The organism is Glutamicibacter sp. JC586, assembly GCF_009805585.1.
In the GTDB taxonomy this organism is placed as follows: Bacteria; Actinomycetota; Actinomycetes; order Actinomycetales; family Micrococcaceae; genus Glutamicibacter.
The window spans coordinates 1-56,694 of record NZ_VHIN01000021.1 but is presented as its reverse complement, the minus strand read 5'-3'; the positions used below and the strand labels follow the sequence as shown (position 1 = coordinate 56,694).

General features: G+C 53.9%; 58 protein-coding genes and 1 pseudogene (1 of these 59 only partly in view). 22 read left to right on the top strand and 37 right to left on the bottom strand.

What is annotated here, in order from left to right:
• The 4 genes from FJV47_RS13740 to FJV47_RS13725 form a co-directional block, all read right to left on the bottom strand.
• Positions 1-389 carry the 5' end (the start) of an ABC transporter permease gene (locus FJV47_RS13740; RefSeq protein WP_159613973.1) on the bottom strand. It extends 499 nt beyond the left edge of the window, so 389 of the gene's 888 nt are visible here — the first part of the coding sequence; the start codon lies at positions 387-389; its stop codon lies beyond the left edge, outside the window.
• Entirely contained in the window at positions 389-1,339 is a 951-nt protein-coding gene (locus FJV47_RS13735; RefSeq protein ID WP_159613972.1) for an ABC transporter permease, read from the bottom strand. The genes FJV47_RS13740 and FJV47_RS13735 overlap by 1 nt, the downstream gene beginning before the upstream one ends.
• Positions 1,340-1,363: 24 nt before the next feature.
• Positions 1,364-2,911 carry an ABC transporter substrate-binding protein gene (locus FJV47_RS13730; RefSeq protein ID WP_159613971.1) on the bottom strand — a complete coding sequence of 516 codons (1,548 nt, stop codon included), beginning with the start codon at positions 2,909-2,911 and terminating at the stop codon, positions 1,364-1,366.
• Positions 2,912-3,493: 582 nt separating this feature from the next.
• Complete coding sequence (locus FJV47_RS13725) at positions 3,494-4,417, bottom strand: LysR family transcriptional regulator (RefSeq protein WP_159613970.1); 924 nt, start codon at positions 4,415-4,417, stop codon at positions 3,494-3,496.
• A gap of 246 nt (positions 4,418-4,663) precedes the next feature.
• Between FJV47_RS13725 and hisD (FJV47_RS13720) the strand changes: the two genes are divergently transcribed.
• From hisD (FJV47_RS13720) to FJV47_RS13705, 4 genes are all read left to right on the top strand, one after another.
• Positions 4,664-5,983, top strand: coding sequence for a histidinol dehydrogenase (gene hisD, locus FJV47_RS13720; RefSeq protein ID WP_159613969.1), 1,320 nt, complete (start codon positions 4,664-4,666; stop codon positions 5,981-5,983).
• 782 nt (positions 5,984-6,765) lie between these two features.
• Positions 6,766-8,229, top strand: coding sequence for an amino acid permease (locus FJV47_RS13715; protein ID WP_159613968.1), 1,464 nt, complete (start codon positions 6,766-6,768; stop codon positions 8,227-8,229).
• Positions 8,230-8,295: 66 nt separating this feature from the next.
• Positions 8,296-9,609 carry a histidinol dehydrogenase gene (gene hisD, locus FJV47_RS13710; protein WP_159613967.1) on the top strand — a complete coding sequence of 438 codons (1,314 nt, stop codon included), beginning with the start codon at positions 8,296-8,298 and terminating at the stop codon, positions 9,607-9,609.
• A complete protein-coding gene (locus FJV47_RS13705) occupies positions 9,609-10,994 on the top strand; it encodes an aspartate ammonia-lyase (RefSeq protein ID WP_235026476.1) in 1,386 nt (461 codons plus the stop codon). Before hisD (FJV47_RS13710) ends, FJV47_RS13705 begins: the two co-directional genes overlap by 1 nt.
• A gap of 70 nt (positions 10,995-11,064) precedes the next feature.
• Here the strand turns inward: FJV47_RS13705 and FJV47_RS13700 are convergent, their stop codons facing one another.
• Complete coding sequence (locus tag FJV47_RS13700) at positions 11,065-12,033, bottom strand: LysR family transcriptional regulator (RefSeq protein WP_159613966.1); 969 nt, start codon at positions 12,031-12,033, stop codon at positions 11,065-11,067.
• Between the two features lie 11 nt (positions 12,034-12,044).
• Here FJV47_RS13700 and FJV47_RS13695 point away from each other — a divergent pair, with 11 nt between their 5' ends.
• Complete coding sequence (locus FJV47_RS13695) at positions 12,045-12,308, top strand: SDR family oxidoreductase (RefSeq protein ID WP_159613965.1); 264 nt, start codon at positions 12,045-12,047, stop codon at positions 12,306-12,308.
• Positions 12,309-12,406: 98 nt separating this feature from the next.
• Here FJV47_RS13695 and FJV47_RS13690 read toward each other — a convergent pair whose 3' ends face one another.
• The 6 genes from FJV47_RS13690 to mobC all read right to left on the bottom strand — a co-directional run bounded on the left by FJV47_RS13690 (position 12,407) and on the right by mobC (position 16,536).
• Entirely contained in the window at positions 12,407-12,772 is a 366-nt protein-coding gene (locus tag FJV47_RS13690; protein ID WP_255475179.1) for an FCD domain-containing protein, read from the bottom strand.
• Between the two features lie 63 nt (positions 12,773-12,835).
• Positions 12,836-13,102: a winged helix-turn-helix domain-containing protein gene (locus FJV47_RS13685; RefSeq protein ID WP_159613961.1), complete on the bottom strand. Its 267-nt coding sequence runs from the start codon at positions 13,100-13,102 to the stop codon at positions 12,836-12,838.
• A 221-nt stretch (positions 13,103-13,323) separates the two neighbouring features.
• Positions 13,324-13,779, bottom strand: coding sequence for a DUF4913 domain-containing protein (locus tag FJV47_RS13680; protein WP_159613959.1), 456 nt, complete (start codon positions 13,777-13,779; stop codon positions 13,324-13,326).
• Entirely contained in the window at positions 13,776-14,627 is an 852-nt protein-coding gene (locus tag FJV47_RS13675; RefSeq protein ID WP_159613957.1) for a hypothetical protein, read from the bottom strand. The genes FJV47_RS13680 and FJV47_RS13675 overlap by 4 nt, the downstream gene beginning before the upstream one ends.
• 26 nt (positions 14,628-14,653) lie before the next feature.
• Positions 14,654-16,156 (bottom strand): relaxase/mobilization nuclease domain-containing protein, encoded by a 1,503-nt coding sequence (locus tag FJV47_RS13670; protein ID WP_159613955.1) that lies wholly within the window; start codon positions 16,154-16,156, stop codon positions 14,654-14,656.
• Positions 16,153-16,536, bottom strand: coding sequence for a plasmid mobilization relaxosome protein MobC (gene mobC / locus FJV47_RS13665; protein ID WP_159613953.1), 384 nt, complete (start codon positions 16,534-16,536; stop codon positions 16,153-16,155). Before mobC ends, FJV47_RS13670 begins: the two co-directional genes overlap by 4 nt.
• Before the next feature lie 259 nt (positions 16,537-16,795).
• On the opposite strand from mobC, the gene FJV47_RS13660 reads away from it, so the two are divergent.
• Complete coding sequence (locus tag FJV47_RS13660; RefSeq protein ID WP_159613951.1) at positions 16,796-17,062, top strand: hypothetical protein; 267 nt, start codon at positions 16,796-16,798, stop codon at positions 17,060-17,062.
• 283 nt (positions 17,063-17,345) lie between these two features.
• Here FJV47_RS13660 and FJV47_RS13655 read toward each other — a convergent pair whose 3' ends face one another.
• From FJV47_RS13655 to FJV47_RS13645, 3 genes are all read right to left on the bottom strand, one after another.
• Positions 17,346-18,344 carry a zeta toxin family protein gene (locus FJV47_RS13655; protein ID WP_159613949.1) on the bottom strand — a complete coding sequence of 333 codons (999 nt, stop codon included), beginning with the start codon at positions 18,342-18,344 and terminating at the stop codon, positions 17,346-17,348.
• Positions 18,345-18,370: 26 nt separating this feature from the next.
• Complete coding sequence (locus tag FJV47_RS13650) at positions 18,371-18,829, bottom strand: hypothetical protein (protein ID WP_159613947.1); 459 nt, start codon at positions 18,827-18,829, stop codon at positions 18,371-18,373.
• Positions 18,830-18,896: 67 nt separating this feature from the next.
• Positions 18,897-19,466, bottom strand: a complete 570-nt coding sequence (locus FJV47_RS13645) for a recombinase family protein (RefSeq protein WP_159613945.1) — start codon at positions 19,464-19,466, stop codon at positions 18,897-18,899.
• 346 nt (positions 19,467-19,812) lie between these two features.
• Here FJV47_RS13645 and FJV47_RS13640 point away from each other — a divergent pair, with 346 nt between their 5' ends.
• Complete coding sequence (locus FJV47_RS13640) at positions 19,813-20,466, top strand: hypothetical protein (protein WP_159613943.1); 654 nt, start codon at positions 19,813-19,815, stop codon at positions 20,464-20,466.
• Between the two features lie 148 nt (positions 20,467-20,614).
• Here FJV47_RS13640 and FJV47_RS13635 read toward each other — a convergent pair whose 3' ends face one another.
• The 3 genes from FJV47_RS13635 to FJV47_RS13625 form a co-directional block, all read right to left on the bottom strand.
• Positions 20,615-21,463 carry a hypothetical protein gene (locus FJV47_RS13635; protein WP_159613941.1) on the bottom strand — a complete coding sequence of 283 codons (849 nt, stop codon included), beginning with the start codon at positions 21,461-21,463 and terminating at the stop codon, positions 20,615-20,617.
• A 1,092-nt stretch (positions 21,464-22,555) separates the two neighbouring features.
• Complete coding sequence (locus tag FJV47_RS13630) at positions 22,556-23,728, bottom strand: hypothetical protein (protein WP_159613939.1); 1,173 nt, start codon at positions 23,726-23,728, stop codon at positions 22,556-22,558.
• A 75-nt stretch (positions 23,729-23,803) separates the two neighbouring features.
• A complete protein-coding gene (locus tag FJV47_RS13625; protein WP_159613937.1) occupies positions 23,804-24,547 on the bottom strand; it encodes a hypothetical protein in 744 nt (247 codons plus the stop codon).
• Positions 24,548-24,789: 242 nt separating this feature from the next.
• Between FJV47_RS13625 and FJV47_RS13620 the strand changes: the two genes are divergently transcribed.
• The 5 genes from FJV47_RS13620 to FJV47_RS13600 all read left to right on the top strand — a co-directional run bounded on the left by FJV47_RS13620 (position 24,790) and on the right by FJV47_RS13600 (position 30,790).
• Positions 24,790-24,978 carry a hypothetical protein gene (locus FJV47_RS13620; protein ID WP_159613935.1) on the top strand — a complete coding sequence of 63 codons (189 nt, stop codon included), beginning with the start codon at positions 24,790-24,792 and terminating at the stop codon, positions 24,976-24,978.
• A 307-nt stretch (positions 24,979-25,285) separates the two neighbouring features.
• Positions 25,286-26,833 (top strand): DUF2971 domain-containing protein, encoded by a 1,548-nt coding sequence (locus FJV47_RS13615; RefSeq protein WP_159613933.1) that lies wholly within the window; start codon positions 25,286-25,288, stop codon positions 26,831-26,833.
• Positions 26,834-28,398: 1,565 nt separating this feature from the next.
• A complete protein-coding gene (locus tag FJV47_RS13610; protein ID WP_159613931.1) occupies positions 28,399-28,980 on the top strand; it encodes a recombinase family protein in 582 nt (193 codons plus the stop codon).
• Between the two features lie 119 nt (positions 28,981-29,099).
• A complete protein-coding gene (locus FJV47_RS16630) occupies positions 29,100-29,999 on the top strand; it encodes an excalibur calcium-binding domain-containing protein (protein ID WP_159613929.1) in 900 nt (299 codons plus the stop codon).
• 32 nt (positions 30,000-30,031) lie between these two features.
• Positions 30,032-30,790 carry an HNH endonuclease family protein gene (locus FJV47_RS13600; protein ID WP_159613927.1) on the top strand — a complete coding sequence of 253 codons (759 nt, stop codon included), beginning with the start codon at positions 30,032-30,034 and terminating at the stop codon, positions 30,788-30,790.
• A gap of 215 nt (positions 30,791-31,005) precedes the next feature.
• Here FJV47_RS13600 and FJV47_RS13595 read toward each other — a convergent pair whose 3' ends face one another.
• Entirely contained in the window at positions 31,006-32,379 is a 1,374-nt protein-coding gene (locus FJV47_RS13595) for a hypothetical protein (protein ID WP_159613925.1), read from the bottom strand.
• A gap of 162 nt (positions 32,380-32,541) precedes the next feature.
• Between FJV47_RS13595 and FJV47_RS13590 the strand changes: the two genes are divergently transcribed.
• Both FJV47_RS13590 and FJV47_RS13585 read left to right on the top strand, forming a co-directional pair.
• Positions 32,542-32,913, top strand: coding sequence for a LexA family transcriptional regulator (locus tag FJV47_RS13590; RefSeq protein WP_226910905.1), 372 nt, complete (start codon positions 32,542-32,544; stop codon positions 32,911-32,913).
• Positions 32,895-34,208 carry a Y-family DNA polymerase gene (locus FJV47_RS13585; protein ID WP_159613921.1) on the top strand — a complete coding sequence of 438 codons (1,314 nt, stop codon included), beginning with the start codon at positions 32,895-32,897 and terminating at the stop codon, positions 34,206-34,208. The genes FJV47_RS13590 and FJV47_RS13585 overlap by 19 nt, the downstream gene beginning before the upstream one ends.
• On the opposite strand, the gene FJV47_RS13580 is transcribed toward FJV47_RS13585, so the two are convergent.
• From FJV47_RS13580 to FJV47_RS13550, 7 genes are all read right to left on the bottom strand, one after another.
• Positions 34,205-34,558 (bottom strand): hypothetical protein, encoded by a 354-nt coding sequence (locus FJV47_RS13580; protein ID WP_159613919.1) that lies wholly within the window; start codon positions 34,556-34,558, stop codon positions 34,205-34,207. The two genes, FJV47_RS13585 and FJV47_RS13580, sit on opposite strands and share 4 nt — an antisense overlap.
• Before the next feature lie 223 nt (positions 34,559-34,781).
• Positions 34,782-35,006: a hypothetical protein gene (locus FJV47_RS13575; RefSeq protein WP_159613917.1), complete on the bottom strand. Its 225-nt coding sequence runs from the start codon at positions 35,004-35,006 to the stop codon at positions 34,782-34,784.
• 243 nt (positions 35,007-35,249) lie between these two features.
• Entirely contained in the window at positions 35,250-35,543 is a 294-nt protein-coding gene (locus FJV47_RS13570) for a hypothetical protein (RefSeq protein ID WP_159613915.1), read from the bottom strand.
• A complete protein-coding gene (locus FJV47_RS13565; RefSeq protein ID WP_235026475.1) occupies positions 35,540-36,325 on the bottom strand; it encodes a ParA family protein in 786 nt (261 codons plus the stop codon). Before FJV47_RS13565 ends, FJV47_RS13570 begins: the two co-directional genes overlap by 4 nt.
• A gap of 317 nt (positions 36,326-36,642) precedes the next feature.
• The gene (locus tag FJV47_RS13560; RefSeq protein ID WP_159613913.1) at positions 36,643-38,070 is read right to left on the bottom strand and encodes a hypothetical protein; all 1,428 of its coding nucleotides are present in this window, start codon (positions 38,068-38,070) and stop codon (positions 36,643-36,645) included.
• Between the two features lie 149 nt (positions 38,071-38,219).
• Positions 38,220-38,456, bottom strand: coding sequence for a hypothetical protein (locus FJV47_RS13555; RefSeq protein WP_159613911.1), 237 nt, complete (start codon positions 38,454-38,456; stop codon positions 38,220-38,222).
• A 349-nt stretch (positions 38,457-38,805) separates the two neighbouring features.
• Positions 38,806-40,016, bottom strand: a protein-coding gene (locus tag FJV47_RS13550; RefSeq protein WP_159613909.1) for an IS3 family transposase whose coding sequence is annotated in 2 segments (ribosomal slippage) — positions 38,806-39,770 and positions 39,770-40,016 — 1,212 coding nt in all. Because the reading frame shifts where the segments join, the coding sequence is not laid out codon by codon here.
• Positions 40,017-40,113: 97 nt separating this feature from the next.
• Here FJV47_RS13550 and FJV47_RS13545 point away from each other — a divergent pair.
• A complete protein-coding gene (locus tag FJV47_RS13545) occupies positions 40,114-40,284 on the top strand; it encodes a hypothetical protein (protein ID WP_159613907.1) in 171 nt (56 codons plus the stop codon).
• A gap of 281 nt (positions 40,285-40,565) precedes the next feature.
• On the opposite strand, the gene FJV47_RS13540 is transcribed toward FJV47_RS13545, so the two are convergent.
• Complete coding sequence (locus tag FJV47_RS13540) at positions 40,566-41,060, bottom strand: hypothetical protein (protein WP_159613905.1); 495 nt, start codon at positions 41,058-41,060, stop codon at positions 40,566-40,568.
• Between the two features lie 219 nt (positions 41,061-41,279).
• On the opposite strand from FJV47_RS13540, the gene FJV47_RS13535 reads away from it, so the two are divergent.
• Both FJV47_RS13535 and FJV47_RS13530 read left to right on the top strand, forming a co-directional pair.
• Positions 41,280-42,014 (top strand): hypothetical protein, encoded by a 735-nt coding sequence (locus tag FJV47_RS13535; RefSeq protein ID WP_159613904.1) that lies wholly within the window; start codon positions 41,280-41,282, stop codon positions 42,012-42,014.
• A 182-nt stretch (positions 42,015-42,196) separates the two neighbouring features.
• Positions 42,197-44,023, top strand: coding sequence for an ATP-binding protein (locus tag FJV47_RS13530; RefSeq protein ID WP_159613902.1), 1,827 nt, complete (start codon positions 42,197-42,199; stop codon positions 44,021-44,023).
• Between the two features lie 540 nt (positions 44,024-44,563).
• Here FJV47_RS13530 and FJV47_RS13525 read toward each other — a convergent pair.
• The 6 genes and pseudogenes from FJV47_RS13525 to FJV47_RS13500 form a co-directional block, all read right to left on the bottom strand.
• Positions 44,564-45,108: pseudogene (locus FJV47_RS13525) on the bottom strand (recombinase family protein).
• Between the two features lie 520 nt (positions 45,109-45,628).
• Positions 45,629-46,060, bottom strand: coding sequence for a hypothetical protein (locus tag FJV47_RS13520; RefSeq protein ID WP_159613900.1), 432 nt, complete (start codon positions 46,058-46,060; stop codon positions 45,629-45,631).
• 161 nt (positions 46,061-46,221) lie between these two features.
• Positions 46,222-46,728: a DUF6286 domain-containing protein gene (locus FJV47_RS13515; RefSeq protein ID WP_159613898.1), complete on the bottom strand. Its 507-nt coding sequence runs from the start codon at positions 46,726-46,728 to the stop codon at positions 46,222-46,224.
• Between the two features lie 41 nt (positions 46,729-46,769).
• On the bottom strand, positions 46,770-47,141 hold the full coding sequence (locus FJV47_RS13510) for an Asp23/Gls24 family envelope stress response protein (protein WP_159613896.1): 372 nt from the start codon (positions 47,139-47,141) through the stop codon (positions 46,770-46,772).
• A gap of 5 nt (positions 47,142-47,146) precedes the next feature.
• Positions 47,147-47,323, bottom strand: coding sequence for a DUF2273 domain-containing protein (locus FJV47_RS13505; protein WP_159613894.1), 177 nt, complete (start codon positions 47,321-47,323; stop codon positions 47,147-47,149).
• A 37-nt stretch (positions 47,324-47,360) separates the two neighbouring features.
• Positions 47,361-47,867, bottom strand: coding sequence for an Asp23/Gls24 family envelope stress response protein (locus FJV47_RS13500; RefSeq protein WP_235026474.1), 507 nt, complete (start codon positions 47,865-47,867; stop codon positions 47,361-47,363).
• 112 nt (positions 47,868-47,979) lie between these two features.
• On the opposite strand from FJV47_RS13500, the gene FJV47_RS13495 reads away from it, so the two are divergent.
• The gene (locus FJV47_RS13495) at positions 47,980-48,522 is read left to right on the top strand and encodes an RNA polymerase sigma factor (protein WP_159613892.1); all 543 of its coding nucleotides are present in this window, start codon (positions 47,980-47,982) and stop codon (positions 48,520-48,522) included.
• Entirely contained in the window at positions 48,519-49,088 is a 570-nt protein-coding gene (locus tag FJV47_RS13490; RefSeq protein ID WP_159613890.1) for a hypothetical protein, read from the top strand. The genes FJV47_RS13495 and FJV47_RS13490 overlap by 4 nt, the downstream gene beginning before the upstream one ends.
• Positions 49,089-49,126: 38 nt before the next feature.
• Here the strand turns inward: FJV47_RS13490 and FJV47_RS13485 are convergent, their stop codons facing one another.
• Positions 49,127-49,693 (bottom strand): recombinase family protein, encoded by a 567-nt coding sequence (locus tag FJV47_RS13485; RefSeq protein ID WP_159613888.1) that lies wholly within the window; start codon positions 49,691-49,693, stop codon positions 49,127-49,129.
• A 367-nt stretch (positions 49,694-50,060) separates the two neighbouring features.
• On the bottom strand, positions 50,061-50,183 hold the full coding sequence (locus tag FJV47_RS16730; RefSeq protein ID WP_255475176.1) for a hypothetical protein: 123 nt from the start codon (positions 50,181-50,183) through the stop codon (positions 50,061-50,063).
• 50 nt (positions 50,184-50,233) lie between these two features.
• On the opposite strand from FJV47_RS16730, the gene FJV47_RS13480 reads away from it, so the two are divergent.
• Together FJV47_RS13480 and FJV47_RS13475 are read left to right on the top strand one after the other, a co-directional pair.
• Complete coding sequence (locus tag FJV47_RS13480) at positions 50,234-50,938, top strand: hypothetical protein (protein ID WP_159613886.1); 705 nt, start codon at positions 50,234-50,236, stop codon at positions 50,936-50,938.
• A gap of 302 nt (positions 50,939-51,240) precedes the next feature.
• Positions 51,241-53,211: a hypothetical protein gene (locus FJV47_RS13475; RefSeq protein WP_200832016.1), complete on the top strand. Its 1,971-nt coding sequence runs from the start codon at positions 51,241-51,243 to the stop codon at positions 53,209-53,211.
• 502 nt (positions 53,212-53,713) lie between these two features.
• On the opposite strand, the gene FJV47_RS13470 is transcribed toward FJV47_RS13475, so the two are convergent.
• The 3 genes from FJV47_RS13470 to FJV47_RS13460 all read right to left on the bottom strand — a co-directional run bounded on the left by FJV47_RS13470 (position 53,714) and on the right by FJV47_RS13460 (position 56,399).
• The gene (locus FJV47_RS13470; protein ID WP_159613884.1) at positions 53,714-55,582 is read right to left on the bottom strand and encodes a hypothetical protein; all 1,869 of its coding nucleotides are present in this window, start codon (positions 55,580-55,582) and stop codon (positions 53,714-53,716) included.
• A gap of 305 nt (positions 55,583-55,887) precedes the next feature.
• Positions 55,888-56,154 carry a Txe/YoeB family addiction module toxin gene (locus tag FJV47_RS13465; protein ID WP_022876887.1) on the bottom strand — a complete coding sequence of 89 codons (267 nt, stop codon included), beginning with the start codon at positions 56,152-56,154 and terminating at the stop codon, positions 55,888-55,890.
• Positions 56,151-56,399, bottom strand: coding sequence for a type II toxin-antitoxin system Phd/YefM family antitoxin (locus FJV47_RS13460; RefSeq protein WP_022876888.1), 249 nt, complete (start codon positions 56,397-56,399; stop codon positions 56,151-56,153). Before FJV47_RS13460 ends, FJV47_RS13465 begins: the two co-directional genes overlap by 4 nt.
• Before the next feature lie 141 nt (positions 56,400-56,540).
• On the opposite strand from FJV47_RS13460, the gene FJV47_RS13455 reads away from it, so the two are divergent.
• On the top strand, positions 56,541-56,694 hold a 154-nt coding region (locus FJV47_RS13455), incomplete at its 3' end, for a ferrochelatase (protein ID WP_200832015.1).

Sequence of the window (56,694 nt, the reverse complement as noted above, 5' to 3'; positions counted from 1 at the left end):
AAGGCGATCAGTCCGTCGGTGAAGCGCATGACCACCACGTCGAGCGCCTTCTTACGGCTCGCGCCTATTACTGTGCCCAGTATCGTTCCGAAGACCAGCGGAACAATAACCCCCAGTACCGCCAAGGTCAGATCCAGTCGACCGGCCGTGAAGACGCGGATGAACACATCGCGCCCGACTGTATCGGTGCCGAATGGATGTGCCAGGGACGGTGGCTCAAGCGGGGCCGCCACGAGGGCATTCGGGTCAGTGGTGTTAAATATCGGGATAAAAATGGAGGCGAGAACCACCAGCGCAATCAGTGTGATGCCTACCCGAAGCTCCAATTGCTTGGGACGGGTTGTAGGTTGCGCGGAGGCCAAGCCTGGGACTTGGGCTGCTGCAGTCATCAGTGGGTCTTTCTTAAGCGAGGGTCGGCGGCCATATTTGACAGGTCGGCCAGCAGGTTGAATACCACGATGGAGACGGCAGCGAGCAACGCGATGCCTTGAACCACTGGAAGGTCACGGCTAGCCATGGCTTCTACCAGTCTCGATCCGAGCCCTGGCAAGGTAAAGACAGCCTCAACGATTACCGCCCCGCTAACCAAAGCACCCGCGTTCAATCCCAAGAGAGGGATCACCGGCAGTATGGCATTTGGAAGTACGTGGCGCATCACGATGCGACGCCGGGGTACACCTCGCGTGCGGGCAGCCTGGACAAATGATTCACCAATGGTTTCCAACGCAGCTTGACGTACCGCCCGCGCCACCAGCGAGCCGAGGTAGGCGGTCAGGGCCAAAGCGGGAAGCCAGAGGTACTTTGCGTTATCCGGCCACTCTCCAGCCCAACCACCGGCCGGGGCTATCCCTAAATTGATGGCAAAGATGTAGAGCAAGACCAACCCCGCCATGAACCCTGGGGTAGCAAGCAGAACGGTCATGACTAATCGGCCAGCCAAATCGAGTTCTGGTCGTTTGGTCAAGGCGAGCGCCAGGCCTACGGCGATGCCGCTCACCGCGGAGAGCGTTAGGGCGATGGCCGCCAGGGCTGCGGTGACCGATAGGGACGGAAGAATCAGTGAAATGACATCCTGACCGCGGAAGGCAAATGAAGTTCCGAGGTCACCGCGAAAGAGGTTGAGTACTGCATTCGTCAGTTGTTCAAATAGTGGCAAATCCAGCCCAAGTTCACTATTCAGCGCCTTGACCGACTCATCGGAAGCTCGCGCACCGAGTATGGACCGGGCGGGATCTCCAGGAACGAGGCGGATCAACACGGTAGTACCGATAGTTACGAACAGTGCCACGAGTACGATCTGCAGGATACGCCCCCAAAATGTGCGAACAATGGCAATCATTATTTGAGCTCCGGTACTGCTGGGTTAGCGAACATGATAGAACAAGTTGGCGTTCAGACCGAAGTCTTCAGCTGGGATTCGGCTGGCGGAAACCACCATAAAGTCGGCAATCGGCACTAAGGGTAGATCTTCTTCAAAGAGGGTCTTTACCTGTTCCAAGGTTGCGGCCAACTCGTCTCCGGATTCGACTTTCAGCCTCTCAAGCAATTCCAGCATTTTGGGGTTCTCATAGCCTGAACGCAATGCTTCGATGGTGGGGCCAAGAGTGAACTGCAGGGAAATGGCTGGGTAGTCTCCCTGTTCGAAGTTGCCGCTTGCCAAGATGTCGAAGTTGCCGTCTAGAGCAGCCTGGTTAAAGACTGCCTGCTCAATATTCTCAATTTTCACATCGATTCCAAGTGGCTTGAGGTTCTGCTGGACGATCAACGCACTGTCACTATCACCAGAGGTAATGAATCGTAGGGAACAACCGTTTTCGCATTTGGTTCCCTTCAAGAACGCTTTAGCAGCTTCAATATCTGCAGTGCTTTTCAAGAAGGGCGTATTATAGTCGGACTGGCTCGCGAATAATCCGAGCCCCATGCGGTTCATGCCAGCCGAGACGATCTTGTTGATCTGCTCGCGGTCAGTTGCTGCAGAGATGGCCTTCCTGATATTTGCATCGCTGAGAACACTGTTTTTGCGGTTATTCAACACCATGAAGGATTGACCGTTTGCGGCATAGGTTGCGCGAGCCTCAACTGGGTCGGTTAATTGTGGGATCTGTTTTGGAGCGATCTCTTCGGCGTAGTCAAGCTGACCGGATTGGACTTGGGCCAGCCGGGACACCGGGTCGACAACCTTCTGGAAGACGATAGTCTTCGTTTCTGGTGCGGGTGCCGGGTAGTTCTCGTTGGCCTCCAGAATCATCTCAGTTGGAGAGTTTTTCTGGATTTTGAATTTGCCAGAGCTTGGCAGTGGCTCACCCTGGTACAGCTTCTGGCCGCGCGCTTTGATTTCCGAGGCGGGAACGATGATAGACCCAGGCAATGACAGCGCGTAACCCAGTGAGGGGTATGGATACTTCAGGTCGAAGGTAACTGTGAGGTCGTCGGTGGCAGTAACCTTTTTAATTGGCGCAAGGGTATAACCGTAACCGTTGGTTTCATCCGCCAGATAGTGTTTGAATGAGGCTTCCACATCTTTGGCGGTCAACGCACTGCCGTCGGAAAACTTCAGGCCCTTCTTTAGCTTGACGACGTACTGATCATCTCCTTCGGTTACTGACTCAGCCAGCCCCATGCTGACATCCTTACCGTCGGGATTTAGGGTGGTGAGGGTTCCGCCAAAGAGATTTGCTATGCCAACCGTGGCAATAGAGAAGTTTTGCGCTGGATCCAAGTTTGTCATCAAAGCACCGACGCCCACCTTGATGGTTCCGTCAGTGGAATCGGTCGTGGTGGCGCTTGGTCCGCTGCAGGCGCTGACTGCCAGCAAGCCTGCCAGTGCCAAGAGCGTTCCGGTGGTCTTGAATGTTCGACGCTGGCGTTTTGTACTCCCGCGAGAGGTGAGGGCATTTGAGAATGCTGACATGTTCAGTTCCTTTGTTTATCTTCGTTTCCAAGGGATCACCAGCGGTGACCAATGGAGAGCTCAAGGTTGATATGGCTTGGTATTGCAATCAAGACTTCTTGTCATCCAACTAGAGCTAAAGCCCATCCAAACCCCTGCGATTCTCCTGAGATTTGGAGACGTTGGGCTCGGATGCGAACCCTTTTAAATTCATAAACTAACTGCGTTTCAAGTTTGCGAACGGGGTTTCACCTGCTCGTTTTCCATTTACAGTTTTGGGTTAACTCAGCAGGAATTTAGGATTGCGAACCATTGTAGGCTGATTCGTAGGACGGTGACGGGTAATGCATGTCACTCAGCGTAAAGCGATCATTCCCCCGGCACAAGCCCGTTAGATACGATGAAAAGCATAGGGTGAGCCTATGTATTGAACAGTTTCGCCGGGGCAGGATCAATTTTGGGCAAAGTCGTACCCACTAATCATTCACGCCAAATTTCGGCGCTAGAAAAGCTCACGGGACGATGAGCAGAAGGGTTAACCGGCACAGGTTCCGGCGAGTCACAATTGCGCTGGTCACCGTAACGAAGCACGCTGACATTGTTTTAGCGAATCGGCAGTTCTTGTTCGGGGCGAACCTTGGCCATCAGTGTGCCCTCGGCCAACTGTGCAATTTTTTGAGTGGCAGGGGAGAGATAGGAGGACTCACGCTGCACCAATGCGAGAGTGTCGTAGAGCGGTTCTGAAAAAGGAACAATCTTCAGGTTTTTTGGAAAACCTGGTCCCTCGGCGATTGTTCGACAAACGATGGTGCCAGCCGCCCCGGTGGATGCCAGGCTGAGAGCCGTTTCAACATGCTCGACCTCAATGTCAGGATCCAGACGGAGCCCTTTGAGGCTAGCGCGTTCCTGAAGCTGCTTTCGGGTTGGGTCATTCCATCCGGCGTAGGCGTCGTAGAGCACAACCTTGGAGGAGGCGAACTCCTCGATGCTCATCGGTCCTTGGCGTGGGCTTCGAGTGGTTGACACGTAAACCACCTCATCGCGGAACAGCGGTTTGATCACCAGGTCTTCGTCCGGAACAGGCAGGACTACCAGTCCTGCCTCAATCTCTCCGTTGGCTACTGACTCGGCTACGACCGATGAGTTCAGGCCAACTAGGCGAACCTTGACCTTGGGGTAGCGCTTGTGAAATCGCTGCACCAAGTCAGAAAGGTCGTAATAACTAGCATTCCGCATCACTCCGAAAGTGCATACGCCGCCGTCAAGGGAGGATATGGACTTGAGCGCCTGAATCCCGTTATCGAATGCGGTCACTGCCTGTTGGGCGTGCTCACGCAGTTCGACTGCCGCATTGGTGGGTTTGAGGCGTCGACTTCCTCGGGTGAACAGACTCAGGCCCACTTCTTGTTCCAGGCGCGAGATCAGTTCCGACACCGAGGCCTGACTGGTATCCAAGTGGTTTGCGGCAGCAGTAAATGAGCCGAGGTCGTAAGAGGCGAGAAAGGCCTTGAGCTGGGTGAGTGTCACGGCAAAAGTCTATGACAGAGGCTCAACTTTCTGTTGATGAGAAAAGTTTTTGATGAAGCAATCGCCAAAAGACCGCATTTGTAGTGAGCTGGGACATGGTCTAATTGAGGTTAACTGACTTGATTTTCCCGCAAATTTGAGCGGTTCATGGGTCGATGAAGGTTGAATTTCCATCGTTTCACCCGATGGTTTCTATAGTGAAATATCGGGTTGTGCGATTGTCGAGTCTTCCTTAGCGTTAGTGCCATGCAAATCAACGAAGCCGACAAGGCATTCATCAACGGAAAATTCGAAGCTCTCAAGACTCCAGAGGTTGGTGGCGTTCCTGCCCAACGTCTGCCAGCCGTGATCGAAACGGTTTCAGCAATGCTCAGCGACATTGAAAAGAACGGCATCGATGCCGTAATCAAGTATTCGCAGAAGCTAGATGGGTGGGAGGGGAAAGATATCGAAATCAGCCAGGCACAGCTTGCGAAGACTGGCGATGAGCTTTCTCCTCAGCTGCGCGAGGCGTTGGCCGCGGGTGCAGAGCGAACTCGGTTGTTCGCTGTTGAACAGCGAGAGCACCTGACCGACTTTGAGACCGAGATTCTTCCCGGCGTCTTCGCTGGACAGCGTTACACCCCGGTTCCACGCGTGGGAGCATACCTGCCTGCAGGTCAGTTCCCGATCTTGGCCAGCGCATTCATGACGGTGGGTGTCGCGAAGGCTGCCGGCGTACCAACGGTGATCGCATGTACTCCTCCAACCAGCCCAACCGGTGGTCACCCGGCAGTTCTGCACTCTGCGTACCTGTCCGGCGTTGACCGTGCTTTCGCTGTAGGCGGTGTCCAGGCCTTGGCCGCTATGGCCTTTGGCCTGCTCGGGGAGCAACCTGCCGATATCTTGGTAGGCGCAGGCAATGCCTATGTCACCGAGGCTAAGCGTCAGCTCTTCGGTCGCGTTGGTATCGACCTGTTAGCCGGTCCATCCGAAGTTGCAGTCATCGCTGATGAAACCGCCGACCCAGAACTGGTTGCAGCCGACCTGCTTGGTCAGGCCGAGCACGGAGTTCTGTCCCCGGCATCGCTGGTCACCACCGATCGCACCTTTGGCGAAGCAGTCATCAAGCAGATCGAGAAACAGCTAGAGACGCTGGCGACCCGCAACATCGCAGGCCCAGCATGGCGTGATTACGGCACCGTATATCTGGCCGAGAATCGCGAAACCGCAGCTGAGATCATGGATATGTTGGCCCCGGAGCACCTGGAAATCCAGACCTCAGATGACGCGTGGTACCACGACAATCTGAAAAACTACGGTTCCATTTTCCTGGGTGCATGGTCCACCGTTGCCTACTCGGATAAGGGAATTTCGGGCACCAACCATGTCCTTCCAACCGGTCGCGGTGCTAAGTCATCAGCTGGCTTGTCGGTGTCGCGCTTCTTGAAGCCATTGACGTTCCAGCGTGTGGAGAAGGAAGCCACCCCTCGCCTGGCCAACTATGTTGCCTCAATCTCCGAGTTTGAAGGTATGGAGGCGCACCGTGCGACCGCTACCCTGCGTTTGGACCGATTCAATAGCTAATTGAGCGGCTTGAGTTGCCAACGGGCAAGCTTTGGATTTGTGCCTCCTGCGGATCACTTGGCTTGCCTGTTGGTTTTATTAGCCGATTTTAGCAGGAGCATCCGACCGCCTGTGAGTTGTTATTTTATTCGCGATCGGACGCAGAAACACGCGCCTGAGCTAAGGCGCCGTCGAATTCCGAATTTCTAGGAGTATCTTATGTCCTCTTTAAACGCAGTGCAGACCATCGAGTCGCGCTCAGATGATGCGTCGCAGCATGAGGAAGTTATCGTCTGTGACGATGACTGTCATTTCTGCACCGGTCCGGAAAGCGACTAGTTCTTAGCAACAGTCCGTTGCATGTCTTAATTAATCTGATTACGCTTCCACTGTTTATCTCAGTGGACGATCTGAGCCTCCATAGTGGGCGCTCTTTTCTTTGCCCTGGAGGTTACGCAAGAAAAATTCAAGTCTCTGCAGAGTCCAGAAGACCGTCGTTCGGCTGATATTTTCCAAGCAAAATGCGTGGCGATCTACTGCAACATAAACCATCAATTATAAGCAAAATCGCTGGATGGCCGGAGGTGGGCGATCAGGGTCTTGAGCAGTAAGAGCGGAAAATGATGCATAAAGTTAAACATAAGTTTAACTTATGCCTTTTCTAAGATAACTGTCCGTTGTCTTATGTAAGTGCAAATCTGTACACTTCAAAAAGTGTTCAGTGCCACATCGTAGTTGCCGGCGCCGAATAATTTGTCTGCCACACAAGGGCACAGATCTGCGATACCGAAGATGGAGCAAAAATGACACAGCAACAAGACTGGGATGAATCTCAGCGCGGGAGCCGTCAGGTGACCACCGAAATCGAAGGACACAAGCACCCCCGGTCCAATGGTCTGGCACATACTCTCAAGCCACGGCATCTTTCGATGATCGCTTTGGGCGGAGTCATTGGAGCAGGTCTATTGGTGGCTTCTAGCACCGCCATTCTCTCTGCGGGCCCCGGCGTTATCTTGACCTATCTCGTGGCGGGTGTGCTGGTCGTTCTGGTGATGCGCATGTTGGGTGAAATGGCATCAGTTTCACCTGAAACCGGATCGTTCTCCGCCTACGCGGGCCGTTTTATTGGCCGTTGGGCAGGTACCTCGGTGGGTTGGTTGTACTGGTGGTACTGGGGAGTCGTCGTCGGTATCGAGGCAACGGCAGCAGCCAACATCATCTCCACCTGGCTACCGGATTTCCCTCAGTGGGTAGCTGCGCTGGTCGTCACTCTCGTTTTCCTCGGGATCAATCTTGCCTCGGTTAGGTCCTTCGGCGAGCTGGAATTCTGGCTCTCCTCCATCAAGATCGCCGCTATTGTGGTCTTCCTTATGGTGGGGTTGATGTTGATCTTCCATATCATCCCGAATGACTCTGCCACCCTAGGAAACATTCGCGGCGAAGGTCACGGAGGATTCCTTCCCTTTGGTATCAGCGGTTTGCTGGCCGCTCTGCTTCCTGTGGTTTTCTCGATGTTCGGAGCCGAAGTGGCGACGATTGCCGCCGGTGAATCTGAGCACCCGCAACAGGCGGTCCGCAAGGCGGTCAATTCGGTTGTTACCCGTATCTTACTGTTCTACATCGGCTCAATGATCGTGTTGCTGATAGTGGTTCCGTGGGATTCATTCACCTCGGGAACCAGCCCATTTGTCACTGCGTTGAATGTTGCAGGTATTGGTTGGGCTGGCACCGTGATGGATGCCATCGTTCTGACCGCAATTCTCTCCACGCTCAACGCTTCGCTCTACACCTCCTCGCGTATGGCCTTCTCTTTATCCGCACGCAAGGAGGGACCGGCAATTTTGGCCAAGGTCTCCAAACGTGGAGCGCCGGCGGCGGCCATATGGTTCTCGGTACTCCTAGGACTGATCTGCGTGGTCTTGAACTACACCGCACCAGATTATGTCTTCACCTTCTTGGTCAACTCCACCGGTGCTCTGGCCATCTTGTTCTGGATCGTCATCGCGGTATCACAGCTACGAAGCCGCAAGATCCTGCTGTCCCACGGAGTGGATGTGCATACGGTCTCGGGAGTCATCCGTATGTGGGGCTTCCCGGTCGTGAACTGGATCGTGATTTGTGCGCTGAGTGCACTGCTGGTGTACATGTTCTTCGCCGGCGAGCAGCGACTGCTGGAGATTCTGACCAGCGCCGTTGTCACCGTGCTGGCTGTCATCGCTGGCTTCATCGTTCAGCGTCGTTCGAAAATTTCAGTTTCAGCGAACTAACTACCCCTGAATTTTTACAAAACCATTGACCAGCCCAGCTGGTCTGAGCAAGAAAAGGAACCATCCATGGCTACCAACATTAAAAACGCCCAGGTCGAGGTAATCGCAACCACTTCTTCGGACTCGGTGCGTGAAACTGTCGCTTCGGTCATTGCCGACATTCGCGAGCGTGGCGACGAAGCCGTGCGCGAATACTCGCAAAAGTTCGACAAGTTCACTCCGGGCACATTGCGCTTGAGCCAAGAAGAAATCAGCGCTGCGATCGCACGCGTTCCAGCGCAGACCATCGAGGACATCAAAACCGCGCAGGAGAACGTGCGCCGCTTCGCAAAGCTTCAGCGTGAGTCGCTGACCGACTTTGAAGCTGAAGTTCAGCCAGGTGTTTTCCTGGGCCAGAAGAACATCCCAGTGAACTCCGTTGGCGCCTACATCCCTGGCGGCCGTTACCCGCTGCTGGCCTCAGCACATATGACCATCGTGACCGCCAAGGTTGCCGGTGTTCAGCGCGTTGCTGCTGCCACCCCAGCGCCAGACGGAAAGATTCCAGATGCATCGATCGCCGCGATTCACCTGGCCGGTGCCGATGAGATCTACCTGCTCGGCGGCGTGCAGGCAGTAGCAGCACTGGCTGTTGGAACCGAAAGCATCGACCGCGTCGACGTTCTGGTAGGCCCGGGTAACGCCTTTGTTGCCGAAGCCAAGCGCCAGCTGTTCGGTGAAGTGGGCATCGACCTGTTCGCAGGTCCGACCGAAGTGCTAATCCTGACCGATGACTCGGCAGATCCATTCCTAACCGCAGTAGACCTGCTCAGCCAGGCAGAGCACGGGCCAGATTCACCAGCAATCCTGGTCACCACCTCCGAGCGAGTTGGCCATGAAGTTCTCGCCGAAATCGACGAGCAGCTCAAGAACCTACCAACCGCTGAAATCGCGGGAGCTGCATGGCGCGATCACGGCCAGGTCATCGTCGCCGACGATCTTGCAGAGGCCTACAAGATCTCCGATGAGTTCGCCAGCGAGCACGTGCAGATCTTCACCGAGGACCTGCGCGACGCCCTAGAGAAGCTCACCAACTACGGTGCCCTCTTCTTGGGCGAGAACACCTGTGTCTCCTACGGCGACAAGGTCATCGGCACCAACCACGTGCTTCCTACCCGTCACGCTGCTCGCTACACCGGCGGCCTGTGGGTCGGCAAGTTCCTCAAGACCGTCACCTATCAGGAAGTGACCAGCTTGGATGCCTCGGCTGAGCTTGGTGTGCTGTTGGGGCGTGCCGCTCGCGCTGAAAACTTTGAAGGCCACGCTCGTTCCGGCGACGCTCGCGCAGCTCGCGCAGCAGACACCCTGCCAGAGTGGGCTGCAGCCAAGGACCGTGCATAGTGCGCCAAGAGCATGACCTGCTCGGTACACGAGAGGTCCCGGACTCTGCCTACTGGGGAATTCACACGCTACGTGCCACCGAGAACTTCCCTTTACCCGTTGAAACGGTGGGTCAGAGCAGGGAACTAGTCCGTGCTTTGGGCCAGGTCAAGTTGGCTGCCGCACTGGCCAATCGAGACTTGGGAGTGCTTGACGAATCGACGGTTGCGCCCATCGCTGCTGCTTGCCAACGAGTGATTGACGGGGAACTGGACGACCAGTTCCCGGTGAGTCTGATCCAGGGTGGTGCTGGCACCTCGACCAATATGAATGCCAATGAGGTTATTGCCAATGCCGCGTTGGAGCATCTTGGTCACAGTTTTGGACAGTACTCGGTGCTGCACCCCAACGAGCATGTAAATCAAGGACAGTCGACCAACGACGTGTATCCCACGGCGCTGAAGCTCTCGACGATCTACACGACACACCTCTTGATTGATTCCTTGGAACGGCTGGCAGCGGCATTCAAGGTGAAAGCCGATGAATTCGCCGACGTGGTGAAGGTGGGTCGTACCCAGCTGCAAGACGCGGTACCGATGACCATGGGCCAAGAGTTTGGGGCCTACCAGGTCATGATTCTTGAAGATATCGCACGGCTACGCGAGGCGCTGGCGCATCTTCATGAGATTAATCTAGGTGCAACAGCTATCGGCACGGGAATCAACGCGCATCCAGATTTTGCTCCGGCAGTGCGAGAACACTTGAGGAAAATTTCTGGTCTTCCGTTATTGACCGCGCCTAATCTCATCGAGTCGACCCAGGACTGTGGTGCTTTTGTACTCATGTCAGGGACGCTGAAACGTACTGCTATTAAGCTCTCCAAGGTCTGTAATGATTTACGGTTGCTGTCCTCTGGACCACGAACCGGTTTTGGTGAGATTAGCCTGCCGGCGATGCAAGCAGGATCCAGCATCATGCCCGGTAAGGTGAACCCGGTCATTCCCGAAATGGTGAATCAGGTGGCGTTCTCCATTATCGGAAATGACATGACCATCTCCATGGCTGCCGAAGCAGGGCAACTGCAGCTCAACGCATTTGAGCCGATCATCGCCTACAGCTTGCTACGTGGCTTGACGCATTTGGCAATAGCAGCTGATTCCTTGGCGGTAGATTGCGTGAGCGGAATTATGGCGCATCCACAGCGGCTTAGGGAACTGGCCGAAGCCAATATTGGCATGGTGACGGTCTTTTCACCGGTACTCGGTTACACCACGTCCACGGCCATCGCAGCCGAGGCGTTGGCCACCGATTCTCGGGTGACCGATCTGATTGTGGAACAGGGGCTGCTCACACGCGAAGAAGTTGACCACTTTGTAGAGCGTGCGCTTAGCCCAATTCCCGGGTAACGAGCACGAATGACATCACAGCATCCGGCCGATTATTTCGGCCGGATGCTGTGGCATTTAACTGTACAGGTTAAAGGGTGACATCTAGGAAGCGCTCGATTTGGTTTTCTGTAGCCAGAATTTCTGCCGTTCCATCCTTGCCCTTTTGATGCTCCATTAAGGAGTCAACTGCCAGGCGTGCCAACTCACGGGTAGCGGGAGAGAGTATAGTTCCAGTGCGTTTGACTAGCGCGAGCACATCAAAAATTGGGGTCTCAAAGGGAATCGTGTGAATTCCAAGACCTTGATCTAGGGATGAAACAGAGGCTTGGCATAAGATCGTGTCGCCGAAGCCCGCAGCAACCAATGAAATCGCTGTTGAGAGGTACTCAACTTCGATTTCTGGCATGACCGACTTACCAATCAACTGGGCTTGTTCATTTAGCTGGCGTCGCACGGGATCGGTCGACGGGTAGTGAGCATCGTACAAAACCAGATCAGTGGCCAAAAAATCCTCGAATGCACGAGCCGAGCTTACTCGTTGTTTCGAGGCGCTGGCGCACAGAAGCTCGTCCCTGGCAATTGGCAGGATTTCGAGTCCCTCATCATCAATTGGGAGGGTGAGCAGACCGGCTTCCAGAACTCCGGATGCTACGTCTGACGCAGTTTCGGAACTGTTTTGGCCGACCAGACGAATGTTGACCTTTGGGTACTGACGCCGGAACTTCATCGCCAGATCAGTTTTGAGATAGTAGTCGGCGTTTCGCAAGAGGCCGAAGGTCGCTGTTCCACCGGCCAAACTCATCTGCGACAGGACCGCTTCTCGCCCTTGCGCAGCGGAGGCTACCGATTGTCGCGCATGTGGCAGAAGCTGCTCGCCGGCAGCGGTCAACACCAGAGAACGAGAACCTCGATGGAACAGTGGGGCTTTGAGTTCCTGTTCAAGCCTGCGGATGAGGTCTGAAATCGCTGGTTGGCTCATATCCAGGTGGGCGGCTGCGGCCGTGAAAGTCCCCAGTTCAGAAGCGCATAGAAATGCTTCGAGTTGCGTCAGCGTCATAATTTAATCTTATGTTCCAAATGTCCCGCGGGGAACAGCGTTTGCCGATAAGTGCCCAGCGGAAGCTTTCGCTCAGTTGGGGTGTGAAGAAGGCGGAGCGCGAATCCAAGAGCGTTCAAAACGTCACAGCCGAAAGCCACGAACAAATCCCTATGGCTCGCTATGGGACTCCTGAGGAATATGCAAGTGTGGTTGCTTTCCTGTCCAGCAACCAATCCTCATATGTCACAGGTTCGGTAATTCGGGTCGATGACAGATACGTACCAAGCATCTAGCAGGACAAACAAGAGTGGGCTTGAAACGATAGAAATTCGTTTCAAGATCACCCTTGTTTGTCGTCTCACTGGTGAGACGTCACAGTTGCACGTCTCGTTTACATGTTGTTGAGGACTCTAGCCCGGGAACGTTTAATCATGTTCTCTAGTACCTCTATCGCTACTTTCGCATCGCCGGATAAAGCGAAGTCAACCAACTTTTTATGGTTCAGAATGGGTTCGGACAGGTCTCCATGACCCTTCAAATACCCGCGATTTGTTACACGAAGAGTCTTGTGTACCGGCGTACGTACTGCCTGGAAAATCCTTAAGTTAACACTGTTATTAGCTGCCGTCGCCAAGGCCAAATGAAACTCAACATCGGCTTGTTCAAAAGCTTCAAGACTATGTGCGGACTCAGCCATTCGATCAACGGCCTGGATAATCCGTTTTTGGCTTCGCCGAAAATTCCCTCGGCAACGCATTCGATGTACTAGCACTCTAGTATCAATCGCGTATCCAATAGATACCAGCATCTCTTGAGGAGATTAAGCAGCACCGAGCCAACCATCAAAATGTGACTTACCGGTACTCACACTCAGTACCAACGACCCTTTGCCTGGCTTTGTCTGAAACAAACCAACCCCAGCTAAAGAGCTTAAGGCTGTACGCTCACTGGCCATTGAAGCCTCAAACTGACTTGCAAGATCCCGCTGGGAAGGGAGCATCATGCCGGGCTTATACTTGCCGCTAATAATCTCTTGGTATAGCACTTCAGAAATATTTGCAGAAGTGCTACCGGAACTCTGATGCATACCTATCATTTTAGGCGAAACCCCCTCATCTCGACGCTTTAGCACTCACTGAATCCTCAGCACGCAAGGCTTGTGCATCACTTTTCTCCATACGAGTCCGCAGCAATACCTTTTCGAGTCCAGCTAAGACATGACCTAGTCACAAGGCGCTCACGGCGCAGGCTATTGGTGCTCAAACTCATGAACTCATCCGCCGTGGTCAAGAACTGTCGAGAGAAATATCAGCGCGAGCTACCAATGGAACGGAAGTATCCGTCCGGTGCTTGATGCACTGAGAACATCTCGGGAAGCTCCGGGTGCATCACCTTGTCGTACGCGTGGAACGGGCCATCCTGCGCGGTGAGCCTGTCCATCAGCGGGTAGAAGTAGTCCCGATAGAACACCAGGATCTGCTGCGGGCCATCCCACCGCATCTGCTCCCACGTCTCCCACAACGCGGTAACCACCGAATACACTTCCGGGTACTCGTACCAATTCGGTGCCCACGCGCGTCCTGACGGCCCCTGCTTGCGCAGGTAACGCGGCAGCGCATACCCATGCAGCCACTGTTCCGCGTCCTCATAGACGAAGGAACGTTCCGCTGCCTCCTGGCCGGCCGCTGATGGCCCGGGTGCTGGCTCGCTATCCTGTCCGCCATCCAGATCCAGCTCGTCATCGTTCGGGGGAATTCCGATCATCGCGACAGCTCCTGTCCCTGAGTCCGTGCGGACGCGGCCCCGGCCATGACTCGTTTGCGGTTCTTCATGGCTGTCTGGGGGTTAGCGGTGGTTGGTGCCAATGGGAAATCAGCGTCTTTGCCGCCCTTCTCTTTCCATACCGTCAGCAGCCGTTGAGCAGCGGGGCTGTTCTGGTTCTGCGCTGCATCAACAGAACCAGGTTTTGCCCCATCGGCATGACCAGGAGCTGCGGGAGCCGCAGAATTTTCAGTTGGCTCACCCTGTTCTTTGCCGCCAAGCACCGGCTCTTGCTCGGTGCGCTGCTCGGCCGCGTCAGCGTGAGCCTCATCAGCCTGTTCTTCACCTGTTGCGCGCTCAGCCACTGCCTGGTGAGCTTCTTCGTTCTCCTGCGCCTGCTCGGCTGCTACCGGGTTGCCTTCGGCGTTCTCCCGCTGGCCGGCCAGGTAGTCATCCAGCGCATCACGCAAGGCTTGGTGCCGGTCAGTGGCCGCCGTGGGGTGATCCCGGTTAATGTCTTCCACGTTGATGCCGAACTGGTTGCGGATACGGTCAGCACCAACCATGAACGCCTGGGAAGCTGCTTCGTGCCGTCCAGCAAGTTCGCTGGCCACGATCATCCTGTCGGCAATCGCCTCGCTGCCAGCGCTCTTCCAGAACTGCGCTGAGGATAAATCTCGGTGAACCATCTGAGCCACGTTGCGTTCACGCTCTGCTTCCGCATTGGCCTCGGACAGCCGCATTTGTGCTCGGCGCTGGGCGTTCTCGGCCATTTGCATTCCCGAACCCATCACAGCTCGGACTATGCTGCCGAAGTCTTGCATCATTTCTGATTCTTCTTGGTTTTCCATGGCGTTTCCTCTCGTTAGGTTTGGGCCTATCGTTCGTAACCTTGGTCATTCCCTGGTCCAGGCTGTGCCCCGGCGTCCCAATCCCGGTAGGGCACATGTGGCTGCTTCGGCGCACCCACTTTCTGTGCGTCCTGCGCCTGGATACGTTTCATTTCAGCATTCACGATGCTTTCAGCATCATTGATCAGCCGATCAACCCCAGCGACAAAACGGGGCCGATCCGTGGCCATATGGTTCTGCATCATCACGCGGCCTAAACGCCCAGCTTGCTTCGCCAAAGCAACCCAACCATAACCGCGACCAGACCTGAACCGTTCATTCAAACGAGCCGCATACCGTACGTTGCCACCGCCCTGCGCAGCACGTGCGTAGGACTCGGAAAGCTGGTTGAAAGTCCCTGGCTTGTTGCGCTCGAACTGCAACGACAAGCGGGCATAAACATTCGCCAACGTATCCGGTCCCGTCTTGTGACTCATCATCCGATCCAGTTGCTCCGCAGACACCGGACGAGCCACCGCCTTGCGATGCTCGCGCGACTGGTTCGAGGAATGCAAAGACACCAAATACGCGTCCCCCGCAGCCCGATCCCTATTCCCGTACCGGGCGTGAATATCATTCCAAGCCAGTGTGGAATCGAGCTTGGATGGTGCATACCAAATCACCTTGTCATCGCTGCCACGTTCACCTAGAGACACACGATAGCCGCGCACTTCACTGTTCGATCCAGGCTTGAAGCTCGGAGCGATTCGCACGCCCAAATCTTGGGCATGACGAACATACTCTTCCGCACTGTTCGCGGTGGATAATGCGGCCCGCAAACGACGACGCAACTCGAACTTATCCGACAGCGCGTTACTTCCGCGCTCGGCCCTCGCACGTTCTGCCGGCTTCTCCCCTGCCAGCCCCTTGCCGTGTTCCTGGGACTCCAAACGTGGCGACCCGTACTCAACTTCTAGTTCGCGGCACGCGACCTGGGCGCGGTGAAAATCATTATGTGTGTTCGCCTTGCTCCCGTCCTCACGGACCATCGACACCACCAAGTGAAGGTGGTCGTTGCCGTTCTTCGATGCGCCGTGATGAATCGCTACCCAGCGCGATGATTTCGCACCGTCCGGGTCAATGAAACCCATCTTTTCCACGAAGGATGCCGCGATCTTTTCCCATTGTTCATCGGGCACTGAACCGTACCCGGATTCAACAGCCAGGGAGCAATGCCACACGTGCGCATCCTTCGACCCGGTGCGGATCTTCTTGCCGTTTTCATCCTTGAAGAACTCGCCGGATTCTTCGTCTTTCGCATACACCGGCTTGGTCACTTCCGTCCCGTGCACTTTGCGCGGCGCATCCAGCAGCTCGGCAATTTCAAAAGCATCGTACTTCGACAATTCAGCGCCAGGAGCGTAAGCGAAAGTCACGCGATCATCTCCGGCAATGAGCCGCTGATTTTCATGCTCATTAGAGCGGCCAGGCCCGACCAGGTAATTCATCAAACCGGCCATGCGGCCACCACGAGTGACATTCGGAATCATGACGGCTCTCCCACGATCTTCAACGACTCCAAGACCTCATCAATGCGCGCCACCGTCGCACGCAGATGCTCCAAGGAGCCATGCAGCTCGTCCTTGATTTCACCGGTTGCATTTGCGACACGGGCAATTTGGTTAATGTTGTTTCCCGCAGCGGCAAGGCCGCGCTGCAACTGGAACAAGGCTGTCAACAAGTCCCGCCGTTCGGTGACCGTTTCACCCTGAAAAGCGGACAAGGTTGATTCAACAAGAAGCCGCTGAACGCTCACTCCAAGTTCGTCGGCGTGAACGCGTAAAGCGGTGTCCTGGGCGACGGAAAGCTTCAACTGGCGAACGACCCTACGGCCACCGCCGATGTTCGCCTGACGTTTCCGCTCAGCCACAATCATTCCTTCCAGCCCAGTGCAACACCACAAGAATCAACTGATTCAAGTGTCCCATGCCCGCTGCACGCAGTAAAGCGGCAAGCCGACTTAGCTATGCTAAGTCTATAGCTTGCTCCGCCTGGTCGGCGGGGCACTTCGTCTTTAGCGGGTGCAACATGCGTTGGCATCAGAAGATGCCCGCGCTACGCTGGAAGCATCACCAGTTCGCCAGATCGGCCTAGCCGAGGTGGCGTAGTCCTATCGGAAGGTTCAAGCCATGAGTGACGCAGCAAGCCGCATCCTCGAACAGCTCCAAGCGCAAAACGACCTGCGCATGCAAGCCGCCAACGACATCGCCCAAGCCGTCGCCGCGCGTGTGGAAGCCGAGCAGCAGCTAGAGCAAGCCAAGGCCACCGAAAAGCAAGCTTTCGCCGCTGCATTGAAGAAGGGATGGACGCAAACCGAGCTGAACAAAATCGGCTCGCCATCCCGTCGCCGGCCTCGCAAGAAGGCCGACCAAACGGCTGCACCAGCAGAGAGTTAAACGAGCACATGGCAATGGGCCGGCACTCACCCAAAGGTGAGTACCGGCCCACTTTTTAAACCTGGTTACGTTAGGTAGCCTCCTGCCCACATGGGCACGAAAAAAGCCCTCCCGCTCCGCTGCTTTTTTCGCACACATGATGGACAGCAGGAACCAATCGACCGCCCGCACACAAGCCACAAGCTGCGGTACCTGAGTTCACTTACGACGAGTGATCGCGGCCCGTGCACGGCCTCTAGTAATGGCAACCCGCCAGGATAAAGCTCCCTGAATCGTTCGGACTTTATTCTCCGATTCCAGTACCTCGATCCCGGCCGGATCGATTAGACTTCCCGATAGTTTTCGGCACCCCGTGGCCCTTGGGAAAACCTTGCCGTGCCGTCGCTGCACGACGCGCCATGAGCTTGCCATCCTGCTTCACTTGATCAATCTCAGGGATCGCAGAACCTCGACGGAACTGCTTGAAACTGGCAACCCCCTTGCCATTCTCAGCCAACCACCTTGCCGCTTCCTCGGTAGCAGACTTGCCCTCCGGCGTGACCAAATTATTCGCAAAATCAGATGGCACCGGACGGCCGCCAAGCTGACTCTCTCCGCGTTCAAAAGCATCGCGCCCGGCCTGCCACCGGCCATAAATTCCGGCCTTGGACTCCTCGAATGAGGCCTGCACGCTCACCACATCGTAGGTGTAGCCGCGCTTGTCCAAAGTAGCGGCAACTTCCTGCGCCGACCCTTGCGATTTGAGCACCGTATCAATGACATAGTTCGTGCCGTCCTTGCGCAAGTCTTTCTGTAGCTTGGCGCTGAGCATGGACGATTCTTCATGCACCAACGCAGCAAACTCCATTGGAGCGAACTTGTGCCCCTGGGCTTCAAGCTCTTTCACCAATGGCGTTTTCAGACGATCCAGGTTTCCGCTATCCAGCTCGTGCTGGATGATCTTCTCCTTGAAAATATCCGGGTCGCACTGAACGTAACCAGGAACATCATTCAAGCGTTCGCGCTGCACAGTGCCTTTGCCAGCTCCGGGCGGCCCAGCCATCACAATAGCTTTTCCCTCGTGCTTGATTTCTCCGCGCTTAGCAGAGTCCTCAATCACTTCTTGCATCCACTTCTTGTGCAAGAGTTCCCGTTCCGATGTGGCACGAGGCCGCGATCCGCTTTGGATGAAATACTGCCCTTGCCTGATCGTCGAGTATGCCCCGCGCGGATTCATATCAGGATCAGCCAGCACCTGGCGCAGGGCCGCGTAATGTCGTTCTATTGATTCGTCGTTAGCCAACGATCCGCCCTTCGGTTGCTCGCCGCCTAATCGGCCGTTTTCGTCAACACTTCATCGTAAGTAGCTGCATCAATCAGCTCATGCCGCAGCGCGTCGCCTACTTCTTCCCACGTACCGTCCAGGCTCTCTTCGTACTCACCATACTCGTTCGCCCAAGGGGTCGGCTTGTACGGCCACGCGACCAGCACACGCACCAGCTCCTCACGGCTGATATACCCGGCCGCGTACCGCTGGCACACCTCATAAGGACTTGCAGCGTTGAACTCGCCCACCACTTCCGGTACCGCCTGGGCACGCTGCAACGCCTTCGCCACCGCTGGCTGAGACATGCCCAGTAGCGCCGCCATCTCGCGCTGAGTCATACCACCCGCAGCAGCCTTCAAAGTGCGCTTATAGTCCAGTGCATCAACCTCTACACGTTGCCGCGCCCTCAACAACAGCGCGCGCATTCCATCATGCTGCGGACGTTCCATTAGCTGGCTCATAACAACCTCCTAAACCTCGAAACGAACATTTCCTCACTTCAAATATAACATTGGTTATATTTCTAAATCAACGATTTTCGCTCGATAACGAACGGTAAATACTCGCTGCACTGACACCAAGAATCTTGCCGATCTGCGCATAACTCTTCCCCTCTTCGCGCAGCTGCCGCGCTGTGTCGATGCGGTCTGCATCCATGACGCGCGGCCGGCCTCCGACGCGGCCCTGGGCGCGCGCATGCGCCAAACCCCGGCGGGTGTTCTCCCGGATCATAGAAACGCGCAGCTGCGCCATAACCGCCATGATGCCCACAATGGCTTCGCCCATCGGCGTAGATATGTCCACGTCCAAAAACGGCTCAGTAAGACTTTTGATCCTCACGCCACGCTCCCCCAGCTCGCGGATAATCTCAATGGCCATTCGCTCTTCACCGGCCACGCGATCCAGGGCACGGATGATCAGCGTATCCCCCGGCTTCAATTGCGCCTTGCACGCCACCCACTGCGGCCGCGCAGCCTCCCTGCTCGACTCCCCACGGTCAGTAAATATCTGCCCTGCTCCGGCCGCGCGCAGCTCGGCCGCCTGCGACTCCGGGTTCTGCTCGCGCGTACTAACTCGCGCATATCCAATGACTGCCATATCAAAAACGGTACACAGCCAGGTTGTGCAATGAATCAGTTTTGAAAGACGTTTCTGAAACAAAAAACCCCGGCGTGTCGCCGGGGTTCGCTGCGCGTTTCAATAACGACCGATTTCAGGACAAGACTATTTGCCATGATGGCTTAGCCGGTTGTTTCGTTTGCCGCCCGGTCATGGGGCTTTTTCTTGGGCGGGGTATACGAGAATGCGACATCTTTGAGAACTCGGAGTTTCGACCAGCTTCCAAATCAACGTCTTGTGTGTTTCGTATGAGGACCGTCTTAAGGGCGTACCTAAAATAATCACCTGGTGCTAACCGGCAGGCAGCGAAAGATAGGATGCGACTATGTCCACAATCCCTCCGAGTGTTCAAGAAAACTCCCGCCGCAAACTCTCAAAGTTCCTCAAACGCTCCAGGCCTGGATTGGGTGAGCCAATTACCAGCCTGAGGGACGAGAGCGGTCGCATCCCGATTATCGAACTCACTTGGATCCGGCTCGACGACGATACCTGGCGCATCAGCGGGATCGAAGAGCATCAACTCGACAAGCGACTAGTGGACTCCACAATCGTTGAGTGCCGCGTGTTCTTCACCCAGGGCGAGGACTGTCATCTGCCAGGGATTGTCACAGCGCTTCAAAGTCTCGTCACGCCCGAGCAGGCAAAGGCTAGGCGCTTCTTAAAGCAGCATGTCGCTCAAGTAGTCACAGATTCGCGCATTGGCTCGTCAGGCCCGATATTTCACTCGGGCCGCCTGGAGATGGACAATGGATTGGGTCCTGGCATCTTGCTCGGCAGCGATTTGATCGCGATGGATTACATCTACGGGATTGCTCTGCACGAGGACGACGAGCGTCTAGCGCGCATAGAGAACGTGAGTATCGAATCAGCGTTACAAGCTGTCGTCTACCACTTCAACGATCTCCTGCACGTGATCGCGAACCTTCGCGCTCAGATCGAACATGATCTTCAGATGGGCTACTTCGAACTCGAAACTTAAGCCGATTGCACCAGACCGATTTTGAACTGTCGGACATGTACCCACCCGTTAAGAATTCCCCATCGCGCACGGAAGAGATGTGTAGACGTCGTGTGAACGCAACCGCGATAGAAGGTCTTCGCTTTCAGAGGTCGCTCTGAGCAAGAGATCAGAGTTCGTCGAAGTAGGGTTCCTCGGATCCAGGAAGCAGCCGATGCGACGCAATGCTGAATCTCTCGTCCCAATCCTCCGGCCTGTGAGGCCACGCCTCAACCAGCCATTTTGGCGGCTTGGTCGAGTATCCGACGGTGACTCTTTTAGCTTCCAGTTCCCAGAACGACGCGCCCGGGTCGAATAAGCGAACCCCTTCAAAATACAGGTACTGAAACGGGCGGGTCTTTGACGCTTGCACGATCCCCTTGAGCGAGCCAATCATGATGAAACTTACGACCTCGGGCCAACCGCCAGCAGGTGCCACGACCGCTATGGTCCCCGACTGATAGATCGCGACCTGGTCCAGCTGGCTCAGCCGGTCCCAGGATGTGGGATCTGAGGCGCTCTTCACGCGTCGCAACGCCACCTCGCGTACTGTTTCCGGCATGTGCTTGAGCAGATCGAGAGTTCCTCCTTCGATCTCGATATCTTGCAAGCGGGGAGACGCAACGAGCCGCTCGGTGACTCCTCGCGCGTACGGAATGAGCAATCGAGTCAATGCCATGACCCCACGTCCCGCACCGCCATAAGATAGGACGCCGTCGCAATCATGAACGATTAGCCACGAGAGTAACGGCAGGTTCTCAATACCCGTCAGGTCAACGTTGCCGCCATCATCCAAGTCGATTGAAACAGCTTGAACATCCGGCGCAATGGCACCGACCTCGTCCGCGAACAAACCAGTTTCGGGCAGCCGTCGGATCTTGGCGAACCGAAGCCTTGCATAGGCGTCCTCGGACATGCGGACTTTTTCCACTTTGTTGTTCCAAATCAGCCCCGAAGCCGACTCATGCCTAACCGACATACCTATCCTTCCCCTTGCATTCGGATTTCTGCCGCTTCGGCACGACTATAGCTAGTCAGACCCCCAGAACACAGGAACCATGGTGTTGTCGCCGGTTGCTACGCACCGCAAACCCTGCCAACATAGCCCTACGCCGGAACCTTCCTAGCCCTCACATACGAGATCAAATGCCAGATTACAGCCATGACGGGCTATATCCTGATGTCAGGAATCCTGTGTTTCGTGTGGCATTCCACTTCTGACTAACGCCTAGCATGCGCCGGTTAGCGTTCCTCATACGGTGCGATGAACAAGGCAAGCATTGCTGTGTTTGAATGAAGCGTGAAAGCTTCCAGAAATACTGTTTACATGATGTTGGGACTCCTGCTGACGCTCGCAGGAGCGGCAGGTGGTTTCGTGATGTTCTTGCAGCCGTGGAGGAGCTGTCCTGAGATTGATGACAGTTCTGCGGGCTGTCCTGCGACATCAAATGATTTGGGCCTACTTGGCCTTGCCATTTCCGTACTCCTCGTAGGGGTATCGTTCTTGATCATGTCCAGGAGGTCAGAGCGGATTCCGCTCGACGCTGCCGGCCCCTTTGGGAAGCTCGACTAGGGTCCGATGCCGAGTCTCCTCAGAAATTGAGTGGCGCTCCGCATCTACCTTGCACCGTCCCGGTGAGGGTTCCTCTTACGGGCGGCAGTGCTGTTGACTATGGACAGAAGTGCTGACGACTTCGGAAACTGACAAATGGTGCGATCTTTCGGATGCATGGAACCAAAGCCAATTTGGTAGGACCTCTGACTGTAGGCTTTTGCAGTCCGAAATCTAGCGATACTTTGCCAATACGGAAAGCTAAAGTCGGATCATAAACGGTCGCTTTTGCTTCGAGCATAGAGTCGTTCGATCGATCTTTATATAAAAGAGAGGCCGCATATGTTGCGGCCTCTCTAGTCTTAGAATTTAGTACGCGATGACGCGGTCCACACCAATCTGCGCTCTTACTGGCAGCGGTACTACCGACGTCCGCTGTCTGTAGCCGATTGCTCTTTCTCATCAGTAACAATAATGCCGCAGTGGCTATAAGTTGGCCTCAGTTTCTCTGCGGCCTCGCTATGGTTTAGCTGCAAAACCGCGGAAGAACATGCCGTCACTGAGCTTGTCCGGACGGACGTCAAGGACGGTTCTGCCTAGCTCCTTGCCCGTGATCCTGTCGTAGCGGACAATTCGAAAATTCGTCCCGTCATTGTTATCTGCCAAGACAATCACTTCATTCTTAGTGAAGACGGCCTTGGACGTGGCACTGTCATTCCTGTACCCCTCAACGGTGAACCGTTGTTTGGTGTTTCCATTTTTCAGGTCTGTAGACATGATTGAGTTCCCGGCGCCAAGCCATTCCAATGCGCCGTTGTTTACCGAGCCGCTGGCGACATAAGGGAATCCCGTTCCATCTTGGCGAAACAGTGTCAGGTTCTTATCCTCTGTGACTAGTGGGTGGCTTTCGTACTTTCCGGTGTCTACATCCCAGCTGGACAGTACTGGTTGCGCGGAAGCATCCAGCCCACCGCGCTTGGCATCGGAGATATAGTAGATCTTCCCGCCTATACAAGGAGCGTCTTCAAGGGTGATGCCTTCACGGGCCTCGTTAGAGCTACCCACATTCTTTTCTTTCCCGTCCGCAGTTCCCGTGAGTTGATTCAAGACCATGGGTTCCGTTTCGGGGTTACCTGTGGTGGAGTATGGTCCTGTGCCAATTCCCATCCCGTAAACGGCCCCATCGCATTGGGAAACAATGAAGTACCCGCCTTCGATTTCTTTTTTGGTGCTGGTGGTTCCAGATGTGGTGACGACCTGGGTAGTGTAGCCCGTTTCGCTGAAGCCCAAGTTATAGATGCCGACTGCTGTATCGGAAGAGGTGGCCAACATTCCGTATTGGCTGTCGGTTTTCTCACTGCTGATTGTTGTCAGGCCAGCATTATCTAACCGGTAGTCGTTTCTTGTATCACTGAAAAACAGCCCTGCTTCGTTCCATGCCATGGAGCAGGTATCCATGCCCCATGTCTTAATTTCTGAGAAGGAGCCGTCTTGGTTCGCAATGACCAACTTGCCGTCCTGGTGCTTCCCGTCCATTGCCGAGCTTTGTTTACTGAAGCAAAGGGCATATTTCCCTTCGCCTAGTTTTTCAGCTTCTGGGGCTCCCCAAACGCTGGAGGAACAGCCTGAGAGCCCCATGCCAAGCGCGGAAAGCGTAACTAGGATAGCTGTAGCCGCTCTTCTGCGGTTCATGAGAAGTGTCCAATCTGATGGCGACTGGGCCAGCCCCGGTAGGGAGCTGGCCCAGTCCAAGCTTGGTTGAAGACTTTAGAGGGTCTTGTAGGTGATGGTCAGGGAAGAATCCTTGATGTTGAAAGGATAGACCCCCAGACCACCATTGCCATCTAGGTCGATGCCTGAAGCAGCCTTGTAGGCTGCCCAAACCAGCTGGGAACAATTCATTTTCGGAGTATTGATGTACTTGTTCGAAGCAAAGCTGCTGCTGTATTCCCTGCCGCGAAGATACTTGTAGGAGTGGTCAGCCGCAGCGGATCGCTTGGTGGTAGTCGTCTTGATGTACTGCTTCACGGCGCCTTTAGCTACCTTCACGGAGCTTGCTGAGATGGATCGACTGACTTTGTCAGTTCCTGGGGCCTCAACGATGGTTGTTGTGTTGTAGTAGATTCCCGTGTGTCCATGCGGGTAACCCAACGTCGATGCAGGGGTAACGAAAACGTCGCCTTTACGGCTAGCAGAGCCTAACACCAGCGTTCCGCCTCCGCTACCGCTTGCTGGTGTTCCCACTCCGTCAATTGGCGAAGGGGACGTGGCTTCTGCGACGGATTCCTGGCTTTCGCTCAGAGCCTTATCAATGGCCTGGTTCAGAGTTATACCTTCATCGGAAGCGACCTCGCTCAGAGATGCTTTCAATTCGGACGCTGTGGCTCCCGGATTCAGCTTAACCAGTTCTTCAAGTGAGCTGCTCTCCGTCGATGCTAATGCAGGAAATGCCGAGCCGATGACGAGAAGACTAGAAGCAGCCAGCCCCGCCACAATCTGACGTTTTTTCATCAGGTGAACTCCAATGCGTAGATGCGACACTCTATCCATGTCGTGGATAAAAAACTTACGGAAAGGCGGCGGCTAGTTACCTGAAAAGTATCAGTAATTACCAATTTGACTAGGGCCTTATGCTAACCAGCAACCATGAGGAAAGATTTTTATCAATCGACAAAACTAATACTATGACGCTTTTGGATAATTTCAAGACCTATTTTTAATTTTTTTCTTAGTGGCCAAAAGAATATGGCGTTGTGGATTTTTTTAATCTGGAAATATTTGAGTGCTCGGTTGCAAAAACAGTCGTTTATGACACGCTCATCCGCATGCTGGGCGCAAAATCTTCGACAGTTGAAAAATCAACTGCTTTGGAGGCTCGTTTCGTCGCAAAACTCAATGCCAAAAACTATATGCCGATACACCTCTGCTCGCACGAGTATTGATACATTCAGACCCATTAGACACCTTCTCGGGTGTTATTTTCAGAAGCCGTCCGCACTGCTGAAGCCTGGATTGATCGGGAAGGCACCCAATCTCCGAAGGGCGCCCATGACGGCGCGCCTCGGGCTGGCTACAATTCTCGGAAACAAAGGAATTCGAACGACTCGCCTCGAGAACCAGCGGGAACAAGAACACATGGCTGCGGCTACTCATTATCCAACCCGTAAGGATCAGGGAGTTTAGATGCCCTGTAACTCCCGGTAAAGGAAAAGGCCCGTGTGTGCTTTGGCAAGAATCTAAGATGATTCCATGAGCAACGATGATCAAGCCGATTCCCACAAGACGTCCCGCGACAAGGATGATCCTAAGCATGATTCCAAACACAAGCCCAAGCACATAGTCCACATAGATGACATCAAAGCCGAGGTCCGGAAGAAAACCCAAACCGCCGCTGAAGCCGAAGGCATGTCAATTGAAAAATATGAACAAGTCGAGAAGGCAATTGAAGAAGGACGGGATGGTGACTACACGGATGAAGAACGGGAAGCCGTGGAAAAAATCCAAGAGTCCTTCGACGCAGAAACACTAGCTCAATTTCAAAGAGTTATCCTGAAACCCTGGCTCCAGACATACGTTGCCAACGATATGTTCGAATCCCAAACATCGAGCATTGTGCAGAACTTCAAAAAAAATTTTGCTCCCCAAAAATCCTGGAACACGATTCAGTCATCGTTCGCTTCAAACTTTTCAAAAAATCTACCAGCCGGTGTGGCGTTTAGCGCCGAAACATTGAGGGCAATCCGAAACTTCACTGCACCAAACCAGGAATTTCTTAAATCGACGCCTTCGCTAATGCATACTTTCGATCGGATGAGGGAAACCCTGCAAGGTTATGCTCGTGCTGCGCAAATCGCAGGCTTCGCCACTAATACTCAGGAATTCCTTACGACTGACGCCGCACTCCGCTACCGCTGGAACCGACCGGTGTGGCACTACACGAACGGACATGCCTTGCTCTCCATCATCAGAAACGGAAAACTATGGGCTTCCAGCCCCGAGAACCTCAATGACTCTTCAGAAATGACGCACGGCTTTGACGTCATTACGGAAGCCTTCCGCAACAAGATGGAGGAAGCGAAGAACGATCCAGACTACGATCCAGATAAAAGGAGCACGGTGGAAACGGTGCTTTCTGAGGTGTTGAACAAGGGCTATTTCGACAGCATCATCAACGATGTCTATTATATTTCTGCGTCCGCAGAACACGATAGCCTGACTTTGTGGAGGAACTACGCTGATGGTGATGGGTTCGCTATTGGCATTGATACCACCGTCGAATTGTCCGCCGAGGGGAATGCTGTTGATGAGGCGAAGGACGGCGAACATATCCGCGCTGACGTTCCTCTGATCAGCGGTTGGTACCGGGTCAGCTACAAGAAGCGCGAAAAGCAGAAATTAGCACAAGAGTTCATCAAAAGCGCCATAGCAGACATCGGCAAAACCGCTGTACGAGACCGATCTGATCTTGAGCAAGAACTTCGGAAGCAAGCAATTATTCTTGCATCAGTGATGAAGCACGAGGCATTCAAAGACGAACGGGAAGTTCGGTGGATCACAACGAACTTCACAACATTCGATTCCGTACATTACGAACACGGGCGCAGGTCCATAGTGCCAGTACTGCACGTTATGACTTCCTCAGCCGAAGGTGATCAGCCCCTCCCTTTGAAGGGACTCCGTTGCTCACCCATTCCGAATGACAGCATCGTTCGAACCATGCAAGGAATGCTTAAGCAGGGAGGATATATCCAGGCGAGCAGCAACGTTAGAAAATCCCAGCAGCCATTCAAGGGCTGATTTCCATGTGAGAGCCACTTAGTGTCGCAGGCCTAAAAATTGCTATAAACGGGGTCCACAGAGCCTTGTTCGAGACCCAAATTTCAAGTCCGATCCAGGGTTCGTCTGCTGCACTTTCCGCTCCTGGTATCTTGCACCCTATTCGTTGCGCGACACGTAACCTTAGAGCAATGAACACTGAATTGAAAGCGGAGCCATGTTGAACAACGGATTTGGAAATTTAGGAAGCGCTTCAGCAATCAATGCAGCGCAAATAGCAGCAGAACGGGCAGAGTCCGAAAATCAGCGACAAATGGATGCTAGCTGAGAATTCATTAGACAAAACCGCAAGGATCAATCAACAGCGCGAGCGGAAGCTCAGCTAGTCGCGCAGACGGAACTGCTAGCCGCACTTGGAACGCTCTGTAGCGATCAGTTCAATACGCTCGCGGTTATGAGAAAGCTCAGCGAGGATTTGGCGCGTGAGCAAAGACGCACGAAGGTCTTCGAAGAAAAGCAACAGAGCTTCAACCGGCGGATGTCTTGGGCAGCGATCTTACTTGTAGGAGCCGCAGTGATCGTACCTTTCTGTACTCTGCTCATTGAACAGACAATCGGCTGATAATCCGCGCATGATGAATCCATACTCTCGGCCACCGCTCAACCATCGTGAATTGATTTATCACGATGGTTATTGGGTAGATTTTATAATATGCAATCCTCACCTTTGACCTGGATAATCGCAGGCTGCGCTTTGATATTTACGGTCGTGTCATTTTGGTGGCTGAATGAACGGCCTGGAAAGCTGAAGGTCTTCGCAGTAACTACCTTCGGTGGCTTCATAAGACTGGACGGACTTCGGCTCCAGTTGCCTATAGTAATTCACAACACCGGTGCTAAGCCTTACGTAATCCGACATCTACAACTACGTGCTACAGACGCGGACTCGAAGGTATTCCACATGGAAGCTCAGTCATTTCAAAAAACACTTGACGCTACCGACGAATCATTCGAAGATTTCGCTCACGCCTACGTGATACCAGGGCGAAGCGTAGTCACGCGATACGTGCGCTTTACTACTGAAGAATTGCCCCATTTGATTCCCGGGCAATCCTCAGAATTTGTACTACGAGCCCTCCTCGACGAACGGGAACACTGGACCGGACTAAAAGTTCTGAGTATCCACACGGGAATTCTTACAAATAAGTTCATAACGATGAGCAATCATCCGGGGCATTGGAAGAAAGATACACAGGCGAACGGACTAGAGCACCAGCTACGGCTAATGTTCGAAAAGGGATATAGAAAGTACCCACAGCCAGACAAGCCGAGTCACCTGCTCTAGCCACTAAATGGCGCCCGCGGGGCACCTATCGACTCAATATTGCACAAGCAGTGTGAATTTCAAGGGTGCCTTGATCGATCGTCTTACATCCCATAGGTTGCAAGACGTCTCACCGCGCATCACTCCCCCACCGAAAAGTTCGCGGAAACTCAAACGTCTAACATTCTCGCAACTATGTGTCGCAACTAATGGCGTAGAATCATGTCTGCACCATTAGTTGCGAGACACTTTTGAAGGACCAATGACCAAACTGATCGGCTACGCGCGCGTATCCACCAAAGCCCAAGATGCCGATCGGCAAATCCAAGACCTCCTCGCCGCCGGCGTCCGCCGCGACGACCTCTACACCGACCATGGCCAATCCGGGGCACTAGCCAAACGACCCGGCCTAGACAACGCCCTCGATGCACTGTACCCGGAGGACACCCTCGTGATCACCACTTTGGATCGACTCGGGCGCTCCACCCAGAAAATGCTCGAACTCGCCGAACAGCTACGCGAACGGAATATCGGGTTACGGGTGCTGAACCTTGGCGGCGGCGACGTGGACACCAAAACACCTATGGGCGCCATGGTCTTCACCGTTATGGCAGCCTTGGCCCAAATGGAGTTAGAGATCAAACGCGAACGCATCAACGATTCCGTGACCAAACGGCGCACCACCGGAGGGGACCTCGGCGGTCGACGGCCGACCTTCACCGAATCGCAAATCCGCACCGCAGCAAAACTTATCCAGGCCGGCGAGCCGGCAACCCAGGTCGCTAAGGATATGGGGATGTCCCGCGCGACCCTCTACCGGCGCATCAAAGAGCAGGGAGTCTAGGGCAGTACAGTATTCTCCTTTACTTCGCCATCGGGCCATTGCGTCTGATGAATTGCATTTATTCATACGCATCGTCAAACTAGGAGAATCACTCACTCGCACCCTTTTTTGAAGGATTCATGACACAATTTCCCAGCCCCATGCCACCTGACCGCAATCCCAAAAAAAAGGGGGGAAACAGGCCACTCATCTTCGGCATCCTAACTGCAGTTTTAGTTCTCGTTCTGCTGATCTTTGTTCCGGGCGCCCTGATCTTTTTTATGGTCGTCGGTTTCATCGCGGCCTTGATCGGTCTGTTCATTGGCAAACTCCCCATTCCCGGCGTTACTAACAGAAAACGCGTCGCAGCGGTGCTGGGCAGCACTTTTGTCCTGCTCCTGATGGCGTTAACGAGTTTGGGTCTTCGCTTAGGGACAACAGACCCAGCCCCTGCCGTGGCTCAGCCAGAGGCCCCGGCCATCGCTGTGACCGCAGAATCACCCACTCCGACCCCTTCCGAAACCATGCTTGCTGATTTCCTCGGGCAATCATGCGAGGGCGATGAGCTCGTCATGGAGCAGGGACCAGATAAATTGTTCTGCGATCAAAACGCGGCAAAGACCCTGGTATGGACTAGTTCCGAGGATCACGACGCGGCAATAGCAGCTGCCAAGGAGGCCGAACAAAAAGCCGAAGCCGAGCGAAAAGCGGCCGCCGAGAAAAAGGCTTCTGAGAAGGCTGCAGCTGAAAAGAAAAAGGCGCAACAAGAAGCAGCCGCGAAGAAGAAAGCTGAAGAGAAAGCTGCGGCGAAGAAAGCCGCGGAAAAAGCAGAAGCTCAGGAAGCTGCTGAAGAAGCTGCCCGGTTGGCAGAAATCGAATCTAAGGAAGAAGTATATAAAGCCCCGGCAAAGGCTCCGAGCAACGCCTACTACGCGAACTGCACCGCAGTCCGGGCTGCAGGTGCTGCACCAATCTATGCTGGAGACCCAGGCTATTCCCGCAAGCTGGACCGTGATGGCGACGGCGTAGGTTGCGAGTAAAACCAACACTAGTAAGGCTAGTTCTCACCTCGATGCTTTTAGCGGGCTGTACCGCGCCTGCGGCAAGCATCGAGGTGGCCCCTACCGAGGCATCCGCTCAGTTCCCCGAAATAGTGATTCGAGCTGAAGCTCCAGAAATCACGATCTCCACCGAAGCATCCACCGCACCCGCGACAAAGAACGAAGCACCATCAACGCTTGGACCAATCAAGAGCACGGCGCCAACATCGAATGCGGAAACAGCATTGGATCTTCTCGATGAAATCGTGGTCAAAGGCCGAGCTCCACAAACGGGATACGACCGCGATTTGTTCGGAAACGGCTGGGGCGATCCAGACCATAACGGATGCGACACGCGAAATGACATCCTGGGCCGCGACCTTATGGTGAGCTCCTACAAGCAGGGGACACGAGATTGTGTAGTCCTCACTGGCATCTTGCAAGATCCATACACCGGTAAGACAATCGATTTCCAGCGAGGGCAAGGCACCAGCAACGACGTACAGATTGACCATATTGTGGCGTTATCCGACGCCTGGCAAAAAGGAGCGCAACAGCTCCCCGCGCAGCGAAGAATAGAGCTCGCCAACGACCCAATCAACCTTATTGCAGTCGATGGGCCGACCAATGCCGCAAAGAGCGACAGCGATGCAGCGTCATGGTTACCACCCCAAAGGGACTATTGGTGCCAATATGTGAGTTCCCAAGTCACGGTCAAACATAAATACGGCCTATGGATGACCGCCGCCGAGCACGAGAAAAGCAAAGAAGTGTTGAAGCAGTACTGCTAACGAGGAGACTTCTATGATTCAGCACCTTACGAGCAACCATGCCCACCGAGTCCCAAAATCGCTAACGCAACATAGTGGGACATAGCAATATCGGCACCAGGTTTCGGGAATCTAATAACGGCGCGATCGCGCCATTCAAGCACTCAGCTCGGATGGCGCGATTTTTCATCCCAAAAACGATCGTTAGTGGTAAATGCTCAGGACTAGTCCTGCCTTCACTTATAGAGCCTGCTCATAAGGAATACGTTAAGAGCCATCTTCGGGTTAGCAGGAACCACATCGGAATCCGTGAAAAGCTCCGCGACATTTACTCCTTCATACTCCTCGACAGGGTAATTTGCCGTCTCATCCCTTCCCCATACTGCGACTTGAGCATCTTCGAACGCGACCATTAACTGCTGTACATCATTAAAACTTCCTCGATACTCAACGTCCGCGGTTTCTCCGCCTAGAACAAGTGACCGATGCTGCTCAACATAAGGACTCGATTCCATCCCCAGATGCTCAAGACCCGGCACGATCTCCAGATTCTCCAACAGGATCAGGAGCATTTCATCAGCATCGATCGCATCTGAAAGTTGAGCAATTTCGACTTCTTTCACTTCAACAAGCTCAACCGATTTGATCCCCAAGTCAGAGATTTCGAATCTGACCTCTCCGTACACCGAAGCATGTTGACGAAGATCCTGCTGCCTTTCGAGAATCTCCACCTCGTCTGCAGAAATCCATCTAAAGGATGGTGCGAGCACATTTGTCACAAGGCAAGTATCGGCAAACACGAGTCCCGCTACCGGATCAACTCGCACATTATAGAAGCCAGCTAGGTAACGTTGGCCGAGAGCAGTCAGTGAGCTTATTGGATCACCAGGGATCCCGTAGAGTTTGGCTTCAAACGATTCCATCTTCAAATCTTCAAGATGGTTCATAAGGTGTAAGACACAGCTTTTGATCAGCGCGTCCGACGCCGGTCCCATCTTAAACAACTGCTCTTGGAGAGGTCGTGGCTCAGGAAACGATTTGACTGAGTATTTCCACTCGTCCAGAGCACTTTTAAGATCTTTATCTCTACTGAGGATTACATACTCATCAGCTTGCTCACCAGCGCGCTGATAATACGCACGGTAAATGGCGCTATCTGCTGCGCCGGTTTTGACTCGACCCTCTTTAGCTTTAGTTTCGCGTTGTCGACCCGGAGCTCGAAGTAATATTTGATCTTTCAAGGCGTCTGAGGCGACCTCATTGATTGGCAGGATAGACACGTGCGGGCCAAGTGACTTCACTTCGCTTTCCACATAATCAAGCGCGCTAGCGAGCTCCGCCGGTTGATGAGAAATTTCATACCCGGCTTTGTTTAAGATGGTCGCTTGATCGTTGAACTTACCCCGCGCTTCATGTAAGTGCTGCGCCCATTCCCAGATCACCGGTTCAGCGATCCAGATTTCCATTTCGCCGTGAAGCTTAGCCTGAACGCTAAGGGTCTTCAGCGCCTTTATGTTGAAATGACCTCGCCCCATAGCATTGGTATCGATGCCGATGGCGCGAATCTTAGCCACCCACTCTTCCGTGACATTGTTCGTCTTGTTCTTCATAGATCCAACCCTAGGCCCCAAATGAAAAATGCATATCTTTCTGTCGGGTGAGCCCCATAGCCTACACAATATAGAATATAGATTCTAAGAAAGTGTGCTGTGATGAAAATTGATCGTATACAGGTATGTGAGCTGGCGGACCCGCCGCAACGGGTGCTCGCAATGGCTCTGGACCGTGTCCCGGCGGGCTACCCTTCCCCAGCCCAGGACTACTCAGATACGAAGATTGATCTATCAGAGATGCTGATCCGCGATCAAGTCTCCACGTTCATTGTGCGGGTGTCTGGTGAGTCGATGCAGGGCGCGGGGATCAGCGATGGGGATGAACTGATCGTTGACCGCAGTGTGCAGCCACGCGATGGGCACGTGGTGATTGCAGTGATCGACGGGGAAATGACCGTCAAGCGTCTCTCCACTGGCCCTGCCGGGGTGGTGCTGAAAGCAGAGAACCCGGATTATCCCGACCTGCGCGTGGCGGAATTGTCAGACTTTAGGATTTGGGGTGTAGCCACCACATGCCTCCATCACCTCTAGACTCCCCCGACCCGGCACAGCGGGGCGAATACATCGCGCACGTGGACGTGAACAGCTTCTATGTCTCCTGCGAACGGGTCTTTGACCCGAAGCTCGAAGCCCGCCCAGTGATCGTGCTGTCCAATAATGATGGCTGCGCGGTCGCGCGCAGCAGCGAAGCCAAAACCTTAGGCATTGAGATGGGTGCGCCCTGGTTCAAACTCGTTGCCGGCGCTGAGCGCCTCGGGCTGGTTGCGAAGTCCTCTAATTACGAATTGTATGGGGAAATGTCGGCCCGCGTCATGAAGCTTTTGGGCCGCTTCTCGGCTTGGGTGGAGGTCTATTCCATTGACGAGGCGTTCCTGGGTGTGTCCGGCACCTTGGATGAGCTGCAAGCCCTCGGTGAGCGGATCAAAGCGGAGGTGTTCCGGCTGACCGGGTTGCCGGTGTGCGTGGGGATCGCCAAGTCCAAGACACTGGCGAAAATGGCGAACAAGACCGCCAAGCACATCAAAGAACTGGGCGGGGTGTGCGTGTGGGATCGCGCCCCCGCACAGACCACCGAGAACCTGCTGGCGCGTCTACCGGTAGTGGAGGTGTGGGGCATCGGCGCTCGGCTGACCAAGCGGCTGCGAGCGCTGGGGATCTGGACGGCTAAAGACCTGCGCGATGCGAACGAGATAAGAATCAGGGATAAGTTCTCTATCGTGCAGATGCGCACCGTTTTAGAACTGCGCGGGATTCCCTGCATCCCGATGGAAGAAGAACGGGTGATTAAGGATCAGTTGATCTTCTCCCGCAGCTTTTCTGATCCGATCACCGACCGAGTGGTGATGGAGCAGGTCATGGGGATCTATGCGCAGCAAGCCTCAGCACGACTGCACAAGCACCAGAAGCAAGCCAAGATCCTCTCGGCGTGGGCGATGACCAGCTACTACAACCAGCATCAGGATCACCAGCCGGCGATCACGGTGAAACTGCCAGGACCCACGGCTGATCCGGTAGTGCTCACCCGCGCAGCGAAACAGCTACTCCCCCAGATCCTGGTGGGAGTGAAGTACGCGCGCGCTGGCGTGGTGGTCATGGACCTGCAACCCTGGGCCATGCAGGAAACTTTTGACCCGTTCATTTCAGCGCATGAGGCCAAACAGATCGGTCCTTTGATCCAGCAGATTCGCTCCGAGCACGGTGTGAAGTCGATCGGTTTAGGCGCTGCCGGCCTACAGCAGGGGCCGGCGTGGGAGATGCGGCGGGAGATGATGAGCCCGCGCTACACCACGCACTGGCGTGAGCTACTGACAGTGAAAGCAGCCTAAGGGTAGCGATGTTTATAGACGGCTATGGCCGCGCGCTTTGCACTAATACTTGCGCCGAGTCCCACGAAGCCCAGTAGCCCTAGCACAACAACCAGCCCTGACCACAGCACCAAAACCCAAATGCTGGGAGCCACGCCAGCGAGGCTTCCGCCCGCGAACAAAATTGCTACCCCAGCCAGAATCAAGGTGAAGGCTTTGCTTATTTGGTCGTAAGCTCCGGAGTCGAATTCGGTTTTGGCAATGAGGTGTTCGAAGGGATCGTTCATCGGTGGTTCGCTGAGCGCTTGGAGTTCTTGGTTAGTACGGCGCGCGTGCTTTTCGCTGACTCTGCCTGCTTTACTTTGCCGCATCTTCTGCGTACCTCCCATTTTTCTTGTCGTTTCCATGCTCATTATTAGAGGCCGTGCATGAGCCACGATCCCCTGTCGTAGGCGAACTCAGGTACCGCAGCTTGTGGCTTGTGTGCGGGTGGTCGTTTGGTTCCTGCTGTCCACGTGGGTGCAGGAAAAGCAGCGCAGCGATTGGGCTTTTGCTGTGCACAGGTGGGAAGGAGGCTTAACCGCGTGGCCTGGGTTACTTGGCAGTGGGTTCAGGTGAGGGCAGGGTTTCCATCCAGCATGTAGCGTTAATCGCCGTCTGCAACGCATCTAGGGCGTAGGAGACGGCCTGTTTGGTGTCCGGGTAGTCCTTGTTCCATGAGTCGGTGCTCATGGTGATGCGCCCGGTCTTAGCGAGGGCTTCCAGCTCGTCGGCCAGCGCTTTGAGGTCTTCGTAGATCTCTGAGGCGTTGCGCGTCATGGCTCTTTTCCTTGGTGGGGGTGGTGGAGAGCTTCGGAACCAAACTAATGAGCTGGTAAACAGGTTCCGAAGACTTCCCCATTTGTGCTTTTAAAGAATGCGCGCTGAGATACACAGAGCCAAGAAAAGTCATCGCCCATCGCAATTTCTACGGGGAATCGTCGAGTCGCGGAGGATCAGAACAAGCAAAATGGTGGGTTTGCTAGTCCACCCTATTCAATCTTTCATTCATGAAAGAAATATTTATTTCTTTCTTTCGAACTCGGCCCACTTTTCTGCAACTGCTAGTTCAATTGCTTCATAAATGGGGATCTTAGCCTCAGCTTTAACTCTTGCCAGGGTATCCATCGTTTTTTCGGACAATCTGTTACTGAAAGGCACCCGCACGACTTTTCGCTCAGGTGATACCGCAACTGGTTTCGCTATCTGCTTCTCCGGTGTCGGCGCAGATTCGACAGGATCTACGTTTACATCAGGGGCAGGGCGTGGCACGCGGCGCCTCCCCGAAGCTGGGCGTTCCGGTAGTTCTTGGTTCATTTGATAATTGTCCTTGCTAGTTCCTTATAAGCTGCTAAGACCGGAGCGCCCTTGCGGTAGTTCCCATACCACTCCCCCGCCAAGCGAACATCTTGAACGATGGTCCGTTCTGGAACAAGCGGGGTCAAGAGCAGTCCCGTTTCGCGAAGCTCATCTACAGAGCTGATTGCTGCCCGCGGTGTGATCGTGTCTTTATATCCTCCGACAACAATCCCAGCTTCCCTCAATCCTGCGGTTAAACCGAGGCGTTTCCGACTGGCCAAGAACTTATCGACTGTGATTTTGGCGCCCTCAAATCCGTCTATTCCATCAACGGTCGGCTTAGCGGCGTATACGACGGTGTCAGAAGCGTTCAAAGCACTTTGAGTAAGGGGGCCACCTTGACGGTTAGGGCAATCAATTACTACTAGATCCGCTGAGGAGCCGAGCAGTGAAGTTTTCAATCGTATCTCCAGGTGGTCGGAGGTGTCCTTCTCGCGGTTGGATACCGATCTCGATGAAGGCAGCACACGCAAATTTGGGCTCCAATGAGAAGATACGGCCAACTCATCGGCCCAGCCCTCGGGATCTTCATCCGCAAGTATTGCACCGACATCCAATCCTGACTCGCGTGGTTGAACCGCCGTCCATTTCGTGGTGGCCGCTCTAGGATCCAGGTCAATCAGCAACACATTCTTACCAGCTTCGGCAGCCACCATCGCGAGCGAAACAGCAGTGGTTGTTTTGGATACGCCACCAGACTCGCTATAAACCATGATCGTTTGCATGGTTTGATCGTACATGAAATCAATCTTTCATGCAATAAATAAATATTTATTGCATGAAAGATTGAACGTTATCGGAGACAGCGGGGGAATCAAGTATTTTGCAGCGCGCATGGAAGCATTGGTATGTAGTTCTTCACGAATTGCATAGAGCTCCTACTAGATATGGGAAGGCGCCTTGGCTCAAGGCGATCAACGGACAGGTGGGGTGTTCCCGCCTGCACGCCTTCGTATGCTGTCCAGTTAGATCCATACATACAATAATTCTTTCATGAAATAAATAAAGATTTCATGAAATCTCTGTTGTGTCTCACGGAATACGAGTCCTATGGCTTTTACTTTCCCGAACGAGATTTTGCTAGGACAGCTCTGACTTTTGCTGCGCCGTGTGTTGCTGCGGTTTGGTGTTTTGTTTGGTTGGCGGCGTGTTTGGCTCGGCGTTCTGCTGCGGCCCGCGCGGCTGCGCGGGCTTGGTTGCTGGCTGCTGCTGCTCGTTGGGATCGGCTGAGCATAATTTCTCCGGTGGCGGTACGCCACTGGTTGAGCCGGTGCAGGATCGCTGCGCGCAAGATCCGGCAGTAGTCGATGTAGGACTGAGTTTCATGGTTGTGCTGGGGGAGTGCTCCCCAGGCTTCTTTGCCGTGCAAGCCTGGTGTGGTGCGCCATTCGAGGGCGTACTGGATATCTGAGATTGTCCATCCGGTGGAGAAGAACGGTTTGAACATGTTGAGCACGTTTTTCTTGGAAAAACGGGCAAAATCTGGCATCCGACGCAAGATTTCAGCGGCAGCTGATAGCCCCTGTCCTCTAGAGCTGATCGTTCTGTGAGCTGGCCACAGTTCGACTGGTCGATTATCGCTGTGGTGAGTTCGCACGGCGGAGCCGTGCCCAAAAAGGTTTTCAGTGCCGCGTAGCGGCTCATTGTGAGTGTTTTTCTCGCGCGTGCGCGTGTAGGAACTTACTTCGTAAGTGGTTAACCCCCCTACGGGGAGGGGTTCTAAGTTATTTCCACAGGCCGTGTTGTTGGGGGTGTGGTGGGTTGGGCGGGTTGTGGTGGTGTCTTCGGCGTCCTGGGGGCGTAGTCCGAGGCCGATGGGGCGGCACACGACGTAGACGGGGGCTTCGTTGGTGGCTGGTTGGCCTGCTTTGGCGGCGTATTGTGCGCTGCGGCCGGAGGCGACGATGCCGAGGATGCCGTGGGTGCGCAGGAAGCGCAGGGCGTTGCCTACGGTGGCGCGGGATACGCGTGCTTTGGTGGCAATGGTGTCCCAGGTGATGCGGACGGTCATGCTGTCGTGGTCGGTGTAGCGAAGGAGTACCCAGAGGACGGCGAGGATGTTGCGTTTGCAGTCCGCGCGGCGACATAGCAGTTCATCGAGGGATCGTGTGGCGCGCCATGCTTGGGCGGTGTGATCGATCTTCTTGCTGCCGTGAGGGATGGCCCAGGCAATCGCGCGGGGGGAGGTTTCCTGGGCGCGTGAAACGCGCTTGATGTGTACCGGGGCGGGGGTGTGGGCGTGTTTGGTCGCGAGGGCTTCTTTGGCCGCGTTGAACTGTGTTTTCCCCTTGGCGCTGAAGGTTTGGGGGGTTTCTGCCTTGGTGAAAGGGCGGTGTCCTTTGGCGGTGTGGTCGAGGATTGCGGCGATGCGGCCATCGGTGGGGCGGGTGCACCAGCGTGGTTTTGTGGCGTGGATCGCGGTGTTTTGCGGCGTTTCTTTGGTGCTGGTGCTTGATTGGGCGCGCGGAGGCGCTACTATAGACACATAAGTCCTTTTCTCTTAGGAGGGTAAAGGAAGGGGAGCGTCCGGCTTGGTAACCGGAAGCTTAGTGGTAAATCGCGATCTGAGAACTTTGGCGAGTAGGCAGATCGGATTCAGAATTTCAGTCCCGCGCATTGCGCGGGCTTTTCTGTTTAAGGCTTGTCGATAGGCAGCTGGCCTTCCTTGCTATCGCTTTGGGGAACCCAAGTTGGTACACCGCGTTCATCGAGTTCCAATGTCTCAATCATTAGGTCGAAGAAAGCTGCTGCAGAGTATCCGGACTTTTCGGCCAATGCCGCGAAGTAGTCTTTGTTTTCGCTCTCGACCTTCCAGCCCAATGGCTTTGGGTCTTTCAGCGCGCCTCGCGCGCGAGCATGTGGGTTCCTCATACATCCACCCTATGATGACGCCACCATGCAGAGGTGTGCGACACGGCTTAATTTTTTAAAGATTCCAGTTACTCCCTCTCATCAGCTCTTTAAGTAGGGGAGAAAGCCCTAGATCACCAGCATGTGTCGCTGACAGAGAGTGCACTCTAAGAAACAGCGATACAGAAATTCACGCTAACAGCGTCTCTAGGAGAACCCTTGGCCGGGTTTCGCTCGAGAAAAGTGATATTCCTGTCGACACCGTTTGCAGTGTCGGCCAAAGATGGAAATCACACATTATCGTTCAAAGGTACTAGGGGTGAGCTGGTCAAGTTTCTGAGACACAATCTTTGATTTTTCCTAAGTACCCTCAAGCCGCAACAGCCTGAGAAATCCTCTCCTCATACACATCCAGAAACGCCTGAGGGCTCAAACCACCATTGGCCGTATGAGGACGCTTCCGGTTGTACCAAGTCTCGATGTATTCCATTACCGCAGTCCGAGCCGCCAAGCGGCTGATGAACGCCCGGTGATGGAACATCTCATTCTTGATCGTTGAAAACGCTGACTCAGCTACGGCGTTATCCCAACACGCCCCAGTGCGGCCCATTGACTGCCGCACCCCGTGCTCCGCGCACCACCCCTGGAAGGCATCCGAGGTGTACTGCGTGCCTCGATCGCTGTGGAAAACGCTGCCAAGACGGATGAAACCCCTCGATTCAGCCATTTCCATCGCGTCAATGACCAACTGCGTTTGCATGTTCTCGCCCATCGACCAACCCACGATCCGACGCGAGTACAAATCGATCACCGTCGCCAGATACAACCAGCCCTCCCCGGTGCGCAGGTAAGTAATATCGCCAATCAAATTCGCGCCAGGACGTGAGGAACGGAAGTCACGCTTGCCGAGCTTATCGACCATATGGTTCTTGATATGCGCCGTCCGAGCCTGATGATCACGCACCGTCGTGGTCTTGAACGCGCACATCCGCTTAGCCTGGATGCCCAGTTCCTTCATGATCGACAGAACCGTGGATTTCGGGATCTCTTCGTCCTGGTTATTGCGGATCAAATCCACTAATTGGCCGGCACCAGCAACCTGATTGAACGCCTCGTATTCGTCTTGAACTAGTTTCGTGCGGTGCGCCCGCAACAGTGTAGCTTCGCTCAACTGTTCGGAGGGGTTCAGCCACCGATAGTAAGTAGCTCTGGAAACGCTGAGTTTCTGGCACATCCACTTCACCGGATACTGGCCGGTATGGGCTCTGATGAAGTTGAAGACGGCGCTTATTTCTTGCTGTTCGACGCGAAATAGGCGCTGACATCTTTTAAAAATTCGTTCTCCCGTTTCACCTCCAGCAGTTCCTTGCGCAGCTTCTCGTATTGCGCCCACTCCACAGGACTCCGCTCTTCGGTTTCAGCTTCGGGGTGCTCGGCGCGGTAGGCACGGACCCAGTTGCCCAGGGTTCCTTCGTTGATGCCTAGGGATGCTGCGACCTCGATGAGGCTCTTCTGTGAAGAGATCACCAGCTCGACCGCTTCGGCACGGAATTCCGGGGTGAACTTCTGACGTTTGGTCATGCACTCATTCTCCTACGAACGCGTGTCTCACAACATCATGACAGCTCAGGGAGTGCACAGACCTGTTATCCCAGTTTTTCTGCGCTCGCTAGGTGTAATGGCGCGGCAGACAGTGGATCGGCTGATGGTGAATAGTTCTTTCATTTCGGCCATGGTGTGTTTGGCCTTTGCTGCTGTTGTAGAGAGCCTCTCGGGACATATCTCTATCCTTAGCGATTGGGTACGCTATTTCACGGTCTGGATGATTTTTGCTCAGGTGGGGATCTGAGATACAGCAGAAAATCAGACTATCGTTGCTGGGGTTGGCGAGAGGTTTAAGACCTAAGGACGAGTTCGACGCCTAACCTGGCGGATTAACGGCAAGCACCCCGATCATTTCCCTGACGAGAGGAAATGATCGGGGCATGCTGTGCAGCGGAGAGACTACTGATTTCGCAGGGGCACATTGCGGCGATTTGCCACCCCTCGCGTCAACTGGTCCGCAGTTACCGTCTCCACCCGGGACAGGTTCCTCTTACGGGACACCGCAAGTAGTCCATTAAGAATCGACTACTTGAGCCCATTTAGTACGAACGCCGCGTACGTAGCGATGATAGCCGAAGAAAACCACAACCCTTTTCCTAAGAGGTCGACCGCTTTTGAACCTTCGTGGGCCCATAGTCCACACCCGGCAGCGATGACACCCATCAACGTGGCGGATATTGCCAAGTATGTAAAATCCTCTCGCATGTCATTGCCGATGAGGCTTGGCACCACCACGCCCGCGACTGTTATCGCTATAAGAAGTAACAATGCACAGAATGCTTGCTGGTTGCTGAGGACAAACTCTCGGTGTTTCTCATTTTGTGATGCTTCTTCGGTTATCCGCTGGTTTGAAAGGCGGGAGAGAACCATATCCCAAATTTCTTCCTCATGCGACGGCTTGCTGTTTGGTGAGCTGGCGCGACGGTTCTTCAACTCGTCCCTGTGAGCCAGAACTGATTTTTCAAGCGGGCTCAATTCCGCAAGGTTTTTTTCGGCATGCGCACCGGACTGAGTGGCCAACTATTTTCCTATCTATTACGTGTAGAAGCACATAAATTCGTTCACCACGAGGTCATCAATGCGCATCGCTTGCTCTTAAAAAGTTGTGTGCCCGTAGACAATCTTGTCTACGGGTACACAATCCTATTACGGAAAATTTTTCAACAGCCTGTCAAGTTGAAGGCCTGCTTGCAGGAGACATAGTGGAAGTTCCAGCCTTCTTGAAGGCAAACTAGGTCTATGAAGCTCACATACAAGAACGAGCAGGACATCGTTAACCTCGTGTCACACATCGATGATTCAGCTGTGTGTTTCTATCCTGCGGAGAGCGTATTGGCCCACAAATTCCTGGCGTCTCTTCGAAGCGGGAACCTTGACCAACGTGAACGCCCCGATTTCGAGGACCTCTCTGCATCGTTGCTCTTAGAATCGATGATCGTGGACGACCACCCGCGTCCAGGAAAGAAAGACAAAACGCGAGCACGCGAAGGTGCGGTACTTCGCGAAATTAAGGAGCTTGGGCTGGCCGTCCACTCAGAGGCGACCGTTGTGGCAGCGGTGAGCAGCGGACTCCCTACCGACCAGGACCACAATTATCGGTCCTACATCTACCAGTTCAAGCGCACCATTTCGGATCATGCTCGCAAAGTGGAGGTGTACCACGCAGAGCGACGCGGGTTCGACCTCGGGTTCCTCGTTCTCGACGAGAGCACAGCTTATTTCGAATCGTTGGGCTCATTTGGACGAACTGGACAAGGTAAACCCCACTATTGGTTTGCCGATTCAGCCTTTACAGACGTGATGGTGCAATCTGGAGTAGACTGCTTCATCTGGGTGACGCCTTATAAGGTGTTACCCACACTCGACGTCGGCGAGATTTCGCTCCCCACGGTCGCCGTCATCGACGTTGCTCTTTTAGCCAAGACGGAGCCCCACGTCTACAACGTACAGCGGATGATCTCTGCTGAAATATGACGTGAGTGTTGCAACGTTCCGTGTGTGTAGGAGCCTTAGCATGGGGTCTCTTTATTTCGTAACATCGGCCTTGTTTTCTTTGAAAATGCATTTCTCACCAGTTGTTTCTTCTAAACGGTTCGTTTATAGCGAGAAACGATGGTTGACTGGGTTACTCCAACCCTTTTGAACATAAGGAAATTATGAGACTGGTTGCTGTTTCGCTAAAGAATTTTCGTGGGTATCAGCAAGAGCAGTGGATCGACTTCGGCGATCTCACCACTGTGGTCGGACGAAATGACGCGGGTAAGTCCACGATCCTTGAGGCGCTAGACATTTTCTTCGGAGGCGGTGTTGTGAAAGCGGACAACACCGATAAGAACGTATTGACAGACGACAATTACTTCGAAATCAGCTGTAAATTCTCAGAGCTTCCTCCCAGCCTCATTCTGGATTCACAGGCGGAAACGACTCTCGGTGCGGAGCACTTGCTTGACGCTGATGGGCACCTGCACATCAGGAGACGGTGGGTTTGCACTGGAGCGAAGCCAAAGGAAGAAATTCATGCGGTCTGCCAGCATCCAACGAACGACGGTCTAAATGAACTGATTGTTTTGGGTAATGCCGCGCTCAAGAAGCTGGCCCAGGTTCGCTTAGACGCTGAAGCTTATGCAGCCGTCAACAAGTCAACTAATCCTCAACTGCGGACAGCGCTTTGGGGAACTGAAGAGTTGGTTTTGGAAGAGACTTCTGTGCCGCTGAGTAAGGAGGACGGAGGGAAAATCTGGCAGAAACTAGCCACCTATCTTCCTCATTTCGCCTTGTTCCAGTCTGATCGGAAGAGTACCGATGCTGACGACGAGGTCCAGGAACCAATGAAGTTGGCTATCGCTGCGGCCCTAGCCGAAGAACCTGTAAAGGAGCTCCTTACGCAAATCGTCGATGCTGTACGGACGCGGGCTACTGAACTGGCCACACGCACACACACGGCTCTGGCTGAGATAGACCCAGCGTTGGCTGAGGGCTTGATTCCAGATTTCAAGAGCGATCCACGCTGGAACAGTTTGTTTTCTATAGCATTGCAGGGTTCTAATGGTGTTGCCATCAACAAACGCGGTTCTGGTGTACGTCGTTTGATCCTGGTAAGTTTCTTCAAAGCCGAGGCTAAACGAAAGCTTGAAGAGAACGACAAGACGTCAGTAATCTACGCTCTTGAAGAACCAGAAACATCTCAGCATCCGCGTAACCAGCGGATCCTACTGGACTCATTCAGCACCATGGCAGAGGCAGCCGGAACACAGCTGATCCTCACCTCCCACAGCCCAGGTTTTGTTTCGCATCTGCCAGCGAAGAGTCTTCGTTACGTTCGTAAGGACCCCAATACCGGTGTGCCGGCTGTTTCCGAAGGCACGGATGAGACTTGGGCTGAGCTTGCCGACGAGCTTGGAGTGCAGCCGGACAACCGTGTGGTTGTCCTGATTTGCGTGGAAGGCCCACACGATGTGACATCGCTCCAACGGCTGTCCGAGACTCTGCACAATAGTGATCCTGAAAAGTATCCGAATCTCACTAGAGACCCTAGGTTTGCCTTCGTCCCGCAGGGCGGTGGCACTCTCGGACAGTGGGTTAGCAATCGCTATCTCATGGGGTTTGACAGGAAAGAATTCCATCTCTACGACGGTGACGTCGAGGAATACAGAGCTGCGGCAGAAGCGGTCAACGCTCGCGACGATGAATCATACGGCATCGTCACAAAGCGACTCATGATGGAAAACTATCTGCATCCGGAAGCGATTTATCAAACGTTCGGCGTTCGAATCCAGGTTAGCGACCAATGCAATGTGCCGGAACTAATTTCAGAAGCAACAAAAAATACGCCGGGCGTCCGTCCAATGAAAAAGGGCAACGTCAAGGGACGTCTTGCAGATCAAGGCTTTGGATGCATGACAACAGCACAACTAGATGAGTGTGATCCAGATGGCGAAGTTAGAGGATGGTTTGAACATCTTCACAAAATGGCTCGATCATAAAGTGAACATGGGTTTGTAATCTGACGAAGTGAGTGTCCAGTAACTGGAACTGGGCACCACTTTTCGTTGTCGGAGTCCGTATGATTGCTAGGAATTCCTGATACTCAGTGCGCAAAAGTGATGGCCCACACCAAATCCTTATAACGCCGGCGTATATTCGCCGGAAACCTGCACAGGATCAGGCCTATTCCTCTGCATGGCCTGTGCGATCCAGGGAACTTTGGCACCCATCTCAAATAATGCGGTTTCCGATTATCAGTTACACACAGAACAGCACTGGCGACGAGGGAAAACCAAGCACGATCATGGCCATTGTTCGGTGATGTTCACCTTAGTTCTTGTGAGTGCATGTACGTTTTCGCTAGCTCGGCGAACTTCCCTTCCTTTCCCGAGTATCCGGCGGATTGGCGCAAGCTCATCGAAATGCCGCTACTGTTCAGCATTGCAAGCCTTTGAAGTATCAACATTTTTCAAGCTAGCAAATCATTTCTGATGTGCTCTTCATCGGCACTGGTTCTTGATTCGACGATAGAGTGTCGCTCAGGACATTTCCATGTCTCTGGCGGCCTGGGTTGCTGGCTCGCCAGTCTGGAGGAGCTTGGCTGCGGTTCGGATTTGGGAGTCGGTGAAGGTGGGGCGTCGGCCGCCGAGATCACCACCGCTGGTGCGGCGTTTGGTGACAGCGTCGGTGATGCGTTCGCGTTTGATCTCCAGCTCCATTTGGGCCAGGGCAGCCATGAAGGTGAAGACCATGGCGCCCACATGGGAGTTTTGGTATCCGTGTCCCCGCCACCGAGGTTCAACACCCGTAGCCCGATATCCCGGCTGCGCAGCTCTTCGGCCAGTTCGAGCATTTTCTGGGTGGAGCGCCCGAGCCGGTCCAAGCTCGTGATCACCAAGGTGTCGTCCGGGTGTAGCGCATCGAGTGCTTCGTCCAGGCCGGGGCGTTTGGCGAGGGAGCCTGACTGGACGTGGTCGAGGTAGAGGTCATCGCGGCGGATGCCAGCCGCAAGGAGGTCTTGGATTCGCCGGTCAGAGTCCTGGGCTTTGGCCGATACGTGGGCATATCCGATCAGTTTGGTCATTGGTCCTTCGAAAGTCTCGCAACTAATGGTGTTGACACTGTCCAACGACAGTAGTTGCGACACATGGTTGCGTGAATTTCGAATCGTGAAGTTTCCGCGGATTTTTCATTTGGGGGAGCGGTGTTCGATGAGGCGTCTCGCAACCCTTAGGTAGAGCGACATTCAACGCTGCGTGCCAGGCGCAATCATGTCGAGATTCTCTACAGTTTTTATTCCGCGTTGCCAGACTTATTGCTAGCCTGGCCTCAGACCAGACCGGGCATTTGGTTTCGTTCCCCCTAGTCGAAACCAGAACAGTGGTCTTGCTTCAGTGTCCAGCCTCCAAGTGGACATGGAAGCCCTAGAAAACAAGAGGTCCTTACCGCTCTGCTGAGAGCGGTAAGGACCTCTTGTATCAATGATTCACGGAAACCAGGAGTTTGACGTACTCGTTCTTTGGCCGTATCTGAGACCTGGGCTTCCTCCATGGAATTTCTTGCGAGATGGGTGTTGGTTCGTCTCGGAAAATTCGACTCAGAACTTACACAGACAATGTTATTTTGTTGCTTGGTTCGGCTTTCCTGGGTAGAAAATCAATGCTGATGTGCTTTTCTACGAACTGAGAACCGAGGGCTTGTTCCAAGTCTGGAATGAGAGTTTCCCGAATGAGGTTCATTCCGTCCAGTGCCCGGGACTCTACGCGCAAGGTATAGCGAGCATAGAGCACCGGATGCTGGGCTTTGCCGCTAATCCGGATTTCGGCATCACTAATCTCCGAAGAGTGCCGAGCAGCTTGCTGTGCTGCACGTGCGATGGTTTCTGTTTCCATGCTGCTTATACCGTCGCCAGTTTCAGATCTGTAAATGAAAGTTCTCTTACTGGGCTTTTGTGGAAACGCTGAAAGCACACTCAACAAGGCGAGAACGGTTAGTACCGCTAGTGCTCCGGCAGTAAATGTTGCCAATTCAGGCATCTGAATAGGCAGTGAATCACGGATACGCGAAGGCCCTTGAGCGCTTTCAACTGTTCTAGAGGTCCAACTCGTCCACGCTATTGCGCCACCCGCCAGGAGCAGAAGCAAACCTACCAACGCCAGCACGGCGCGTTGACGAACACCGTTTGGTTTCCACAAATCTACTGCCCTCCTCGAGCGCTAGTATGAGTTTCGATGCTGAAGTCCTGTGCCAGTGGGATAGCATCGAGCGCCGCTTTAACGTTCTCATGCACCGCCTTTGAAATGGCGCTAGTTTCATGAACGGGCGTTGAGATGGCGATGCGCATTCTGTTTCCCCGTAACACCGGTGACGCATCATGTACACCGTCGGTGCGTTGCGCTTCGTATCGTGCAAGGCGGGTTAGACCATGATTCTCGAGCACCCATTCTTCACGCGATGCTGGAGAGTCCCAGGCCAGCAAGGTCGTCTTACGCCTTCCCGGACTCAAAGCTACGACAAGCAGAACTAGTCCTAGGATGCTCACGCCAATGGCACTTCCAAGAACTCTGTTATCGTCCCACCCAGTGTTTTTAATGGCGTCTAACCCACCCGAGATCCAGCCGGGCCATACGCCACTAGTTAGCCGGATCAAGCAGACGACTAATGCGGTTACTGAAATTCCTAGTAGCACGAGAGAGGTGCTCACCAAGGTCGCAGTGCGAGCGCTCCGGACATGCCAGAATCGATTCATCGTAAAACCCTCTCCCTCGCTGTAGACGGTTTGGCATGAAGCCAGGCAACCTGAATATCAACTTGGACTGATGCGACCCCCAAGTACTTTGTTAGCTCATCAATCACTTGTCGCCGAATCGCATCACAAGTACGCGGAATGTTGAGCGGGTAGCGGATCCCAACTTTGAGTGCCACGGCTACAGTGCTTCCAAGTACTTCAACAGTTGCCTCAGGTTTTCCCTCGATACCATCGGGTTTGCTTAGATGCAGAAGCCCTCCGGAACTGGCGCCGACTCCAGGCACCTTGGAAGCTGCCTTAGCGGCAATCTTTGAATAGACCTGCGTATCGACAGTTGTTAAACCTGCGCCATTGTTATCTATTGCCACGAGAGTTACCTCCGACGGCTAATGAAAACACGCTCCCAGTCGACGCGCGTCTGCAGAAACCAGCCGACCACACCACCGATGAGCACGAAGAATGCTACGACTATGAACTGGGTGAATGAGCCGAATGCTATGAGCAGTCCGGCCACTAGCCCTACGACTAGTCCCCACCTGAGCTGATTCATGGTTTTTCCTTTCTTTGTTCACCGGTGGTGCAAAGGCCTACTTCAGGTCCTCGCGCGGCTCGTCATCTTCGTCGTCTTCTGGCAGGTGCACATCGGTCACATCGATATTCACTTCAATGACTTCCAAACCGGTGGCACGTTCAACTTGAGAGACAATGTTGGAACGGATGTCGTTCGAAACCTCCACGATGGAGAAACCGTAAGAAATGACGATGGAGACATCGATCGCGGTCTGTTGCTCACCCTTCTCAACGCTTACGCCACCGGAAGTATTTGCCGATGCTCCTGGGATGCGTTCGGCAAGTGAGTTGAAAGTTCGCCGGGCAGCATTGCCCATAGCGTATACGCCGGGCACCTCCCGAGCTGCAATGCTGGCGATCTTCTGGACCACGCGGTCTTCGATCGTGGTCTTACCCAGTTCGGTGTGCAGCGGACCGGAAAGCTGTTCCTCCGATGCTTCATGGTTTCCTTGACGCTTTTCCTGGCGTTCCAGTTCCTCGCCGGTTGGCTTGATGATCTTGTCGTTCGACATTGGCTGTGCCATGTTCTTCGCTCCTTTATCGAGGGAAACTTTTTCGCTTACACTCATACAGACGAGGTCCGTACCCATATCCTCACACACAAGATAGGTGATCTGCATCACATAAGGGGGTTGAGTGGACGAATTAGAGCGGCTGGCGATCGTGGGCCGATCCCGTGAGGGCGATCCAGAAGCTTTCGGGGTGCTTGTTGCCGAATTAGCACCGGGGCTCGGGAGATATTGTCGTTCCTTCTTTGCGAATTGGCAGGACGCGGACGACGCTGTGCAGGAAGTTTGGATCAAAGCGTGGAAGAACCTGCATACGCTCAAGGCTAATGGTGCCTTCAAGACGTGGATCTTCCGAATGGCAAGGAATGTTTGCTTGGATCGAATTCGTTCTGCTCAAAATCGGGTTCACGTTGTAGATGCTGAAGAATTCTCTGGCCAGCCGGCGCCGGAGCATCTTTCACCCGAATACTTGGCCGTACAACGAAGCGAGGTTGACATGGCGTGGGGTATCGTCGCTAAGCTTCCTTCGACCTTGAAGCAGGCTTTTGTTCTGGTATGCCTTGAGGGAATGACCTATGGGCAAGCAGCCGCAATCGCCGACACGTCAGAATCCACTATTCGCGGACGGGTCGCCCGGGCGCGCAAGGCAATCATTGAGGCGGTGTCATGAAAAATCTTCCCTGCGGACGCACGATAGAGGACGTACTTCATAAGCTTGATGACGCACCAGACCTGCATGAGCTCGAATGCCGATGGTGCCATCAAGAACGACGCCGCCTCAAGGACCAAACCGCTACTGTCGTGGATCAGCTTAGAGGCGAAGATCGCTCCGCCGACGGCGCTGACATAACTAGCACTGTCCTGGCCAAGATTTCAAAACTTCGACCTATGCAGAGGACTTGGGAAGCTGCCTCACGCGACACGGGAGAAATTGTACGTGTCCCCGCGAGCGAGATCATCAGCAGCATTAGGCAGCAGTTCTCGCGATCCCAAACTGCCCAGTTGAACTACACCGAGGTTAAGGCCACGGACACGAAAATACCTCATGTTCAGTGGCTGGTTAGATGCACCGTCAGCATGCTCACCGAAGCTAACGTTCAGCAGATCGAACGGGAGGTCTTAGAGCATGTCCAGAGGGGCCTTGGTGCCCAGCTACTCATTGAACGTTTACGGTTGGAGATCACGGTCGAGGATGTTCATGGAGAAATTCTCGGTTATTCGGAGATCGGAACCTGATTATTTCGATCCAAGAGTAGCCGCTGCATTAGAGATGCTTACTCTTTGGCGTTGCGCCCCAGCGCCCGATATACGGTGCTGCGGCTGACACCCAGAACTTCACCAATTTGCGCGACCGTCATGTCCTTCTGCTCATACAGCCTCTTCGCGGTGCGCAGCTTGTCGGGGGAGAGGGATGAGGGGCGGCCTCCGGTACGGCCACGGGCGCGGGCCGCGGCTAAGCCGGCATTGGTGCGCTCACGGATGAGGTCTCGTTCAAACTCTGCCAGGGAAGCAAAGATGTTGAACACTAGTCGGCCACCGGAAGAGCTGGTGTCGATGTTCTCCTGCAGGGATTTAAACTCGATTCCTTGTTGCTGCAGCGCGTCCATGTGGTTAATCAGGTGACGGATGGATCGGCCGAGTCGGTCCAGGCGCCAGACTACGAGAGTGTCACCGGGGCGAATCTGGTCCAGGAGCTTATCGAGCTCTGGCCGTGACTCGAGGGCACCGGAGGAAGTGTCTGTAAAAATGCGATAGCAGCCGGCGGCGGTGAGTGCATCGTGTTGGAGTTGTGCGTCTTGGTCGCCGGTGGAAACTCTGGCGTATCCGAGGAGGTGTCCCATGAATCTAAATGTATCAATACCCGTGGGATGGTCACCATTTCGATACATAGTTTATGACACTGAGTTTTGCGACAAATCACGTTTAAAAATGTGTTGATTTTTCAACTATCGAGGATCTTCAGCTCAGCTGGCAGGATGGTGTGTCAAAAACGAAAGTTTTTGAGATTGATGTCCGACCCTTTGTTTTTCTGCTGTTTTCCTGACGGTTCCGATTTTTCGATGGGTAGGACAGCAACCCCAGTCCGAGGCCGGCCAGCACCGGGGCAGACTGCGCATGTCTAGATTGGTGACGACTCGTCCCGGGCGGGATGAAGGTTTTCTATACGGTGGTTGATAATCAGCTGATGCGGGGATCTGTGAAGCGTTGCTACTGGCTGAGCACGCGGTGGATGCCGGCGGGTAGGTGCCCAAGCACCAGCGGCGGTGAATCGTGGGACGTGACCTTGTGACGCGAACGGACCCCATAAAAAGTTTCGGCGGGGTGTGTCATGCTGAACGAAAGTGAAATCAACCGGATTTCAGAGCGCAAGAAGGAGTGAGATGGCACCTCTTCCAGGAAACGGGCACGGATTCATCGCTTGGGTCAGGAATAGTTTTGGCACCGAGATGGTTACGGTCATTCATCAGTCGGAGCATGGCACAGAAGAGCGTATTGAAGTAGAAGCCCAGGTGCAGCCCAAGGCGGCCTTCTTTGATGTTGATGCGCCGGTCTATGAGGGCGACCGGTTGGAGATTCCCGATCCGCGCGGTGGAGTGCAGCGTGTTTATATCATCGACGTGGAAGTGAACCGGGCCGATGGACGCATACGAGCCGATATGAGCCATATCAAGGCGACATTCAGCACCTCAGCACCCCAGAGTAGACCCCCAAGAGGACATTCGGGCACCGTGATATACGGAGATCACGCCATTGTTGCTTCCGGCTCACGGGTGGCGATTGCCACGCACGGAGGGCATGTGGTGCAGCATGAGGAAGTTCCTGCCGCCTTCACCGAGCTGGTAGCTGCGGTCCAGAGTGCGTTGGACCTGCTGGAATCCTCGGATTATTTCGGTCCGGATGATCAGGAGATTGGTCGAGATGCAGGATCAGTCATTCTGCAAGAAGTTACTAAGGAAGAGCCGGACCAGAAGAGCCTTAAAGGGGCACTAGCGACATTGCGGGGTGTTTTGACCGCTGGGATGACGTCAGCCTCGGGCGCGGCGGCCAGTGAAATCATCAAGCAGCTTTTCGTTCCTGGTAGTTAAATGACGTGGCCGCAACTGCGGCTGCGCTAGGATGCTGCCTTATCCTCTGGTTTTGTTTATAACTATAAAATCAGTCTTTTCGTACTGAAGCATCCCGCAGTCATCACGGGATGCGTCAGGGTTTAAGCACATCGTAGGCAAGTAGACCTAGAACGATCTATAGTGAGACGCGAACTTTTGTCTTGCAGCATTTATCTATTGCGATTTGTCGTGATGTGACTCTTCCAGCAATCATCTGCTGGGATAGTTGGAATGAAGGTTCCACAACAATTTCTTTCTCACGTGTTGAGTACAATTAGCGGATGGAAGATGTGGATTCACCCGTGAGGATAAAGTTCTATGGCACACGGGATTTAGCCAATGGGTGGCTTGCGGAGAATGCAGTCGCTTTAATCCAGAATTATTCCTCGGGGCGAAAGATCATTTCGCTTAACGATGCTCTCGAACTCCATAATGCGCTTGAATTTGAAAAGAACAACATCTTCCCGAATTTCCTGACTACGCAAGACCGTACAGAGTTAGGTCTGTCGGCGCGTGAGTCGCGACGACTAGTCGCCTCTTTCTTCTCAAATATTGAAGCGTCGAACCTTAAAGAGCATTTGAACAAGATGGACTTTCAGTATGCCGACGACCTGCTCCTCCTCATCGAAAGGCATGGAGTCGCTAAAAGGGTTGGCGGTCAAATGCTGTTTGAGGCCCTGTCAGATCTTGCACTACCTCTGGAGGTCATGCTTGCAGATCGTCAATTCGTAAACCGGAACGACCGGAGACTTCGAGAGGTGATGCTCTCCGATGCCCAAAACGGAGAGTTACTGGTCCGCATGCGGCTGGTCAAAGATTCAAATCCTTCATACCATCTTCCCACAAGCTTGAGCGGGGAGGACTTGCAGCAGCTTTTGAGCGCTTACATCGGAAGTGCTTCTCCGCATCTCAATTATGTTCAAGCGATTGCGGAGAGCAATGACAACGATAGTTTTGGTGTAACTCCGAAAATACGGTTGGAAGCGAAGAAGCGTCATAAAGACCTTATTGAGGAGCTCCTGGCCGAAAAGAGGACCAATACAACGAATACATATCACGGAATCAGCCTGGATCCGGAACAACGAAAGCCAGTGATCGACCGCGTTGAGCGTAACGAGAACAGCGTGAGCTACGTCCGATCGTTCAGTGAAAAATATTTGTTATCTTCCATGAATCCGGAGCGAATACTTCTAAATTTCGCTTCGGTGCTGGGCTTCGTTGAACGAGGACTACTCACAATGCCATCGTTCAAAGGTCAGCTGGGAGCGCTCCGTGCACTCTTAATCTCAGGAAAAGACGCATACCCCCGAGGGAGCGCGTTCAACTATGTTGATGCGCTCACCCTTAACGGGACTCATTTTTACTCAGATTTCCTACATCAGCACAACATCGAAGTAGAAGATTCCGTAGCATGGTTCTTCCGAGAGCATTTGGTTGACAAGTTCGGCGTAACTAACTTCTACTTCGCGGCGTCTAGCCCTAGCAGTTCGTTCCTTGAGCGATGTCGGCATATTTCCGCAGAGATGGAGAGTATTGCAAGACAATTCAGCTTATACTGCGATGAAGGTGTCCTGGATCCTGAACTTCTACAAATGACCTCTGTGCCTCGGCCGTGGGCTGCGATCCCAAGCTTTGCGGAGCGCAAATATTTGCACAGGGGAACCAATCATAGTTGTGATCGGGCTATGCATCTGCTTTTTAGTGATCAGTCTGGAATGACCTATATAAGCAGTGAACTCAAGGCCTCGAACTTCGTCGAGCTGATAACAGAGAACGAAGTTTCTTACGAGTTAATCCGCCCTCATCAGAAGGAATCTCTCGATTGGTTGGTCGAAGAAGGTTTGGTTGTAGTCGACTCTGATCTGCTGGAATTTGCGCAGCCACTGCAGGTTCTGGTGCTAAGTGACATCAACAACCGTGAAGCCGCGGCTTACGGTCACTATGGTACGGATGAGGCTTCGGCGGCGCTAGCACTGGTGCAAAAGGGGTGGCTCGAATTTAGTTCGACGCTGTTGACAAGACCTGAAGCTAGTTACTTCAACTATTTTTTGAACAAGAGCGAATTCAGCAATGGTCCGGACTTGCGAAATAAGTACGCGCATGGGACTAATGCCGACCCCGAGGATATAAGTACGCATAGACAGTCCTATTTCCAGCTCCTCAGGTTGCTCATGGCATTGACCCTGAAGATCAATGACGAGTTCTGCTTAGCAGCCGAGGCTCAACCATCAACCACGTCTGAGAGACCCTAAGCTTATGTAATTGACCCCTAAACACGTTGTGCAGCTAGCACCTCTCTTGCTCACAACTGTCCTATGAAGGCGGGGCCCCGTTCAAAAATATCCTTTGCCGCGGTACCCCTAGCCATGCTAGTAGCCGCGATTTGATTGCAGTAGGTGCCCCTTAAACGGCATTCCGGCCTTATTATTGCGCAGACACCTCAGCACATCAGCATGCTTTCAGTGAGTTCGCATGTTCCGACGATACAACAGCCTCAACTTGACATAACTTCGGTTATCAGCTTCAACCGATAGGAGCGAAAGTAATTCCTGAGCTCCAGTCCAGCGATGCGCCCGCGCTGCCGAATCTAGACCTGTGCTGTAGCGATAGGGGATCGGCTCAAGGAAAGCTGTTTGTGCACACAATTAAACTCTCAGCCGTGTTCTCGACGATCCCTACAACAGCAATGAAGCGACTCGACAGCTGACTTTACGCAATAGCAGCACCGCAGGTTCTTCTCGACGCAAAATGGTATTAGTTGGCAGTCACTACAGTGCTCTTCGTTGTGTAGCCCTTCTTTATTGCGCTCACCTTGACTGTCAGCTTCTTGCCTTTGTCAGCTTTAGTAACCCTGTAGCCGCTCTTGGTTGCGCCTTTGATGTTCTTGCCGGAGCGTTGCCACTGGTACGTCACTTTCTCAGCAATGGGGCTATAGGCGCCGGATGACGCTTTTACGGTCTTCCCCACGATCTTCTTGCCTGAGAGAGTCGGTTTCTTACTCACCTTTAGCGTTCCCGGTGCCACTGTCTTGGTCGCTGTACTTTGAGTGACCACGGTGTTGTAATAACGGTGGGTGAACTGTGTTTTTACGCTAATCTTCTTCCCCAAGTCGGCGGGAACAAGAGTATAGGTGCTGCGATTCTGCTGGAAAATTTCCTTTCCGTTGCGCAGCCAGATGTAAGTAAGTTTCGCATCCTGCTTGGATACCGTTCCCGGTTTGGCCGTCAGCTTCGACCCCACCTTAACGGAGCCAGAGATGGTCGGTTTCCCGGATTTCAGATTGCCATGATCGATCTTTACGGATTTGGAGATCAGCTCGACCGGCTCCGCATGTGCGCCAACGAAAGTTACGACGGCGTGCACCCGCTTCAAGTTCAAGGAATCATCTGGGATGAAGGTGGGACCAGTAGCGCCCTTGATCGCAGTAGTGTCGTCTTTGAACCACTGATACGTTTTCTGGGCATGGGGGAACACGGTCGGATCCAACGCAACACTGAGTTTCTCCGTCACGAATCCGGTGCCGGTCAGCTTGGCAGGGGGGTGAGCGGACTCAGAGGCCGGGATCGGTAGGTCGTACCCGGTGGACAGGCTAGCGGAAGGGACATAGACAATCTTCTTGTCCCAAGAAGTTTTCTCAACGCTGGTGTACTTTGCGGTGATCTTCTTCCCGGCATCAGCGGGGGTCAGCTTATAAGTGCGCCCGGTAGCACCAGGGACCGCGACAGCATTGCGAAACCACTGGAAGTTCTTTTGCGCATAGGAGCCCCAAGGTATCTCCAATTCATCACCGACGATAGCGAAAGGAGAGCCAGAATTGTCCTTTCGTGCTGTGCGGTAGTTGACTCTCAACGGGCTTGACTTCGCGGTATCAAATACGTCGGTGACCAAAACAACGTCTACATCAGACGAGGCCAGGGAGGAACCCGTGGTTGCATCGGAAGTTGCGACCATGACGTTACTGCCGGCCACCATGGGCAGCACGGACGTGGCAGTAAATTTCGTGTAAACGGGCTGTGGATCAGCGGCCCAGGAAGGGCGGTGCGGAACGATGGCTCGGCCATCCACACCGACAATTGGTGCGAAGGTCAGCGTCTTGCCCACCCACCCCTTGGAAAGCGAAGCCGTCTCATTGGCTTTGAACTCTTCAAGCAGAGGCATAGCTGCCACCCAGGAGTAATCCTTGATGCCCGCGTCTTGCACGGTCAAGCTGGTTAGCTTTTTCATCTTGGTCAGAGCAGTCCGCGTGGCATCAGTGACACCGGACGCTGGCAGGAAGGTGACCCAAAGCTTCTTCAGGTTGGGCAACTGAGCCACAGCAGCAACCGCCTCGTTGGTGGCGCCGTAGATTTCCACAGAAGTCAGCTGTTGCATGTCCTTCAGACGCTCCAGCCCAGCTATGGTTGATTCGTCCTGGTTCAGAATCCTCAGCTCGGTCACCGTGGCGGGAACATCCAGATCCGCCAATGATTCAACCTCAGAGCATTCCATATGGAACGGGCGATCTTCTTCATCGCTCCATGACCAGCAACTGTGCGGTGGGGCCGCCTGAGCAGCCGGCGCGAGGCCTCCAACAACGAGAGCCAGCGCAGCGCTGAAGGCCAATGTTGTGCGGTGAAAATTCATGTGCCCCTCGGGATGCTTAGATTTGAGAACTGGGTAAATCTTTGCACAGCTTTTCGGATCAGAGTATTCGCGGGAGAAACTTCGCCTCAGAATACGAGCACATTCCACGGTTAGACTAAAAATCCGCCGAATATCAGCGATACCATGGCGCGCTTCAGCCGACCAGGGTCGGAGCAGGCACACGAGCCTGTTCATGCTTTACGGGATAAATCGCCTTTAGCTTTACATAACGGAGGTTATCGGCGCAGAGAATTCGCTCAGGGGAGTGGGCACCAGGGATAGACCAAGATCGCCAAAAGACGGTGTCAGTAGTGGTATTTGGCTTGAAGAATCGTTACTGCGCGGTCATCAGCGATATACACCAGTCGGTTGACGTCATCGATGCGGCGCGACCAGGCGCCAGCTAATGCATGCTTCAGCGGTTCGGGCTTTCCGATGCCTTCGAAAGGATCGTCGCGGAGCACGTCCTCGATCAGCACGTTGATTCGTTTGAGTGTTTTGCGATCCTGGGTCTGCCAGTAGACATAGTCTTCCCATCCACCGGCGGTCCAGGTCAGAAGCCTGTCGCTCACGGTTCGATGAGCCCGTGTTCTGCAGTCTGGTCATTGCGTGCCGCTTCCAAGGCTGCGAGCAGACGTACTGCGTTTTTAGGTGAGCGCAGTAGGTGGCTCGTCTCAACGAGGGAGTCGTACTCGTCTTTCGACATGAGCACTGCGGACCCACGCTTGGACATGATCTCAACCTCGGTGTGGTCCAGGTTCACTCGTTCAATAAGACCAAACAAGTCGCGTCGCGCTTCGCTGGTGGTGATTGCCATGCCGCCTCCTAGTGGTACTAGATATGGTACCACTCTAGTTATCCTCTCAGGCAACTTCAAGAATGAAACGGCAAACTCAGTAAAGCTGGAGACACCCTGAATGAGGGACTTACGCTTTTCTACAGTATGTAAAATTCAGGCATGGAAAGCATCAACCTAACCCCCTTCGACGCAGTCATCCTCATGTCCTTCGGTGGACCGGAGAAAGATGAAGATGTTCTTCCGTTTCTGCAGAATGTCACTGCGGGGCGAGGCATCCCAGACGAGCGACTAGTCGAAGTAGGTGAACACTATT

Coding starts and splice junctions, on each gene's coding strand:
- FJV47_RS13580 (WP_159613919.1), bottom strand. CDS start 34,558: ATGCGGCAAAGTAAAGCAGGCAGAGTCAGCGAAAAGCACGCGCGCCGT.
- FJV47_RS13650 (WP_159613947.1), bottom strand. CDS start 18,829: ATGAGCCAGCTAATGGAACGTCCGCAGCATGATGGAATGCGCGCGCTG.
- FJV47_RS13475 (WP_200832016.1), top strand. CDS start 51,241: ATGGAAGATGTGGATTCACCCGTGAGGATAAAGTTCTATGGCACACGG.
- FJV47_RS13500 (WP_235026474.1), bottom strand. CDS start 47,867: ATGGCACAGCCAATGTCGAACGACAAGATCATCAAGCCAACCGGCGAG.
- FJV47_RS13625 (WP_159613937.1), bottom strand. CDS start 24,547: ATGAAAAAACGTCAGATTGTGGCGGGGCTGGCTGCTTCTAGTCTTCTC.
- hisD (WP_159613969.1), top strand. CDS start 4,664: ATGCAAATCAACGAAGCCGACAAGGCATTCATCAACGGAAAATTCGAA.
- FJV47_RS13565 (WP_235026475.1), bottom strand. CDS start 36,325: ATGTACGATCAAACCATGCAAACGATCATGGTTTATAGCGAGTCTGGT.
- FJV47_RS13595 (WP_159613925.1), bottom strand. CDS start 32,379: ATGAAGAACAAGACGAACAATGTCACGGAAGAGTGGGTGGCTAAGATT.
- FJV47_RS13485 (WP_159613888.1), bottom strand. CDS start 49,693: ATGGGACACCTCCTCGGATACGCCAGAGTTTCCACCGGCGACCAAGAC.
- FJV47_RS13690 (WP_255475179.1), bottom strand. CDS start 12,772: ATGCGTTGCCGAGGGAATTTTCGGCGAAGCCAAAAACGGATTATCCAG.
- FJV47_RS13545 (WP_159613907.1), top strand. CDS start 40,114: ATGGCGCGGCAGACAGTGGATCGGCTGATGGTGAATAGTTCTTTCATT.
- FJV47_RS13600 (WP_159613927.1), top strand. CDS start 30,032: ATGCTTTTAGCGGGCTGTACCGCGCCTGCGGCAAGCATCGAGGTGGCC.
- FJV47_RS13490 (WP_159613890.1), top strand. CDS start 48,519: ATGAAAAATCTTCCCTGCGGACGCACGATAGAGGACGTACTTCATAAG.
- FJV47_RS13590 (WP_226910905.1), top strand. CDS start 32,542: ATGGCTCTGGACCGTGTCCCGGCGGGCTACCCTTCCCCAGCCCAGGAC.
- FJV47_RS13585 (WP_159613921.1), top strand. CDS start 32,895: ATGCCTCCATCACCTCTAGACTCCCCCGACCCGGCACAGCGGGGCGAA.
- FJV47_RS13630 (WP_159613939.1), bottom strand. CDS start 23,728: ATGAACCGCAGAAGAGCGGCTACAGCTATCCTAGTTACGCTTTCCGCG.
- FJV47_RS16630 (WP_159613929.1), top strand. CDS start 29,100: ATGACACAATTTCCCAGCCCCATGCCACCTGACCGCAATCCCAAAAAA.
- FJV47_RS13660 (WP_159613951.1), top strand. CDS start 16,796: ATGAGTGACGCAGCAAGCCGCATCCTCGAACAGCTCCAAGCGCAAAAC.
- FJV47_RS13680 (WP_159613959.1), bottom strand. CDS start 13,779: ATGATCGGAATTCCCCCGAACGATGACGAGCTGGATCTGGATGGCGGA.
- FJV47_RS13570 (WP_159613915.1), bottom strand. CDS start 35,543: ATGAACCAAGAACTACCGGAACGCCCAGCTTCGGGGAGGCGCCGCGTG.
- FJV47_RS13715 (WP_159613968.1), top strand. CDS start 6,766: ATGACACAGCAACAAGACTGGGATGAATCTCAGCGCGGGAGCCGTCAG.
- FJV47_RS13635 (WP_159613941.1), bottom strand. CDS start 21,463: ATGTCGGTTAGGCATGAGTCGGCTTCGGGGCTGATTTGGAACAACAAA.
- FJV47_RS13615 (WP_159613933.1), top strand. CDS start 25,286: ATGAGCAACGATGATCAAGCCGATTCCCACAAGACGTCCCGCGACAAG.
- FJV47_RS13685 (WP_159613961.1), bottom strand. CDS start 13,102: ATGCATCAGAGTTCCGGTAGCACTTCTGCAAATATTTCTGAAGTGCTA.
- FJV47_RS13575 (WP_159613917.1), bottom strand. CDS start 35,006: ATGACGCGCAACGCCTCAGAGATCTACGAAGACCTCAAAGCGCTGGCC.
- FJV47_RS13535 (WP_159613904.1), top strand. CDS start 41,280: ATGAAGCTCACATACAAGAACGAGCAGGACATCGTTAACCTCGTGTCA.
- FJV47_RS13480 (WP_159613886.1), top strand. CDS start 50,234: ATGGCACCTCTTCCAGGAAACGGGCACGGATTCATCGCTTGGGTCAGG.
- FJV47_RS13520 (WP_159613900.1), bottom strand. CDS start 46,060: ATGCCTGAATTGGCAACATTTACTGCCGGAGCACTAGCGGTACTAACC.
- FJV47_RS13530 (WP_159613902.1), top strand. CDS start 42,197: ATGAGACTGGTTGCTGTTTCGCTAAAGAATTTTCGTGGGTATCAGCAA.
- FJV47_RS13555 (WP_159613911.1), bottom strand. CDS start 38,456: ATGAGGAACCCACATGCTCGCGCGCGAGGCGCGCTGAAAGACCCAAAG.
- FJV47_RS13670 (WP_159613955.1), bottom strand. CDS start 16,156: ATGATTCCGAATGTCACTCGTGGTGGCCGCATGGCCGGTTTGATGAAT.
- FJV47_RS13695 (WP_159613965.1), top strand. CDS start 12,045: ATGTTCCAAATGTCCCGCGGGGAACAGCGTTTGCCGATAAGTGCCCAG.
- FJV47_RS13610 (WP_159613931.1), top strand. CDS start 28,399: ATGACCAAACTGATCGGCTACGCGCGCGTATCCACCAAAGCCCAAGAT.
- FJV47_RS13470 (WP_159613884.1), bottom strand. CDS start 55,582: ATGAATTTTCACCGCACAACATTGGCCTTCAGCGCTGCGCTGGCTCTC.
- FJV47_RS13675 (WP_159613957.1), bottom strand. CDS start 14,627: ATGGAAAACCAAGAAGAATCAGAAATGATGCAAGACTTCGGCAGCATA.
- FJV47_RS13640 (WP_159613943.1), top strand. CDS start 19,813: ATGTCCACAATCCCTCCGAGTGTTCAAGAAAACTCCCGCCGCAAACTC.
- FJV47_RS13460 (WP_022876888.1), bottom strand. CDS start 56,399: ATGGCAATCACCACCAGCGAAGCGCGACGCGACTTGTTTGGTCTTATT.
- FJV47_RS13645 (WP_159613945.1), bottom strand. CDS start 19,466: ATGGCAGTCATTGGATATGCGCGAGTTAGTACGCGCGAGCAGAACCCG.
- hisD (WP_159613967.1), top strand. CDS start 8,296: ATGGCTACCAACATTAAAAACGCCCAGGTCGAGGTAATCGCAACCACT.
- FJV47_RS13700 (WP_159613966.1), bottom strand. CDS start 12,033: ATGACGCTGACGCAACTCGAAGCATTTCTATGCGCTTCTGAACTGGGG.
- FJV47_RS16730 (WP_255475176.1), bottom strand. CDS start 50,183: ATGACACACCCCGCCGAAACTTTTTATGGGGTCCGTTCGCGTCACAAG.
- FJV47_RS13505 (WP_159613894.1), bottom strand. CDS start 47,323: ATGAATCAGCTCAGGTGGGGACTAGTCGTAGGGCTAGTGGCCGGACTG.
- FJV47_RS13730 (WP_159613971.1), bottom strand. CDS start 2,911: ATGTCAGCATTCTCAAATGCCCTCACCTCTCGCGGGAGTACAAAACGC.
- FJV47_RS13735 (WP_159613972.1), bottom strand. CDS start 1,339: ATGATTGCCATTGTTCGCACATTTTGGGGGCGTATCCTGCAGATCGTA.